At 70.9% G+C, this 55,687-nt stretch carries 48 protein-coding genes and 2 pseudogenes; 20 read left to right on the top strand and 30 right to left on the bottom strand.

Features of this window, described 5'->3' with window-relative positions:
- Window positions 1-95, bottom strand: a pseudogene (locus ABZU25_RS28650) (endo-1,4-beta-xylanase); the annotation flags it as partial.
- A 146-nt stretch (window positions 96-241) separates the two neighbouring features.
- Here ABZU25_RS28650 and ABZU25_RS28645 point away from each other — a divergent pair.
- The 4 genes from ABZU25_RS28645 to ABZU25_RS28630 are packed head-to-tail and all read left to right on the top strand — an operon-like array spanning window position 242 to window position 4,186.
- Window positions 242-1,180: an ABC transporter permease gene (locus ABZU25_RS28645; RefSeq protein WP_355032470.1), complete on the top strand. Its 939-nt coding sequence runs from the start codon at window positions 242-244 to the stop codon at window positions 1,178-1,180.
- Complete coding sequence (locus ABZU25_RS28640) at window positions 1,173-2,129, top strand: ABC transporter permease (protein WP_355032469.1); 957 nt, start codon at window positions 1,173-1,175, stop codon at window positions 2,127-2,129. The genes ABZU25_RS28645 and ABZU25_RS28640 overlap by 8 nt, the downstream gene beginning before the upstream one ends.
- 7 nt (window positions 2,130-2,136) lie before the next feature.
- Window positions 2,137-3,168: an ABC transporter ATP-binding protein gene (locus ABZU25_RS28635; RefSeq protein ID WP_355032468.1), complete on the top strand. Its 1,032-nt coding sequence runs from the start codon at window positions 2,137-2,139 to the stop codon at window positions 3,166-3,168.
- Window positions 3,149-4,186: a dipeptide ABC transporter ATP-binding protein gene (locus ABZU25_RS28630; protein ID WP_355032467.1), complete on the top strand. Its 1,038-nt coding sequence runs from the start codon at window positions 3,149-3,151 to the stop codon at window positions 4,184-4,186. Before ABZU25_RS28635 ends, ABZU25_RS28630 begins: the two co-directional genes overlap by 20 nt.
- A 65-nt stretch (window positions 4,187-4,251) precedes the next feature.
- Here ABZU25_RS28630 and purH read toward each other — a convergent pair whose 3' ends face one another.
- Entirely contained in the window at window positions 4,252-5,823 is a 1,572-nt protein-coding gene (gene purH / locus ABZU25_RS28625; protein WP_355032466.1) for a bifunctional phosphoribosylaminoimidazolecarboxamide formyltransferase/IMP cyclohydrolase, read from the bottom strand.
- Window positions 5,820-6,440 (bottom strand): phosphoribosylglycinamide formyltransferase, encoded by a 621-nt coding sequence (purN, locus tag ABZU25_RS28620; RefSeq protein ID WP_355032465.1) that lies wholly within the window; start codon window positions 6,438-6,440, stop codon window positions 5,820-5,822. Before purN ends, purH begins: the two co-directional genes overlap by 4 nt.
- A 288-nt stretch (window positions 6,441-6,728) precedes the next feature.
- Here purN and ABZU25_RS28615 point away from each other — a divergent pair, with 288 nt between their 5' ends.
- The gene (locus ABZU25_RS28615; protein ID WP_355032464.1) at window positions 6,729-7,277 is read left to right on the top strand and encodes a DUF4190 domain-containing protein; all 549 of its coding nucleotides are present in this window, start codon (window positions 6,729-6,731) and stop codon (window positions 7,275-7,277) included.
- 89 nt (window positions 7,278-7,366) lie between these two features.
- On the opposite strand, the gene ABZU25_RS28610 is transcribed toward ABZU25_RS28615, so the two are convergent.
- Entirely contained in the window at window positions 7,367-8,656 is a 1,290-nt protein-coding gene (locus ABZU25_RS28610; RefSeq protein ID WP_355032463.1) for a DUF6350 family protein, read from the bottom strand.
- Between the two features lie 198 nt (window positions 8,657-8,854).
- Between ABZU25_RS28610 and ABZU25_RS28605 the strand changes: the two genes are divergently transcribed.
- Window positions 8,855-9,121, top strand: coding sequence for a DUF4190 domain-containing protein (locus ABZU25_RS28605; RefSeq protein WP_355032462.1), 267 nt, complete (start codon window positions 8,855-8,857; stop codon window positions 9,119-9,121).
- A 74-nt stretch (window positions 9,122-9,195) separates the two neighbouring features.
- Here ABZU25_RS28605 and sucD read toward each other — a convergent pair whose 3' ends face one another.
- The 3 genes from sucD to ABZU25_RS28590 form a co-directional block, all read right to left on the bottom strand.
- Window positions 9,196-10,083, bottom strand: coding sequence for a succinate--CoA ligase subunit alpha (gene sucD, locus ABZU25_RS28600; RefSeq protein ID WP_355032461.1), 888 nt, complete (start codon window positions 10,081-10,083; stop codon window positions 9,196-9,198).
- 2 nt (window positions 10,084-10,085) lie between these two features.
- A complete protein-coding gene (sucC, locus tag ABZU25_RS28595) occupies window positions 10,086-11,264 on the bottom strand; it encodes an ADP-forming succinate--CoA ligase subunit beta (RefSeq protein ID WP_355032460.1) in 1,179 nt (392 codons plus the stop codon).
- A gap of 436 nt (window positions 11,265-11,700) precedes the next feature.
- Window positions 11,701-12,105: a cobalamin B12-binding domain-containing protein gene (locus tag ABZU25_RS28590; protein ID WP_355032459.1), complete on the bottom strand. Its 405-nt coding sequence runs from the start codon at window positions 12,103-12,105 to the stop codon at window positions 11,701-11,703.
- Between the two features lie 452 nt (window positions 12,106-12,557).
- On the opposite strand from ABZU25_RS28590, the gene ABZU25_RS28585 reads away from it, so the two are divergent.
- Complete coding sequence (locus ABZU25_RS28585; protein ID WP_355032458.1) at window positions 12,558-13,265, top strand: M23 family metallopeptidase; 708 nt, start codon at window positions 12,558-12,560, stop codon at window positions 13,263-13,265.
- Between the two features lie 263 nt (window positions 13,266-13,528).
- Complete coding sequence (locus tag ABZU25_RS28580) at window positions 13,529-14,299, top strand: M23 family metallopeptidase (RefSeq protein WP_355032457.1); 771 nt, start codon at window positions 13,529-13,531, stop codon at window positions 14,297-14,299.
- 70 nt (window positions 14,300-14,369) lie between these two features.
- Here ABZU25_RS28580 and pcrA read toward each other — a convergent pair whose 3' ends face one another.
- Complete coding sequence (gene pcrA, locus ABZU25_RS28575; RefSeq protein WP_355032456.1) at window positions 14,370-16,775, bottom strand: DNA helicase PcrA; 2,406 nt, start codon at window positions 16,773-16,775, stop codon at window positions 14,370-14,372.
- A 276-nt stretch (window positions 16,776-17,051) separates the two neighbouring features.
- Between pcrA and ABZU25_RS28570 the strand changes: the two genes are divergently transcribed.
- Entirely contained in the window at window positions 17,052-17,447 is a 396-nt protein-coding gene (locus tag ABZU25_RS28570; protein WP_355032455.1) for a chorismate mutase, read from the top strand.
- A 114-nt stretch (window positions 17,448-17,561) separates the two neighbouring features.
- On the opposite strand, the gene ABZU25_RS28565 is transcribed toward ABZU25_RS28570, so the two are convergent.
- The 7 genes from ABZU25_RS28565 to ABZU25_RS28535 all read right to left on the bottom strand — a co-directional run bounded on the left by ABZU25_RS28565 (window position 17,562) and on the right by ABZU25_RS28535 (window position 25,833).
- Window positions 17,562-18,575: a dipeptide ABC transporter ATP-binding protein gene (locus ABZU25_RS28565; RefSeq protein ID WP_355032454.1), complete on the bottom strand. Its 1,014-nt coding sequence runs from the start codon at window positions 18,573-18,575 to the stop codon at window positions 17,562-17,564.
- Window positions 18,568-19,596 carry an ABC transporter ATP-binding protein gene (locus ABZU25_RS28560; RefSeq protein ID WP_355032473.1) on the bottom strand — a complete coding sequence of 343 codons (1,029 nt, stop codon included), beginning with the start codon at window positions 19,594-19,596 and terminating at the stop codon, window positions 18,568-18,570. The genes ABZU25_RS28565 and ABZU25_RS28560 overlap by 8 nt, the downstream gene beginning before the upstream one ends.
- A gap of 25 nt (window positions 19,597-19,621) precedes the next feature.
- Window positions 19,622-20,593, bottom strand: coding sequence for an ABC transporter permease (locus ABZU25_RS28555; protein WP_355032453.1), 972 nt, complete (start codon window positions 20,591-20,593; stop codon window positions 19,622-19,624).
- Window positions 20,586-21,512, bottom strand: coding sequence for an ABC transporter permease (locus ABZU25_RS28550; RefSeq protein WP_355032452.1), 927 nt, complete (start codon window positions 21,510-21,512; stop codon window positions 20,586-20,588). The genes ABZU25_RS28555 and ABZU25_RS28550 overlap by 8 nt, the downstream gene beginning before the upstream one ends.
- Before the next feature lie 148 nt (window positions 21,513-21,660).
- Window positions 21,661-23,298 carry an ABC transporter substrate-binding protein gene (locus ABZU25_RS28545; protein WP_355032451.1) on the bottom strand — a complete coding sequence of 546 codons (1,638 nt, stop codon included), beginning with the start codon at window positions 23,296-23,298 and terminating at the stop codon, window positions 21,661-21,663.
- 580 nt (window positions 23,299-23,878) lie between these two features.
- Complete coding sequence (locus ABZU25_RS28540) at window positions 23,879-24,565, bottom strand: response regulator transcription factor (RefSeq protein ID WP_355032472.1); 687 nt, start codon at window positions 24,563-24,565, stop codon at window positions 23,879-23,881.
- Window positions 24,566-24,567: 2 nt separating this feature from the next.
- Window positions 24,568-25,833 (bottom strand): PspC domain-containing protein, encoded by a 1,266-nt coding sequence (locus ABZU25_RS28535; RefSeq protein ID WP_355032450.1) that lies wholly within the window; start codon window positions 25,831-25,833, stop codon window positions 24,568-24,570.
- Between the two features lie 156 nt (window positions 25,834-25,989).
- Here ABZU25_RS28535 and ABZU25_RS28530 point away from each other — a divergent pair, with 156 nt between their 5' ends.
- From ABZU25_RS28530 to ABZU25_RS28520, 3 genes and pseudogenes are all read left to right on the top strand, one after another.
- On the top strand, window positions 25,990-27,798 hold the full coding sequence (locus tag ABZU25_RS28530) for a PspC domain-containing protein (protein ID WP_355032449.1): 1,809 nt from the start codon (window positions 25,990-25,992) through the stop codon (window positions 27,796-27,798).
- Window positions 27,795-27,980 (top strand): annotated as a pseudogene (locus tag ABZU25_RS28525) (hypothetical protein); the annotation flags it as partial. The gene ABZU25_RS28530 and the pseudogene ABZU25_RS28525, both read left to right, overlap by 4 nt.
- A 575-nt stretch (window positions 27,981-28,555) precedes the next feature.
- On the top strand, window positions 28,556-29,809 hold the full coding sequence (locus ABZU25_RS28520) for a phosphatidylserine decarboxylase (protein WP_355032448.1): 1,254 nt from the start codon (window positions 28,556-28,558) through the stop codon (window positions 29,807-29,809).
- 59 nt (window positions 29,810-29,868) lie between these two features.
- Here ABZU25_RS28520 and ABZU25_RS28515 read toward each other — a convergent pair whose 3' ends face one another.
- From ABZU25_RS28515 to ABZU25_RS28505, 3 genes are all read right to left on the bottom strand, one after another.
- The gene (locus ABZU25_RS28515) at window positions 29,869-30,807 is read right to left on the bottom strand and encodes a CDP-alcohol phosphatidyltransferase family protein (protein WP_355032447.1); all 939 of its coding nucleotides are present in this window, start codon (window positions 30,805-30,807) and stop codon (window positions 29,869-29,871) included.
- 346 nt (window positions 30,808-31,153) lie between these two features.
- The gene (locus ABZU25_RS28510; RefSeq protein WP_355032471.1) at window positions 31,154-32,059 is read right to left on the bottom strand and encodes an NUDIX domain-containing protein; all 906 of its coding nucleotides are present in this window, start codon (window positions 32,057-32,059) and stop codon (window positions 31,154-31,156) included.
- Window positions 32,060-32,230: 171 nt separating this feature from the next.
- Window positions 32,231-33,181: an NUDIX domain-containing protein gene (locus ABZU25_RS28505; RefSeq protein ID WP_355032446.1), complete on the bottom strand. Its 951-nt coding sequence runs from the start codon at window positions 33,179-33,181 to the stop codon at window positions 32,231-32,233.
- 143 nt (window positions 33,182-33,324) lie between these two features.
- Here ABZU25_RS28505 and ABZU25_RS28500 point away from each other — a divergent pair, with 143 nt between their 5' ends.
- Complete coding sequence (locus tag ABZU25_RS28500) at window positions 33,325-33,678, top strand: PspC domain-containing protein (protein WP_355032445.1); 354 nt, start codon at window positions 33,325-33,327, stop codon at window positions 33,676-33,678.
- 7 nt (window positions 33,679-33,685) lie between these two features.
- Here ABZU25_RS28500 and guaA read toward each other — a convergent pair whose 3' ends face one another.
- Both guaA and ABZU25_RS28490 read right to left on the bottom strand, forming a co-directional pair.
- Window positions 33,686-35,242, bottom strand: coding sequence for a glutamine-hydrolyzing GMP synthase (gene guaA / locus ABZU25_RS28495; protein ID WP_355032444.1), 1,557 nt, complete (start codon window positions 35,240-35,242; stop codon window positions 33,686-33,688).
- Between the two features lie 67 nt (window positions 35,243-35,309).
- Window positions 35,310-37,004 (bottom strand): GMC family oxidoreductase, encoded by a 1,695-nt coding sequence (locus tag ABZU25_RS28490; protein ID WP_355032443.1) that lies wholly within the window; start codon window positions 37,002-37,004, stop codon window positions 35,310-35,312.
- A gap of 145 nt (window positions 37,005-37,149) precedes the next feature.
- On the opposite strand from ABZU25_RS28490, the gene ABZU25_RS28485 reads away from it, so the two are divergent.
- Complete coding sequence (locus ABZU25_RS28485; RefSeq protein ID WP_355032442.1) at window positions 37,150-38,268, top strand: LCP family protein; 1,119 nt, start codon at window positions 37,150-37,152, stop codon at window positions 38,266-38,268.
- A 171-nt stretch (window positions 38,269-38,439) separates the two neighbouring features.
- On the opposite strand, the gene ABZU25_RS28480 is transcribed toward ABZU25_RS28485, so the two are convergent.
- From ABZU25_RS28480 to guaB, 4 genes are all read right to left on the bottom strand, one after another.
- A complete protein-coding gene (locus ABZU25_RS28480) occupies window positions 38,440-39,894 on the bottom strand; it encodes a M1 family metallopeptidase (RefSeq protein ID WP_355032441.1) in 1,455 nt (484 codons plus the stop codon).
- 111 nt (window positions 39,895-40,005) lie between these two features.
- Complete coding sequence (locus tag ABZU25_RS28475) at window positions 40,006-41,421, bottom strand: M1 family metallopeptidase (protein WP_355032440.1); 1,416 nt, start codon at window positions 41,419-41,421, stop codon at window positions 40,006-40,008.
- 156 nt (window positions 41,422-41,577) lie between these two features.
- The gene (locus ABZU25_RS28470; protein ID WP_355032439.1) at window positions 41,578-42,696 is read right to left on the bottom strand and encodes a GuaB3 family IMP dehydrogenase-related protein; all 1,119 of its coding nucleotides are present in this window, start codon (window positions 42,694-42,696) and stop codon (window positions 41,578-41,580) included.
- A 30-nt stretch (window positions 42,697-42,726) separates the two neighbouring features.
- Window positions 42,727-44,289 carry an IMP dehydrogenase gene (gene guaB, locus ABZU25_RS28465; RefSeq protein WP_355032438.1) on the bottom strand — a complete coding sequence of 521 codons (1,563 nt, stop codon included), beginning with the start codon at window positions 44,287-44,289 and terminating at the stop codon, window positions 42,727-42,729.
- Window positions 44,290-44,475: 186 nt separating this feature from the next.
- Here guaB and ABZU25_RS28460 point away from each other — a divergent pair, with 186 nt between their 5' ends.
- The gene (locus ABZU25_RS28460) at window positions 44,476-44,895 is read left to right on the top strand and encodes a DUF5319 domain-containing protein (protein WP_355032437.1); all 420 of its coding nucleotides are present in this window, start codon (window positions 44,476-44,478) and stop codon (window positions 44,893-44,895) included.
- Window positions 44,896-44,907: 12 nt separating this feature from the next.
- Here ABZU25_RS28460 and ABZU25_RS28455 read toward each other — a convergent pair whose 3' ends face one another.
- Window positions 44,908-45,726: a response regulator transcription factor gene (locus ABZU25_RS28455; protein WP_355032436.1), complete on the bottom strand. Its 819-nt coding sequence runs from the start codon at window positions 45,724-45,726 to the stop codon at window positions 44,908-44,910.
- A gap of 253 nt (window positions 45,727-45,979) precedes the next feature.
- Between ABZU25_RS28455 and ABZU25_RS28450 the strand changes: the two genes are divergently transcribed.
- Entirely contained in the window at window positions 45,980-46,363 is a 384-nt protein-coding gene (locus tag ABZU25_RS28450) for a WhiB family transcriptional regulator (RefSeq protein WP_355032435.1), read from the top strand.
- A 652-nt stretch (window positions 46,364-47,015) separates the two neighbouring features.
- Window positions 47,016-47,579, top strand: a complete 564-nt coding sequence (locus ABZU25_RS28445) for a hypothetical protein (protein ID WP_355032434.1) — start codon at window positions 47,016-47,018, stop codon at window positions 47,577-47,579.
- 79 nt (window positions 47,580-47,658) lie between these two features.
- Here the strand turns inward: ABZU25_RS28445 and ABZU25_RS28440 are convergent, their stop codons facing one another.
- A complete protein-coding gene (locus ABZU25_RS28440; RefSeq protein WP_355032433.1) occupies window positions 47,659-49,098 on the bottom strand; it encodes an MFS transporter in 1,440 nt (479 codons plus the stop codon).
- 85 nt (window positions 49,099-49,183) lie between these two features.
- Window positions 49,184-49,420 carry a hypothetical protein gene (locus ABZU25_RS28435; protein WP_355032432.1) on the bottom strand — a complete coding sequence of 79 codons (237 nt, stop codon included), beginning with the start codon at window positions 49,418-49,420 and terminating at the stop codon, window positions 49,184-49,186.
- Between the two features lie 287 nt (window positions 49,421-49,707).
- Here ABZU25_RS28435 and ABZU25_RS28430 point away from each other — a divergent pair, with 287 nt between their 5' ends.
- On the top strand, window positions 49,708-50,868 hold the full coding sequence (locus tag ABZU25_RS28430) for a geranylgeranyl reductase family protein (protein ID WP_355032431.1): 1,161 nt from the start codon (window positions 49,708-49,710) through the stop codon (window positions 50,866-50,868).
- An 82-nt stretch (window positions 50,869-50,950) separates the two neighbouring features.
- On the top strand, window positions 50,951-51,124 hold the full coding sequence (locus ABZU25_RS28425) for a hypothetical protein (RefSeq protein ID WP_355032430.1): 174 nt from the start codon (window positions 50,951-50,953) through the stop codon (window positions 51,122-51,124).
- A 54-nt stretch (window positions 51,125-51,178) separates the two neighbouring features.
- On the opposite strand, the gene ABZU25_RS28420 is transcribed toward ABZU25_RS28425, so the two are convergent.
- Window positions 51,179-52,972, bottom strand: a complete 1,794-nt coding sequence (locus ABZU25_RS28420; protein WP_355032429.1) for a 5'-nucleotidase C-terminal domain-containing protein — start codon at window positions 52,970-52,972, stop codon at window positions 51,179-51,181.
- Between the two features lie 178 nt (window positions 52,973-53,150).
- Here ABZU25_RS28420 and ABZU25_RS28415 point away from each other — a divergent pair, with 178 nt between their 5' ends.
- Window positions 53,151-54,053, top strand: a complete 903-nt coding sequence (locus tag ABZU25_RS28415) for an SDR family oxidoreductase (RefSeq protein ID WP_355032428.1) — start codon at window positions 53,151-53,153, stop codon at window positions 54,051-54,053.
- 232 nt (window positions 54,054-54,285) lie between these two features.
- On the opposite strand, the gene ABZU25_RS28410 is transcribed toward ABZU25_RS28415, so the two are convergent.
- Window positions 54,286-54,945 carry a nucleotidyl transferase AbiEii/AbiGii toxin family protein gene (locus ABZU25_RS28410; RefSeq protein ID WP_355032427.1) on the bottom strand — a complete coding sequence of 220 codons (660 nt, stop codon included), beginning with the start codon at window positions 54,943-54,945 and terminating at the stop codon, window positions 54,286-54,288.
- Window positions 54,942-55,283 (bottom strand): hypothetical protein, encoded by a 342-nt coding sequence (locus tag ABZU25_RS28405; protein WP_355032426.1) that lies wholly within the window; start codon window positions 55,281-55,283, stop codon window positions 54,942-54,944. Before ABZU25_RS28405 ends, ABZU25_RS28410 begins: the two co-directional genes overlap by 4 nt.
- Between the last annotated feature and the right edge of the window lie 404 nt (window positions 55,284-55,687).

Here is a 55,687-nt window from a genome sequence, read left to right as displayed (position 1 = left end):
GCCGCCTTCTTGGACCCGTTGCTGTTGAACAGCAGCGGCGTCTGCGAGGCCAGCCACGAGTCGCTGTCGCGGATGCCCCACACGGTGAGGATGCCCTGGCCACCGGGCCGGGTCGCAGTAGCGGACCCGGCGTCGGTGGTGCCGGCTTCCCCGGGCCGGACGGCGCGTCTCGGATATTTCGGGTACGACCAGAGATGCCGTCCTGCGACCCTTTCGCACATTTCCGGAGAGACTGCTAAGCATGTTCCGCTACATCTTGCGGCGCCTACTGCAGATGGTCCTGGCGTTCTTCGGGACCACCCTGATCGTCTACGCGCTGACATTCGCCGGGCAGGGCGACCCCATCCAGGCGCTCGCCGGTGAGCGGCCGGTGACGCCGGCCCAACGGGCCTACCTGACCGAGAAGTACCACCTGGACGCCACCGGCGTCGGCGGCTTCTTCTACCGCTACTTCGACTACGTGAAGAACCTGCTCCAGGGCAACCTGGGCGAGTCGCTCACCGGTCGGAACATCGGCGACATCCTCCAGCAGGCCTGGCCGGTCACCGTCCGGCTCGCGCTCATCGCGCTCGCCGTGGCGATCATCTTCGGGGTCACCGCCGGCGTGCTCGCCGGCATCCGCCGGGCCAGCATCTTCGACAACTCGACGCTGGTGCTGACCCTGCTGGTACTGGGCATCCCGACCATCGTGCTGGCCCCGCTGGCGCAGTACTTCCTGGGCGTCAAGTGGCAGCTCTTCCCACCCACCGCCGGCTCCGACCCGACGTTCTACGCACTCCTCCTGCCGGGCATCGTGCTCGGCTCGCTGTCGCTGGCCACCGCCCTGCGGCTCACCCGGGCCTCGGTAGCGGAGAACCTGCGCGCGGACTACGTCCGGACCGCCCGGTCCAAGGGCCTGGTCAAGCGCCGCATCGTCGTCGTCCACGTGCTGCGCAACTCGCTCATCCCGGTGATCACCTTCTTCGGCGTGGAACTGGGCAACCTGATGAGCGGCGCGATCATCACCGAGGGCGTCTTCAACATCCCCGGCGTGGGCTTCAACCTCTTCCGCGGCATCCGCACCGAGGACGGCCCCCTGGTGGTCGGCATCGTCAGCGTGCTCGTCGTGGTCTACCTGCTCTCGAACCTGGTGGTGGACGTTCTGTACGCCGTACTCGACCCGAGGATCCGCTATGAGTGACTTTGAGACCGTGGCGGCCAGCGAGAACCAGGCCGCACGCCGTGGCCCCTCGGGCGAGCCGGGCACACCCAACCAGGTCGGCGCCGCGAACAAGCCCCGCAGCCTGGCCGGGGACGCCTGGCGCGACCTGCGCGGCAATCCGGTCTTCTGGATCTCGCTGGCGCTGGTCGTCATCTTCACCCTGATGGCGCTGCTTCCCGGGGTGTTCACCGCCAACAACCCGAACGACTGCCTGCTGTCCCGGCAGCACGCCGGGCCGTCCGGCGGGGCCATCTTCGGGTACGACTTCCAGGGCTGCGACACGTACTCCCGGGCGGTCTACGGCACCCGCGCCTCGCTGCTGGTCGGCGCGCTCGCCGCGCTCGGCACCGGGATCATCGCGCTGGTGATCGGCATGCTGGCCGGCTACTTCGGCCGCTGGGTCGACGCGGTGCTCTCCCGGGTGATCGACGTGGTGCTCGGCATCCCGCTGCTGCTGGCCGCGATCGTGCTGCTCAAGCGGGTGTCCAGCGACAACCAGTGGGCCCGGATCGGCGCTGTCGTCTTCGTGCTGGCCCTGCTCGGCTGGACCACCGCCGCCCGCGTGGTCCGCTCCTCGGTGATCACCGCGAAGGAGCAGGACTACGTCGCGGCGGCCCGGATGCTCGGCGCCGGCAACAGCCGGATCATGTGGCGGCACATCCTGCCGAACTCGCTGGCCCCGGTCATCGTCGTGCTGACCATCGCGCTCGGCTCGTTCATCGCGGCCGAGGCGACGCTCTCCTTCCTGGGCATCGGCCTGAAGGCGCCGACCATCTCGTGGGGCCAGGACATCGACACCGGTCGCATCCACATGCGGGAGGCGGCCACCCCGCTGATCGTCCCGTCGGCATTCCTCGCGCTGACCGTGCTGGCGTTCATCATGCTCGGCGACGCGATCCGTGACGCCTTCGACCCGAAGCTGCGGTGAGAAACCCATGACCGTCCAACCCACACCCGCCTCCGCCACACCCGAGGGCGGCCACCTGCTGGAGTTGCGGGACCTGCACGTCGAGTTCCGCACCAACGAGGGCGTAGCCCGGGTGATCAACGGCGTGTCCTACCACCTGGACGCCGGCGAGACGCTTGCCGTGCTCGGCGAGTCCGGCTCGGGCAAGTCGGTCACCGCCCAGGCGATCATGGGCATCCTGGACACCCCACCGGCGTTCGTCCGCTCCGGCCAGATCCTCTACCAGGGTCAGGACCTGCTCACCCGCTCCGAGGAGCAGCGTCGGCAGGTACGCGGCACGGAGATCGCGATGATCTTCCAGGACGCGCTCTCCGCCTTGAACCCGGTCTTTCCGGTCGGCTGGCAGATCGGCGAGACGCTGCGCCAGCGCGCCGGGATGTCCCGGTCCGACGCCCGACGCCGCGCCACCGAGTTGATGGACCTGGTCAAGATCCCGGGGGCCGCCAAGCGGATCGGCGACTACCCGCACCAGTTCTCCGGCGGCATGCGGCAGCGCGTCATGATCGCCATGGCGTTGGCGCTGGACCCGAAGGTGCTGATCGCCGACGAGCCCACCACCGCGCTCGACGTGACCGTCCAGGCCCAGATCATGGACCTGCTGGCCGACCTGCGCCGGGAACGCGACATGGCGATGATCCTGATCACCCACGACCTGGGTGTGGTCGCCGGTGTCGCGGACCGGATCGCGGTCATGTACGCCGGCCGGATCGTCGAACACGCCGACGTCCGCTCGCTCTACAAGGCGCCCGCCCACCCGTACACAAAGGGTTTGTTGGAGTCGATCCCGCGCCTGGACGTCCGCGGTGCGGAACTGTCGACGATCAAGGGGTTGCCGCCGAATTTGATGCGCATCCCGTCCGGCTGCCCGTTCCACCCCCGGTGCCCGTACGTCCAGCAGGTCTGCGTGGACGTCGTACCGCACGACCTGGTCCTCGGCGACGGCCGGACCAGCGCTTGCCACTTCGCGCAGGAGGTCCGTGATGACAGCGTCGCCCGCTAACCCCACAAAGGTCCGCGGCGAGACGATCCTCTCCGTCGACAACCTGGTCAAGCACTTCCCGATCACGCAGGGCGTCCTGTTCCAGCGGCAGATCGGCGCGGTCAAGGCCGTCGACGGGGTGAGCTTCGAGCTGCGTCGGGGCGAGACGCTGGGCGTGGTCGGCGAGTCCGGCTGCGGCAAGTCCACCCTCGCCCGGCTGCTGATGCGACTGGAGACGCCCACCTCCGGCCGGGCCACCCTGGAAGGTCGGGACCTGTTCAAGGCCTCCGGGGGCGAGCTGCGTCGGGTACGCCGCAACATGCAGATGGTGATGCAGGACCCGTACACCTCACTGAACCCGCGGATGACCGTCGGCGACATCATCGGTGAGCCGTTCGAGATCCACTCGGATGCCGCTCCGAAGGGCAGCAAGCAGAAGCGGGTCCAGGAGTTGCTCGACCTGGTGGGGCTCAACCCGGAGCACATCAACAGGTACCCGCACCAGTTCTCCGGCGGCCAGCGGCAGCGCATCGGCATCGCCCGTGCGCTCGCCCTGCGGCCCGAGGTGATCGTCTGCGACGAGCCGGTGTCGGCGCTGGACGTCTCCATCCAGGCTCAGGTGATCAACCTGCTGAAGCAGCTCCAGGACGAGCTGGGACTCTCGTACATCTTCATCGCCCACGACCTGTCCGTGGTGCGGCACATCGCCGACCGGGTGGCGGTGATGTACCTCGGCCGGATCGTGGAGATCGGCACCGAGGACGAGATCTACGAGCGAGCCACCCACCCGTACACCCAGGCTCTGCTCTCCGCGGTGCCGGTGCCGGACCCGGAGGCCCGCGACCAGCGCAACATGATCCGGCTGGTCGGCGACGTGCCGAGCCCGGCCGACCCGCCGAGCGGGTGCCACTTCCGGACCCGGTGCTGGAAGGCCCAGGACATCTGCGCCGTCGAAGACCCGGCAACGGTCCCCCGAGCGGCGGACCCGCACCCGTCGGCCTGCCACTTCGCCGAACTCCGCCCAACCACCCCGGCCTGAGGCGGACTCCGACCCGCCAACCCCGTTGATCATGGGGGTTGGCGGGTCGTTCCGTCCGGTCCGGGCTAGTGGAAGAAGTGGCGGGTTCCGGTCAGGTACATCGTCACGTTGGCCTTCTTGGCCGCCGCGATGACCTCTTCGTCGCGGATCGAGCCGCCGGGCTGCACGATGGCACGCACACCGGCGTCGATGAGGATCTGCGGGCCGTCGGCGAACGGGAAGAACGCGTCCGAGGCGGCGACCGCGCCGCGGGCCCGGTCGGCACCGGCGCGGGTGACCGCGAGCTGCGCCGAGTCGACCCGGTTGACCTGACCCATGCCGACCCCGACGGTGGCGCCGTCCCTGGCGAGCAGGATCGCGTTGCTCTTCACCGCGCGGACCGCCCGCCAGGCGAACGCGAGGTCCCGCAGCAGCTCCTCGTCGGCGGCCTCGCCGGTCGCCAACCGCCAGCTGGCCGGGTCGTCGCCGGGGGCGTCCACCCGGTCGGCGACCTGGGCCAGCACGCCGCCGGTCACCGGCCGCAACTCCACCAGGGCCGGCGTCCAGGCCGGTGCCCGCAGCAGCCGGATGTTCTTCTTGCCCTGCAACACCTCGACCGCGCCCTCGTCGAAGCCGGGGGCGACCACCACCTCGGTGAAGATCTCGGCGACCTGCCGGGCCAGCTCTACCGAGACCGGCCGGTTGACCGCGATGACGCCGCCGAACGCCGACACCGGGTCGCAGGCGTGCGCCCGGCGGTGCGCCTCGGCGACGTCCGCGCCGACCGCGATGCCGCACGGGTTGGCGTGCTTGATGATCGCCACCGCCGGCTGGTCGGCGAAGTCGTTCGCGGCCCGCCAGGCGGCGTCGGCGTCGACGTAGTTGTTGTACGACATCTCCTTGCCGTGCAACTGCTCGGCCTGGGCCAGCCCCGCCGGGGCGTCCGGGTCGGTGTAGAGCGCGGCGGGCTGGTGCGGGTTCTCGCCGTAGCGCAGCGCCGTCGTCTTGCGCAGCGCCAGCCCCGCGAACTGCGGCCACCAGTCGTCGGCGGGCGCCAACTCCTGGGCGCACCACCGGGCCACCGCGACGTCGTACTCGGCGATGTCGGCGAACGCCCGCGCGGCCAGCGCGCGACGCTGGGCCACTGTGAAGCCACCCTCGCCGAGCGCGCCGATCAGGGCCGGGTAACCGGTCGGGTCGGTGAGCACGGCGACCGAGGCGTGGTTCTTGGCGGCGGCCCGCACCATGGCCGGGCCACCGATGTCGATCTGCTCCACGCACTCCTCGACGCCGGCGCCGGACGCGACGGTCGCCTGGAACGGGTACAGGTTGGAGACCAGCAGGTCGAACGCCGCCACGCCCAGCTCGTCGAGCTGCGCCACGTGCGTGTCCTTGCGCAGGTCCGCGAGGAGACCCGCGTGCACCTTCGGGTGCAGGGTCTTCACCCGGCCGTCGAGCACCTCGGGGAACCCGGTCACCGTCTCCACCGGCGTCACCGGCACCCCGGCGGCGGCGATGGTGCCCGCGGTGCTGCCGGTGGACACGATCTCCACACCGGCCGCGTGCAGGGCCTGGGCCAGCTCGACCAGCCCGGTCTTGTCGTAGACGCTGACCAGCGCCCGCCTGATCGGGCGGCGCCCGTCCTGAGTGGGACTCACGAAACCGTGACCTTCCTTCCGGTGATGGTCCAGCCTTCGCGGACCAGGCGACCGACCTGCTCGACGAGCTGGCGCCGCTCGGCTTCCTTGATGCGCTCGGTGAGCGTGTCCACGTCGTCGCCGTCGAGCACCGGCACCGCGACCTGCGCGACGATCGGCCCGGTGTCCATGCCGGCGTCGACGAAGAAGAGGGTGGCCCCGGTGAGCTTCACGCCGTAGGCGAGGGCGTCCCGCGGACCGTGAATGCCGGGGAACGCCGGCAGCAGGGTGTTGTGGGTGTTCAGGTAGCGGTCACCGAAGGCGGCGAGGAACTGCGGGCCGACCAGCTTGAGGAAACCGGCGGAGATGACCAGGTCGGGTTGGTGCTTCGCGACGTGCGCGGTGAGCGCGGCGTCCCAGTCCTCCCGGGTGTCGTGGTCACGGACCCGCTCGACGAAGGTCGGCACCCCGGCCGCCTCAGCCCGGTCCAGGCCCGCGATGCCGTCGCGGTCCGCGCCGACCGCGACGACCTGCGCACCGTACGCGGGGTCGGCGGCGGCATCCAGCAACGACTGGAGGTTGCTTCCGGAGCCGGAGACGAGGACGACGATGCGGGCGACAGGCGCGGGCTCGGTCACCGGGCCACCCTATCGGGCAGGTCAGGATGCCCTTCCGCTGGGCGGTGCGCCGATCTTTGACGGCGCCGACGAGCATCGACCCGGTACGCTGCCGCACGCTCGGGCCGAACGTCCCGTCGACCCGCGCTCCGGCACTGGCCCGACACGCGGAACTGGTCAAGAAGGGCCTTTTTCTGCGCTTCGGGAAAGATGTTCCCCGCTTGCCGCACTGGGCATCGGGAGGACTGACCGCGATCATGGATGGAACAACAGCAGTAACTGACGGAACCAGTCCAAGGAGCTTCTCGAATGCAGCCCGGTAACCCCGGTCAGGACCCGTACGGCCAGCAGCCCAACCAGGACCCGACCGCCCCCCAGCCGCCAGCCGCCCCGTACGGCCAGCAGCCCACCTCCGGCCAGCCGTACGGCCAGCAGGACCCGTACGCGGCACCGCAGGCCCCGTACGGCCAGCAGCCCACCTCGGGGCAGCCGTACGGCCAGCAGCCGCCGTACCAGGACCCGTACGGCCAGCAGCAGCCCCAGTACGGCGGCGCCCCGACGTACCCGAACGCCGGATACCCGCAGGCCGCGGGGCAGAACAACACCCTCGGCCTGGTGTCGATGATCCTCGGTATCGCGTCGATCCCGCTGCTCTGCTGCTTCTACCTGGGCATCCCGGTCGGCATCGCGGCCGTGGTCACCGGTTACCTCGCCCGGCAGAAGGTCGCCCAGGGCCAGGCCAACAACGCCGGGCAGGCCAAGGCCGGCCTGATCTGCGGCGCGGTCGGCGTCGGGCTCGGCATCCTGTTGATCATCCTGCTCGTCGTGGCACAGGTCACGCTCCCCGGCCAGTCCTGACCAGCTCGCTGTCGACGGGGCGCTCCGGATTCGTCCGGGGCGCCCCGCGCTCGTTCACCCGCCCGACAGACGCGGCTGGGCGTCCCGGCCTACTGCGCGGGGGCGCGGTTGAGCACTCGGGTGGCCGCGGCACCGAGCAGTGCGCCGACCGCGATGACGCCTGCCGCCACCGCCCCGACCTGCCAGCCCACCGGCCCGACCTGGACCAGCCGACCGGCACCGAGCGGCCCGCCGGACACCGCGGCGGCCACGCCGAGCAGCACCCCGGCCACCGGCCCGGCCAGCGCCGCCGGCACCAGCACCTCAGCCCAGCGCTGCGGGGCCCGCTCCGGCCCGGCGAGTCGCGCCACCCGGCGGGCGAGCAACCAGCCGGCGACCATCCCGGCCAGCACCGGCACCGCGAGCAGGAGAGCGCCGAAGCCGTCCACCGGACCTCGCGGCAGGCCGGCGAGCAGTGGCACGGCCGGCAACGCGCCGACCGACACCTCGCTGGTGCGGACCGCGGTGTCGGTGCCGACCGCGAAACCCGGCCCGAGCAGGTAGCTGGCTGACCAGATCGCCGCGTTCGGCGCGTACGCGGCACTGACCAGGGTGATCCCGGCCTGCCCGGCGACCCCGGTCCGGTACGCGCCGATCATGTCGGCCGCGTCGCCGCCGCCGGTGGCCACCGCCAGGCCAGCCGCGCCGGCACCCGCCCCGAGCAGCAGCAGCCCGGCCACCAGGCCGGTGCGCACGCCGTGGCGCACCGGGCCGGGCAGCCGGGTGACGAGCAGCCGGGTCACGGCGGTGACGCGGGTCGCGCCGACCAGCGCGGCGAGGGTGCCGACCACCGCGAACGTCGCTCCGGCCCGGAGCACGGACACGTCCGGTCCGTCGGTGCCGATCAGCACCGCCGCGAGCGCGCCAAGCAGCGCGTACGCGATGCCGACCGCACCCGCGGCGAGCAGCGCCCGACGCGGCGAGCGGGTGTCGCGGGCGCCGAGCGCGCGGCTGACGTGCACGCCGGCCCGGGTCAGCCGCCACAGGGCGAGCACGGTCAGCGCCAGCGGGGCGAGCCCGAGCGGACCGGCCGCGGTGTGCAGCGGCACGCCGTGCCCGAGCAGCCAGCCGGCCAGCGCGGTGCGCAGGGTGTTGGTCAGAGTGCCGGAATCCGCGCCGAGCTGAACCAGGCCGAGCACGAGGGCAACCGGCAGGTAGGAGGTGAGCGCGGCCCAGCAGGCGGCCACCCCGGCGGCGACGGGCAACGGCGCACGCCCGCGTGGCGACCCGCCCGCGCGGGGCGCGGGCACCCGTCGGGCCGGTGCGGCACGATCGACCGGCCGGTGGTCGGCGCTCACACCACCGGGACGGCTGGGACGGTCAGGGGTGACGGGGGACATCCGCTCTACTCTGGCACGTCGTGAAGGCGGTGGCAGTCCGTTAACCCGTCCAAAGGGCGACGAGTTGGCCGAACCAGGGCCCCGGCGACCCGGTCCGGTCTAGCCTCGGCCACAGGGGGCGCGAGACGCTGCCGCCCGGGTCGGGTCCGCCGGTCGCGGTCCGGCCGGCTCGCCGTCCACGACCGCCCGGAGGAAGCTGTGACGACGCCATACCCGCCACCCCCGCCCCCACCGGCCCGGGGACGGGACCGGACCACGCTCTGGGGTGTGCTGGGCATCGTGCTGGGGCTGATCTGCTGCGGCATCCTGGGCATCGTCTTCGGCTACCTGTCCATCCGGGACGCCCGCCGGTACGGGCAGTCGCCGCTGCTGGGTTACCTCGCCATCGTGTTCGGCGTGATCAACATCATCGGCGGGGCGATCCTGCGCGCGACAGGCAACTACCCGTTCTGGAACAACGACTGACAGGCGAAGAGCGCGCGTACGCCGAAGGGGGTCGACCGTCACCGGTCGACCCCCTTCGGTGTTGCCTGGCCGGCTCAGTTGCCGGACATGATCTCCCGCATCAGGTTCGCGGTCTCGGTCGGCGTCTTGCCGACCTTGACCCCGACCGCCTCCAGCGCCGCCTGCTTCGCCTCGGCGGTGCCGGCCGAGCCGGAGATGATCGCCCCGGCGTGACCCATGGTCTTGCCGGGCGGGGCGGTGAAGCCGGCGATGTAGCCGACCACCGGCTTTGTGACGTTCGCCTTGATGAACTCGGCGGCCCGCTCCTCGGCGTCGCCACCGATCTCGCCGATCATCACGATGGCGTCGGTCTCCGGGTCGGCCTCGAACGCCGCCAGGGCGTCGATGTGGGTGGTCCCGATGATCGGGTCGCCGCCGATGCCGACGCAGGTGGAGAAGCCGATGTCGCGCAGCTCGTACATCATCTGGTAGGTCAGCGTGCCGCTCTTGCTGACCAGGCCGATCCGGCCGGAGCCGGTGATGTCGGCCGGAATGATGCCGGCGTTGGACGCGCCGGGCGAGGCGATGCCGGGGCAGTTCGGCCCGATGATCCGGGTCTGCTCACCCTTCGCCACGTTGTACGCCCAGAACGACGCGGTGTCGTGCACCGGCACGCCCTCGGTGATCACCACGGCCAGGCCGATCGCGGCGTCGATCGCCTCGACCACTGCGGCCTTGGTGAACTGCGGCGGCACGAAGATGACAGTGACGTCGGCCCCGGTCTCGGCCATCGCGTCCACGACGGACGCGAAGACCGGCAACTCGGTGCCGTCGAAGTCGACCTTCTGGCCCGCCTTGCGCGGGTTGACGCCGCCCACCACGTTGGTGCCGGCGGCGAGCATCCGCCGGGTGTGCTTGGAACCCTCGGAACCGGTCATCCCCTGAACGATGACCTTCGAGTCCTTGGTCAGCCAGATAGCCATGATCAGACCCCCGCAGCTGCCAGCTCGGCGGCCCGCTCGGCCGCACCGTCCATGGTGTCCACCCGCTGCACGAGCGGGTTGTTCGCGCCGTCCAGGATCGCCCGGCCGGCCTCGGCGTTGTTGCCGTCGAGACGGACGACGAGCGGCTTGGTGACCTGCTCGCCGCGCTGCTCCAGCAGGGCCAGCGCCTGGATGATGCCGTTGGCGACCTCGTCGCAGGCGGTGATGCCGCCGAAGACGTTGACGAAGACGCTCTTCACGGCCGGGTCGGAGAGCACGATCTCCAGCCCGTTCGCCATCACCGCGGCGCTCGCGCCGCCGCCGATGTCGAGGAAGTTGGCCGGCTTGACGTTGCCGTGCCGCTCCCCGGCGTACGCGACGACGTCGAGGGTCGACATGACCAGACCCGCGCCGTTGCCGATGATGCCGACCTCGCCGTCGAGCTTGACGTAGTTGAGGTCCTTGGCCTTGGCGGCCTGCTCCAGCGGGTCCACCGCGGCCTGGTCGACGAGCGCCTCGTGGTCCGGGTGCCGGAACGCGGCGTTCTCGTCCAGGCTGATCTTGGCGTCCAGCAGCAGCATCCGGCCGTCGCCGTTCTTGGCGAGCGGGTTGACCTCGACCAGGGTGGCGTCCTCGGCGACGAACGCCTGCCACAGGCCGACGGCGATCTCGACCACCTGGTCGGCGACCTCGGCCGGGAAGCCGGCAGCGGTCACGATCTCGCGGGCCTTGGCCTCGTCCACGCCCTTCACGGCGTCGATCGGGGCCTTCACCACCTTGTCGGGGGTGTCGGCGGCGACCTGCTCGATGTCCATGCCGCCGGCGACGCTGGCGATGCAGAGGAAGGTGCGGTTCGCCCGGTCGAGCAGGTACGAGAAGTAGTACTCGTCGGCCACGTCCGCGGTCACCGTGATCATGACCTTGTGGACGGTGTGGCCCTTGATGTCCATGCCGAGGATGTCGGTGGCGCGGGCCACCGTCTCCTCGGCGCCCTCGGCCAGCTTGACGCCGCCGGCCTTACCTCGGCCGCCGACCTTCACCTGCGCTTTGACGACCACGCGACCGCCGAGGCGTTCGGCGATCGCACGGGCCTCTTCCGGGGTAGTGGCGACGCCGCCGGCCAACACGGGCAAGCCGTGCCGCTCGAACAGGTCCCGCCCCTGGTACTCGTACAGGTCCACGATTGCGCGTCCCGTCCCGTCTCCGCGGCGCGCCGTCGCGCCGCCACCAGCGTTCAAAAAACAGTTTGACGCCTGTCATCAGTTGAAACAGGCCATTGGCCGCAGCCTAGCGAGGTCGGCACCGCCGGCAACCGAGCGGGTGCGCGGTGTGCGGTAATGCACAACCGGACATCGGGAGCGGCCGGTTCCGGCCATGACTCGGGCCGCATCCACCGTCCGGGCGATGTTGCCCTGGTTGCGTAACCCGGCCGTGGGGGCGTCGTTGAGTCAGATGTCGGAGCGCTGAACAGCGCGATGACGGGAGACGGCCGATGCCCTGTCGGTCGAGGGGTGGCGGCGGGGCATCGTGCATAGAGGGGCCGGACGTGTGAGGGGTGCGTCCGGCCCCTCCCCCGTGCCCAGATCCGGTCGCCGAAGGGGACCGTCGCGACGAGCCTCAGGAAACCGGCTGCGCGACGTTCTGTCGGACCCACTCGACGATCGCCTGAGTGGTGGCGCCCGGCGTGAAGATCTTTGCGACGCCCAGCTTTTCCAACTCGGGAATGTCGCCCTTCGGAATGATGCCGCCACCGAACACGACGATGTCGCGGGCATCCCGCTCGCCGAGCAGTTCCAGCACCCGCCGGAAGAGCGTCATGTGCGCGCCGGAGAGGACGGACAGGCCGACCGCGTCGGCGTCCTCCTGGATGGCGGTCTCCACGATCTGCTCGGGGGTCTGGTGCAGGCCGGTGTAGACGACCTCCATCCCCGCGTCCCGCAGTGCGCGCGCGACGACCTTCGCTCCCCGGTCGTGGCCGTCCAGACCGGGCTTGGCGACGACGACCCGAATTCGAGAGCTCATCAGCACACCTTTCACCGGCTACACGGCCTTCACCTGAACGAACGGTAACCCGGCGGACCCGGCCCGGAAAATCCGGGCTCGACGCCCGACCACCGCCCGGCGGGACCACGGCCAGCCAAGAGATACCCGCCCGAGCGAGGCGCACCGCCCCGGCGTGGTCCGGCACTGGCCGCAGTCAAGCCGGACGACTCCGCCGGACCGGTCACGCTCGGCGACGAACGGGCAGCAACAGGGCACCCGTTTGGCGTCACGATGCGTGACAATCATGGACGCAAACGGACAGATCGACACGCCAATTTGGCGGTCTAGCTTGTGACTCGTCTGGTGGTTGGCTAACGTGTCCACGGTTGTCATCAGGTCCATGGACGGGTGACGACGCGGTCAGCAGACGTTCACTGGAGCCTCACGAACGTCCACCGGCCGCTTCGGAACCCCGACAACGGAGGGTGTGCGTGCGCCAGCGCCTGTCGTCTGAGCCCGATCGATATCGCGGTCGTCGCCGCGTGCCCACCCCACCGCGTAGCCGTTACGCCGCTGTCGTCACCACCGCTTTCGTCGGGGCCGGCATCGTTGCGCTCGGCGCCAGCGCCCTGCCGGACGCCAAGGACGTCAGCCCGACGGTGCTCGACGAGCTCAAGCAGGCGTCGGTCACCAGCCAGGACGTCGCGGCCCGTGCGGACAACGCCGACCGCGCCTCGCGGGACAGCCGCAGCAAGGACAGCGCCGAGCCCGAGGTGTGGCTGCTGCCACTCCAGGGCTACGACTTCAACTCCCCCTACGGGATGCGCTGGGGCAAGATGCACACCGGCGTGGACCTGGTCGCCGGCGAGGGCACGCCCTATGTGGCGATCCACGACGGCCTGGTCACCAAGGCCGGCTGGTTCGGCGGGTACGGCAACGCCGTGATCGTCCAGCACGCCGACGGCAGCGAGGCCATCTACGGCCACTCCTCCGCGGTGAGCGTCAAGGAAGGCCAGCAGATCAAGGCGGGCGACCAGCTCGGCCTGGTCGGCCAGACCGGCCACGCCTACGGCACCCACCTGCACCTTGAGATCCATGTCAAGGGCAAGCCGATCGACCCGGTGCCGTTCCTCCAGGACCGCGGAGTGGACATCAAGCTGCAAGTCGAGGCAATCTACAGCGAGGTAGCCGGCTCCTGACGCTGCGTACCGACCGTTGACCGCCCGGATCTGTCGATCCGGGCGGTTTTTCGTGGGCTCATGTCTGCCAGGTCACAGTGGAGATTGTGAGCGGCGACACCCTACCGCATGATCACTTTTCCGGTCGTAGCGCCGCAGAGCGGGTCATACCCGGGCAGGCGAGCAGCCCCCCAACGCCCGGCCACCCGGTCCCCGTACCGCCCCCGGCTCGGCCCGACACCAGTATTTCGAGGTCAAGTGCCCCTCGACTGTGAAGGTCCGCCGTGCAGGAAGACAGCCCCGTCCAGAACGAGAACACCCCCGACACCGCCCCGACCGAGCAGCCGCAGCACCCCCGTCGGCGCAACCGCCTCATCGTGCTCGGCGCGGCCGCTCTGATCGCCCTCGGCCTCGGTGGCGTCGTCGTCGCCACCACCGGCACCGACCACCCGGCACCCGCCGCCGTCTCCCTCGACGCGCAGTCCCGCAACGAGGCCGCCAGCCGGGCCGACCGCTCCGCTCGCGAGACGAGCACGCCGGTCACCCCCTCGGTCAGCCCCACGCCGAGCCCGTCAGCGACAAGCGCCAGCCCGGCACCCACGCAGACGGCCGCCGCGAAGGCCAAGCCCAAGCCGAAGAAGACCACCAAGCCCACGCCCGCCTGGGTCGACCCGATGCCGGGAGCAGCTGTCACCTCCTGCTACGGGCAGCGCTGGGGAACCCTGCACGCTGGCATCGATCTGGCACTGCCCTCCGGTACGCCGATTCGCGCCGCGGCCGCCGGCACCGTGACCCAGGCCGGTGACGCCGCCGACGGGTACGGCAACTCAGTCTTCGTCGACCACGGCACCGGGTACCTGACCCACTACGCCCACCAGAGCCGCATCGCGGTCACCGTGGGGCAGAAGGTCAAGGCCGGCCAGATCATCGGCTACGAAGGCGCGACCGGCGACGCTACCGGCCCACACCTGCACTTCGAGGTGCACCAGGGCATGTGGAACCAGATCGATCCGGCCCCGTTCATGCGGGCGCACGGCGTGGACCTGGGCTGCTGAGCCGACGCGGCATCCGGACAGGAGTGGCCTCCGTCCCGCCGGAGGCCACTCCTTCCGTCATCCAGGCCGGTCAGAGTTTGTCGACCGGGGCGTGCCGTAGCACCAGCCACATGGTCTGGTCGCCGAAGTCGATCTGCGCACGGGCACCCGGGCCGTGCCCCTCGACGGCGAGCACCCGCCCCAACCCGTACCGCTGGTGATTGACCCGGTCGCCGGCAGACACCTTCGGCCCCTGCGGCAGCTCGCTGGCAGTGGTCAGCCGGCTGGCGTCCACGCCGAGCCGCTGCGCCAACTGGGCCGCCTTCGGCGTGCCCCCCGTGAAGGTGCCCCGACCGCCGGGCGCGCGGTCCGCACGGCCACCGACGCCGCCGCCCCCGCCAGCCCACGAGGTGTACGACCCCTCGGTGCGCTCCCAGTGCACCAACTCGGTCGGCAACTCCTCCAGGAACCGCGACGGCGGGTTGTAGGACGGCTGCCCCCAGGCCGAGCGGGTCACCGCGCGGGAGAGGTAGAGCCGCTGTCGGGCGCGGGTGATGCCGACGTACGCCAGCCGGCGCTCCTCCTCCAGCTCGCGGGTGTCGCCAAGCGAGCGCAGGTGCGGGAAGACGCCGTCCTCCAGCCCGGTCAGGAAGACCACCGGGAACTCCAGGCCCTTGGCGGTGTGCAACGTCATCAGGGTGACCACGCCCTGGTGGTCGGGGTCGTCGGAGGGGATCTGGTCGGCGTCGGCGACGAGCGCCACCTGCTCCAGGAAACCGGCCAGGGTGGCCCGCTCCCCCTCCTCGCCCAGCGACTCGATCCGCTCGGTGTACTCCCGGGCGACGCTGACAAGCTCCTGGAGGTTGTCCACCCGGCCGGCGTCCTGCGGGTCCAGGCTCTCCTCCAGCTCGGTGAGGTAGCCCGAGCGGGTCAGCAGCGCCTCCAGCACCTCCTCCGGGGTGCCGGTCTCGGACAGCTCCCGGGCGCCGTCGAGCAGCGCCACGAAGTCGGCGATGCCATTTGCCGCCCGGCTGGAGATGCCCGGCGCCTCCCGGGCCCGGCGCAGCGCCGCGCCGAACGAGATCCGGTCCCGGCTGGACAGCGCCTCGACGCACGCCTCGGCGCGGTCGCCGATGCCCCGGCGGGGGGTGTTGAGGACCCGCCGCAGGCTCACCGTGTCGTCGTCGTTGACCACCGAACGCAGGTACGCCAGTGCGTCGCGGACCTCCTTGCGCTCGTAGAAGCGCACCCCACCGACCACCTTGTAGGGCAGGCCGACGCGGATGAACACCTCTTCGAACACGCGGGACTGGGCGTTGGTGCGGTAGAAGACGGCGACGTCGCCGGGGCGGGTCTCGTCGGCGTCGACCAGCCGGTCGATCTCCCGGGCCACCCAGTCGGCCTCGGCGTGCTCGGTGTCGGCCACGTAGCCGACGATCCGCTCACCGGCGCCGGCCTCGCTCCACAGCCGCTTGGGCTTGCGGGAGGTGTTCCGGTCGATCACCGCGTTGGCCGCGTTGAGGATGGTCTGGGTGGAGCGGTAGTTCTGCTCCAGCAGGATCGTCCGGGCGTTTGTGAAGTCCCGTTCGAACTCCAGGATGTTGCGGATCGTCGCACCCCGGAACGCGTAGATCGACTGGTCGGCGTCGCCGACCACGCACAGCTCGGCGGGCTCCAACCCGTCGGTGCCGGACACCAGTTCCTTGATCAGCACGTACTGGGCGTGGTTGGTGTCCTGGTATTCGTCCACAAGCACGTGCCGGAACCGCCGGCGGTAGCTCTCCGCGACGTGCGGGTGGGACTGGAGCAGGTGCACCGTGGTCATGATCAGGTCGTCGAAGTCCAGCGCGTGCGCCTCACGCAGCCGGCGCTGGTAGAGCGTGTACGCCTCGGCCAACGCCCGCTCGTTGGGCCCGGTGGCCCGCGCCGCGAACTGCTCCGGGTCGACCAGCTCGTTCTTGAGATTGGAGACCTGGGCGGCCAGCCCGCGCGCCGGGTAGCGCTTCGGGTCGAGATCCAGCTCGCGGGTCACCAACTGCATCAGTCGACGGGAGTCGTCCGCGTCGTAGATCGAGAACGTCGACTTGAGGCCGGCGTGCTCGTGCTCGGCGCGCAGGATCCGGACGCACGCGGAGTGGAACGTCGACACCCACATCAGACGCGCCCGGGGACCGACGAGCGCGGCGACGCGCTCCTTCATCTCGCCGGCCGCCTTGTTGGTGAAGGTGATCGCGATGATCTCGCCGGGATGGACGTCCCGTGCGGCGAGCAGGTAGGCGATCCGGTGCGCGAGCACCCGGGTCTTGCCGGACCCGGCGCCGGCCACGATCAGCAGCGGCGAGCCGGCGTGGCTGACGGCGTCGCGCTGTGGCCCGTTCAGCCCGGCGAGCAGCTGCTGCGGATCGAGGCGCGCGGGGGCCGGCCCGGGTCGGTGCGGGCGGGCCGGCGCGGACTCCGGCGCAGGCGGGGACGCGGGAATGTCGAAGAGAGGATGCATCGCCCGACAAGTCTATGCCGCCGGTCGGACACTCCCCCGCCCGCTGCGCCAAGGCGCAAGGAAGGGCCGTTGAATCCTTGCGCTGCCGGAGCCGACGTGGGCATACTCGTCAGCGTGATCGCTGCGCGCTACCACTTCTACTATGGCACCGGGAGTCCGGCTGCCGTAGGTCGCGCCTGATCGATTCAGACCTGCAAAAGCCCCGGGCTCCTGGAGTCCGGGGCTTTTTCCGTCCCGGGTTCCGGGCACCGGGCACCACAGTGCGAGAGGTACCCGATGATGACAGGCGTGATGGAGCAGAGCGGCGGCCCGACCCGACCCGAGGCGGAGCAGCCCGTGCCGAATGGGACCGAGCTGGCGGTGTCCGCGACGCCGGCAGTCGACAACGCCGGGCCGGTCGAGGCGCGGACCGGCACCGAGGAACCAACCGCCTCCGCGCGGATCCTGCAGATCAGGGAACGGATCGACGAGATCGACAATGCGATGATCGCGCTCTGGCAGGAGCGGGCCGCGTTGTCCCAGGAGGTCGGGGCGACCCGGATGGCATCCGGCGGAACGCGCCTGGTGCTCGCTCGGGAGCGGAAGATCCTGGAGCGGTTCCGGGCCGCGCTCGGCGCCGACGGCACTCAGTTGGCCCTGCTGCTGCTCCGCGCGGGCCGCGGTCCGCTCTGAGCCGGCTGGCTGGCGGCGAGCCTGAGCCGGCACGGAAAGCGGCCCGGCCGGGTCACAGACAGACGAAACCGCCTGCCGTCGTCGTGGGGACGTCGGCAGGCGGTTTCGGGTGGCTCAGGCCTCGTGGGTGGCGACGATCTCGCGCTTCTCCGCGAAGTGGCAGGCGCTCGGGTGGTCCGAGTCCCGCCGGATCTCCAGCAGCGGGACCTGCTCGGCGCAGACGTCCTGCGCCTTCCAGCAGCGGGTCCGGAACCGGCAGCCCGAGGGCGGGCTGATCGGCGACGGCACGTCACCCGTGAGCCGGATGATCGTCTTGTTGTTCCGCTGCGTCGGGTCCGGAACCGGCACCGCCGAGAGCAGAGCCTGGGTGTACGGGTGGGTCGGCCGCTCGTAGATCTCGTCCTCGGTGCCGATCTCGACGACCTTGCCGAGATACATCACCGCGACCCGGTCCGACAGGTGGCGGACCACCGACAGGTCGTGGGCAATGAAAACGTACGAGAGCCCGAACTCGCCCTGCAGCTTCTCCAGGAGGTTCATCACCTGAGCCTGGATGGAGACGTCCAGCGCCGACACCGGCTCGTCACAGACGATGATCTCGGGCCGCAGCGCGAGCGCGCGGGCGATGCCGATGCGCTGCCGCTGACCGCCGGAGAACTGGTGCGGGTACCTGTTGATGTGCTCCGGGTTGAGCCCGACCAGGTCGAGCAGTTCGCGGACCTTGGCCCGGCGGCTGCCCTTCGGCGCCACCTCCGGGTGGATCTCGAACGGCTCACCGAGCAGGTCGCCGACGGTCATCCGGGGGTTCAGCGAGGTGTACGGGTCCTGCATGACCAGCTGGATCTGCCGGCGGAGGCGTCGCAGCGCCCCACCGGACAGCTTGGCGGTGTCCTGGCCCTTGTAGACCACGCTGCCGGCGGTCGGCTTCTCCAGGTTCATCAGCACCCGGGCGAGGGTCGACTTGCCGCAGCCGGACTCGCCGACCACACCGAGCGTCTCACCGGCGCGCAGACCGAACGAGACGCCGTCCACCGCCTTGACCTGACCAACGGTCTTCTTGAACACCACGCCCTGCGTGACGGGGTAGTGCTTGACCAGGTCGCGGACCTCGAGGATGTTCTCAGACACGGTTCACCAGCTCCTCGGCGAAGTGGCAGGCGCTGGCCCGGGCGGGACCCACCTGCAGCAGCGGCGGGACCTTCTCCCGGCACACCGGCTGAGCCATGGGGCAGCGCGGGTTGAACGGGCAGCCCGGCGGGATGTTCATGAGGTTCGGCGGGAGGCCCTTGATCGTCCGGAGCTGCTGCCCCTTCTCGTCCAGGCGCGGGATCGAGTCGATCAGGCCCAACGTGTACGGGTGCGCCGGCTTGGCGTACAGGTCGTACACGTCGGCTTCCTCGACGATCCGGCCCGCGTACATGACCGCGATCCGGTCCGCGACGTCGGCGACCACGCCGAGGTCGTGGGTAATCAGGATCATGCCCATCTGCCGCTCACGCTGGAGCTCGGCGAGCAGGTCCATGATCTGGGCCTGCACTGTCACGTCGAGCGCGGTGGTCGGCTCGTCCGCGATCAGCACCTCCGGGTCGAGCGCCAGCGACATCGCGATCATCGCGCGCTGCCGCATGCCACCGGAGAACTGGTGTGGGTAGTTGTTGAACCGGTCCTTGGCGTTCGGGATCTTGACCTGGTCGAGCATGTCGATCGCGCGCTTCTTGGCCTCGGCGCGACCCAGGCCCCGCCGGACCCGGAACTGCTCGGCGATCTGGAACCCGACGGTGAAGACGGGGTTCAGCGCGGAGAGCGCGTCCTGGAAGATCATCGCGATGCCCTCGCCGCGGATGCGGCGACGCTCCTCGCCGGACATGGTGAGCATGTCCTTGCCGTGGAAGCGAACCTGACCGCCGGTGACGAAGCCGGGCGGCGTGTCGAGGATGCCCATGATCGTCTGCGCGGTGACGCTCTTGCCGGAGCCGGACTCGCCGAGCACGGCGAGGGTCTCCCCCGCCTCGACGTGGTACGTGACCCCGTTGATGACCTTTGCGACGCCGTCCCGGGTGCGGAACTCCACCCGCAGGTCGTCGACCTCGAGCAGCCGACCAGAGGGACGTCCGGACCCGCCGGATCCCGGCGCGGACTGCTCGGACACGAGAATGTCGGACACTGGATCTCCCCTAGCGGAGTTTCGGATCGAGGGCCTCGCGGACCGCCTCACCGAGCATCACGAAGCTCAGCACTGCGGTGACGAGGAACGCGGCGGGGAAGAAGACCAGCCCTGGCGCGACCCGGATGAACTGCTGCCCGTCGCTGATCATGATGCCCCAGGACACCACCGGCGACTTCAGGCCGACGCCCAGGAACGACAGGGTGGCCTCGGCGCCGATGAACGAGCCGACCATGATCGTGCCGTAGACCAGCAGCGGGGCCAGGCAGTTCGGCAGCAGGTGCTTGAGGATGATCCGGCCGGTGCCGGCACCCAGCGCGCGGGCCGCGACGATGTAGTCGGCCTCCTTGGTGGACAGCACCGAGGAGCGCATCAACCGCATCACGACCGGCCAGCTCAGCACGATCAGGGACGCCGTCACCAGGCCCATGATCTTGTTCTTGCTGTTGCCAGCACCCGACCCGTTGAAGGTGGTCAGGATGACGATCGCGCCGAGCACGAACGGCAGGCCGAAGAAGACGTCGGCGATCCGGCTCAGCAGACCGTCCACCCAGCCACCGCGGTAGCCGGAGATGATGCCCATCGTTCCACCGATGAGCAGGGTGCCCAACACGGAGAGCACGGCGACCTGGATGGATGCCCGCGCGCCGTAGATGACCCGGGCGTAGACGTCGCGGCCTTGCACGTCATAGCCGAACCACCCATCGGCGGACGGCTTGTTGAGGCTGCGGGCCAGGGCCCCGTTCTCCGGGTCGCCCCCTGGAGCGAACAGCGACGGGAAGGCCGCCATCAGCAGGAAGATCACGATCAGCGTGGCCGAGATCCAGAACAACGGCTTACGTCGCAGGTCGCGCCAGGCGTCATTGAGCAGGCCGCGGGGCTTCTCGTTGCTCTGCGGCTGGCCCGCGGTGGCGGGGGCGGCGGAGTCGGTCGGGTGCGCGCCAGGGGTGCTGACGATCGATGCGGTACTCGGGTCACTCATAGCGGATCCTCGGGTCCAGGGCGGCGTAGAGCAGGTCAACCAGCAGGTTCATCACGAGATAGACCAGCACGAGGACGACCACGATCCCTACCACGGTAGCGCTCTCCTTGGTGATGATCGCCCGGAAGACCTGGCGGCCGATTCCGTTGATCCCGAAGATCCCCTCGGTGACGATCGCACCGCCCATCAGGGCGCCGAGGTCGGTGCCGAGCAGGGTCACCACCGGGATGAGCGAGTTGCGCAGCAGGTGCACGCCCACGACCCGCCGCATGGGCAGGCCCTTTGCGATGGCGGTACGCACGTAGTCGGCACGGCGGTTCTCCGCGATGCTCGTTCTTGCCACCCGGGCGATGTACGCCACCGACGCGCTGCCGAGCACGAAGCCCGGCACGATCAGCTCGGACCACCGCATCTCGGAGGAGACGGTCGGCTTGATGATGCCCCACTGCACGCCCAGCAGCCACTGGAGCACGAAGCCGACCACGAAAACCGGCAGCGCGATCAGGAAGAGCGTGGAGACCAGGACCAGGTTGTCCAGGAAGCCGTTACGCCGCAGACCGGTCAGCACGCCGGCGCCGAGGCCGATGACCGCCTCGATCGCGAGGGCCACCAGGGCCAGCTTCAGGGTGTTCGGGTACGAGGTCAGGATGATGTCGCTGATCTCGCGCTGCGAGAAGGTCTGACCGAAGTCACCCTGGAGCAGGTTCTTCATGTAGTTGGCGTACTGCACGAAGACGTTCTGGTCCAGGTGGTACTTCTCGGTCATGAAGGCGATGTACTGGTCCGGGCAGCGGCGCTCGCCGCACTTGCCGGCGAACGGATCGCCGGGGACGGCCCAGACGAGCCAGTAGATCAGGAACGTCGTACCGATGAAGACCGGCACGAGTTGGAGCAGCCGTCTCAACAGATAACGGCCCATGGGGTGGTCCTCCAGACAGGGGGCGCGTCGGACGGCCGACACGGTGGTGACAACGTGCGAGTGAAGTGTTGTAACACCCAATCGCGGAACGGCCCCGGGTCGGGCTCACCGGATGTGGCGAGCCCGACCCGGGGTCAGACCGTTCGGATCAGAGCTCGACCGAGGTGATGTCGAGTTCGCCGACGTTGTTCAGCTCGAGCTTCTTGATCTTCTCCGAGTGGCCGGACTGCTGACCGTAGAAGTAGATCGGGATGCTCGGGACGTCCTGGTCGACCTTCTCGACGGCCTTGGTGAACGCCTCGTGCGAGGCCTCCAGGCTCGGCGCGGCGCCGGCCTGCTTGGCCAGGGCGTCGACCTCGGGGTTGCTGTACAGGCCGTCGTTCGAGGAGCCACCCGTCACGTACAGCGGGTTGATCCAGTTCTCGACGTCCGGGTAGTCCTGCTGCCAGGCAGCGCGGTACGGGCCCTTCATCGCGTGGGCGTTGACGTTCTGCCGGAAGACCGCGAAGGTCGGCACGCCCTCGGCCCGAGCGTTGATGCCGAGGTTGGTCTTGACCTGCTGCGCAACCGCGTCCATCCAGTCCTTGTGGCTGGAGTCCGAGTTGTAGTAGAAGACCATCTCACCGGAGAAGCCGCCGGCCTCGCTCAGCAACTGCCGGGCGGTGGTCACGTCGAACTTGCAGGCGGTGCAGTTGCCCGGCTTGGCGCCCGGGGTCAGCGGGTTCGCCCAGCTGTCGGCCGGCTTGCGGGTACCGAAGAAGATCTTGTCCGAGATCTCCTGCCGGTTGATCGACAGCGACACGGCGCGACGCAGCTTCGCGTTCTGGAAGCGCTTGTCGTACATCGGGAAGGCGATCAGCGCGGTCGTCGGCGTGACGGTGTTCCGGCCCCGCTCACCGAGGTCGGTCTTCCACTTGTCACCGGCGAGCGCCGAGGTGGGCAGCGACTCCAGGAAGTCCAGGTTGTTGGAGAGCACGTCGGCGTAGGCGGCCGTCTCGTCCTGGTACAGCTTGACGTCGACGTCCTTGAGCTTCATCTTGTCGCGAAGGTTGTAGTCGTCGAAGCGCGTCAGCTTGATGAGGACGTTGTCATCCCACGACACGAACTTCACCGGGCCGTTGCCGATCGGCTTCTTGCCGAACTCCTCGGGCTTCATGGTGAAGAAGGCGTCCGGCAGCGGCATGAAGGCGCTGTAGCCGAGCTTGGTCGGGAAGACCGCGGTCGGCGCCGACAGGGTGACCTCGAAGGTCTGCTCGTCGATGACCTTCAGGCCGGACAGCTTCTCAGCCGCGGGCGGCGGGGCCTTCTTCGGGCCATCCGGGCCATCCGGGTCACTGGTGTAGGTCTGGTCGAAACCCTGGATGTCAGAGAAGAAGCTGCCGTTCTGCGCGCCGTTCGGCGAGTAGGCGGCCCAGTTCCAGGCGTCGACGAAGTTCTTCGACTTCACCTCGGTACCGTCGTGGAACTTGGTACCCTTCTTGATCTTGATCGTGAAGACCTTGGAGTCCGTGGTGTTGATGGACTCCGCCAGCGCGTTGCGCGGGGCGCCACCGTCATTCGGGTACTCGACCAGGCCGGTCCACAGCCAATCGACGACCTTGCCACCACCGGTCTCCGTGGTGTTCGACGGGACCAGCGGGTTCTCCGGCTGGACACCGTGGATGACAATCGCGCCGTCGCCGCTGGCGGCGGTCTCGCCGTCGCCACCGCTCGAGCAACCGCTCGCGACAAGCGCGGCAGCCGCGCTGAGCGCGATCGCGCTCGTCGCCCGCTTCGAGACTCTCATTCCGAGGGGCCTCCTCTTTCTAACCAGGTTCCGTCGTGGGTTTCACGCACGTTTGGGGGGTGACACCGCCCGACCACCCCGGGGCGCGGGTCGCCGGGACCACAGGGAAGTTGGGGACACCCCTGATGTTCCGATCCGCCGGGCTCCCCCGCCAACGAGGCGCGACACGACGCAGGAGGCACGGCCACGAACCGTCGCGACGGACGGGGACATGGTCATGGGCCGTACGGAGTGCCACACACCGATGGTGAGGTGCTGCCACTGTGACACCAACTGGCCTCTTCCGTGAAGGTGCCGTTATCAAGCCGTTAGTTGCCCGCCACGTTGCCGATACTTGAAAAATGATCATAAAACGGTCGGCACGGGCAGCACTGAGCAGGAAATACGTTGCATCGCCCGCAGATCTGCTCTCCGCCCGCACTCAGGCGCCGGGCCCACCTCTGCCCGTTAGGACGTCCATCAGCGCCCGCATTTCGACCCATCCGGACAGGTCGACTACAGCTGCACGGGCACGATCACCGGCTGGGTGGACGAGGGCGCGGAGATCGTTTGTCTGATCCTCGGCCACGGCGACCCGCTGTCACACCAGCCGGCGGTCCGCCGCCCAGCGGGAGAGTTCGTAGCGGTTGGACATCTGCAGCTTGCGGAGCACGTTCGACACGTGCGTCTCCACCGTCTTGATGGAGATGAACAGCTCCTTGGCGATCTCCTTGTACGCGTACCCCCGGGCCAACAGCCGCAGCACCTCCCGCTCACGGTTGGTGAGCTGGTCCAACTCGGGGTCGGCCACCGGGGCATCCGGTCGGGCCGCGAAGGCATCCAGCACGAACCCGGCCAGCCGTGGGCTGAACACCGCGTCCCCGTCCGCCACCCGGCGGATCGCCGCGGCCAGCTCCTCCGGGGAGATGGTCTTGGTCACATATCCCCGCGCACCGGCACGGATCAACCCGATCACGTCCTCCGCCGCGTCGGAAACGCTCAGCGCCAGGAACTTGACCTGCGGGTGGGTGCGCCGCATCGCCTCCAGCACCGCCCGCCCGCCCCCGTCGGGCATGTGCACGTCGAGCAGCACCACGTCCGGTCCGACAGCCGCGATCCGGGTGACCGCCTCGGCCACGGTGCTCGCCTCGCCCACCACCTCGACGTGAGCGCCCAACTCCGCGCGCACCCCGGCCCGGAACATGGCGTGGTCGTCCACCAGGAACACCCGGAGCCGCTCGGGGCGGGCATCCGCCGGGTCGAGGTGCTCGGTCGACTGCTCGGCCATGGTCATCTGGTCCTTTCCGCTGCGGACGAGTCCCGGGAGATCGGCAAGTGCAACCGGACCTCGGTCCCCTCCCCCGGGCCGGACCGGATTTCGGCCCGTCCGCCGTGCCGCTTCATCCGCCCGATGATCGAGCCGGTCACGCCGTGCCGGTGGTCCTCCACGGTATCCGGATCGAAGCCCTTGCCCCGGTCCCGGATGAAGACGCTGACCTGATCCGGCTCCACCTCGGCGTAGAGCGACACGGTCTGGACGCCGGCGTGCCGGGCGGCGTTCACCAGCGCCTCCCGCGCGGCCGCGACCAGCGCCCCGACCTTCTCGTCGGTCTCCCGGTCCCCCACCACGACCGCCTCCACGGTGATCGCGTAGGTGTCCTCGACCTCGGCGGCGGCCTGCTCCAGCGCGGCGGCGAAGCGCTCGCTCGGCGACGCGGTCGGCTTGTACAGCCAGTTGCGCAGGGAACGCTCCTGCCCTCTGGCCAGCCGCTGCACCATCTTGACGTCGCCGGCGTTGCGCTGGATCAGGGCCAACGTGTGCAGCACCTGATCGTGCACCATGGCGGCCAACTCGGCCCGTTCCTGCTCACGGATGCGCCCCTCGCGCTCCGAGCGGAGCTGGCTGTACGTCCGCCAGAGCACGGGCGCGGCGACCACGCCGACCCCCGCCAGCCCGACCAGCGCGAAGATCACGCCGTTGATCACCGCGTCGAAGTTCTGCGCCGGCGAGTAGACCGCCGCGACGCCGATGATGCCGACCGCGACCAGCACTCCGCCGCCGATGAACCGGAGCACGAACGCCCGCCGGTCACTCTCCTCGACGACCGCGCCGAGCCAGGGCACCGGCATCGCGTTGCCCCACTGCCGCCGCCGCTCGGGTGCGGACTGGTGCCAGATGACCCCGGCGCCGACCGCGATGATCGCCACCAGCCAACCGGCGGTGCCGGCCGCGCCGACCGAGTCGAAGACCATCACCTGGATCAACAGGACACCGAGCCCGATCCCCACGAACGGCAGGAGCTGGGCGACATCGCGCCGGGGCGGCACCGTGGTGTCACCGGGCCGCAACGGCACCACTGCCCAGAAGGCCGCGTAGAGCAGCAGGCCGAGCCCGCTCAGGCCGAGCAGCACCATGAACGCGACGCGCACCCGCAGCACCGAGATGCCGAGATGGTCGGCGATACCGGCGGCGACGCCGGCGGCCATCCGGTGCTCGGGGGCGCGGTAGAGGCGCGGGGGCGGAATCACGGTGCTGATCGGAGGCTCCCTGGTCACGGTGGCGGGTGTGGTGGAGGTCGGTGATCTGATCGTCACACGCTGCGGCGTCCGCGACCACGGGGACGCCCCCGACATTCCGGCCGCCGGATCTCAGGGTGGGGTCAGGGTCGGGTCCTGAGGTCGCTCGGGTTCACCTGGCAGCAGGATCGAAGCATGACCGAGGAAGCTGCCCCGCCACCCCGACCGGGGTCGGCACAGCCGGGTGGTTCAGCGCCGCCCCCACCAGCCGCGATGCCCGCCGAATGGGCCGAGCCCCGCACGTTCGGACCGCCGACCGGCCCCGGCCCGCACATCGGCAGCACACCAGCCGATCCGGCCGGCGGTTACCCGCCGCCCACCGGCGCCCAGGGGCCGGGGTTCGCGGCCGGCACCGGCTACGGCGCCGCTGGCACGCCACCCGGGCCGGGCGGTCCGGGTCCGTCCGCGCCGCCGCCCGCCGGCACCGGTTTCACCTCGCGGTACGGGTTGGTCCGACCGCGCGAGGGACGGTATCTGGCCGGCGTCTGCGCGGCGATCGGGCGAGCCACAAACACCGACCCGGTGCTGTGGCGGGTGCTGCTCGCGGTGCTCGGGTTCTTCGGTGGCATCGGCATCCTGGTGTACGTCGCCGCCTGGTTGATCATTCCGAACGAGGGCGACACCGCGTCCCCGATCGAGTCCATGCTCGGCCGCGGTCGCTCCAGCATGTCGCCGGTGACCGTCATCATCCTGGGCATCCTGGTCGCGGCCAGCTTCGGCTACATCGTCACCGACGCCTTCCGCGCGGTGCTGCTCGGCGCGGCCATCCTGGTCGCCGGCGCGCTACTGCTCAACCGGGACGGCCGCACCCCGCAGCCGGGCCACCCGGCCGGGCCGGCACCGTCCGGCAACCCGCCCGGTCCGGTCCCACCAGTGAGCTGGCCCGCGCCGTCGTACGGCGTGGCACCGCCAACCGGCCCACCGGCGACGGCACCGATGGCCGGCGGCGCTCCGGCGTACGCCACCGCAACCTCGGGAGGACCACCCACCATGACCACCCCGGCGTACGACCTGTCGCCGGCTGGCGTTCCGCAGTCCGCCGCCGCGGCGCAGCCGGTCTCCGGAATGGGCCCGGTGTCGGGGCAACCGACTGACCCGACGACCGTCGGAGCCGGCTGGCCGGCACCCGCCACGGGCTGGCCGGGCACCAACCCGCCCACCGCCGGGTGGCCGTCGGCACCGGTGACCGGCGCACCCGCCGACCCGTCCGGCTATCCGACCGCCGCCCCAGCGTCCGGATACCGCCCCCCGTTCGCGCCGCACGGCCCGTACGCCTCCCCAGCCCCGGCGACGTCCCGCCCGGCGAAACCACCGAAGCCGCCGAAGCGCCCCAAGGAGCGTTCTCCACTCGGCGCGGTGACCTTCTCCCTGATCTTCCTGGTCCTCGGCCTGGTCGCCCTGCTCGACCTGCTCGACGTCTTCGCCATCAGCGCCTCGGCGTACTTCGCGGCCGCGCTGGCCACGATCGGGCTGGGGCTGCTGGTCGGCACCTGGTTCGGGCGGGCCCGCTGGCTCATCGCGCTTGGTCTGGTGACCGCGGCGGCGCTGGGCACGGCGACGGTCGCCGAGTCCTACGACCGGATCCGCGGGGTCGACGGCGCGGTGACCTGGGCGCCGACGGACTACCGCGATCTGGCTGACCGGTACGAGAACAGCTTCGGTGACGCCGTACTCGACCTGCGCGGGATCGACTTCGCGAAACGGGACAGCCAGGTGACGGTTGCGATCAACTTCGGCAAGGCGACAGTGGTCGTCCCGCCGGACGTGGACGTCACCACGGTGGCCGACGTCAACGCCGGCGACGCCACCATCTTCGGCACCCATTCCGGCGGGCTGGACGGCCGCCAACAGGAGTCCACCGACCTCGGTGCCGACGGTGCTGGCGGCGGCAAGCTGCGCCTGTACATCCATGTCAACGCTGGCAACCTGGAGGTGACCCGGTGAAGGCTCACCGCACGGATCTGGTGTCGTTCGCCTTCGGGCTCGTGTTCCTGGCGCTGTCGGCCTGGTGGCTGCTCGCCCAACTGCTCGGGTTCGCGCTGCCGGCGGTCGGGTGGTTCCTGGCCAGCGCCCTCATCCTGATCGGGGTCTTCGGGCTGGTCGGCGCACTGCGCTCGGGTCGGTCGGACCAGCCGGAGCAGACCGCCGAGGTCGGTGCCACGGTGCCCGCCGCGCCGGTCTCCGGCGCGTCCGCTCCGGTTTCCGGCATGCCGACCTCCGGCGCGGCACTGCCGGTCTGGGAGGCCGAACGTTCCACCTGGGAGGCTCCCGCACCGGAAGCGACCCCGCAGACGGCGACCACCGAGGTACGAGCACCGGAGGCACCGCCCACCGACGTGATCCACCCGGCCTGGCTGGCTCACCCGCCAGCGGAACCGCAGACCGCCCCGATCCCCGGCCAGCCCGACGAGCCGACCCTCCCGCTCGTCAGCCGAGCGCCGGACGGGAACGAGCCGACCCGGGCCGACCATCCGGCCGAGGCTGTCGGCGACAAGCCGGGCGACGAGCGGGAGGGTCGACGGGGAGAGGCCTGACCTCGGGCGCAGTCCGGCCTCGGCCTGCTCCACCACCACGGCGGTGCCGTTGGCGCGGACGGACGCATATGCTGGCCGGTGGAGATCTCGCCTCCGCCGGCCGGCCCGTCCCGCCATGGCGGTTCCGCCGCGATTCCCGTCTCTACCCCGTCAGGAGCCCGCCCGACATGACCCAGTCCCCCGCCGTGCGTACGACCGGCCGGTCCGGTCCGGTCCGCATCGGCGAGCGAGCCGCCCGTACCCTCGTCACCGAGCTGGCCCGGATCAACGATCCCAAGGCCGCCCTGCTGGTCGGGGTGGGCCCGGAGTCCGCGGTGCTGGCCGCGGCGATCGAGGCGCTGCTCCCCGGTGACCGGCTCACCGTGGTGCCCGCCGAGCCGTTCGGCGCTGCCGCGCTCCGCGAGCACGTCAACGCCCAGGGCCGCTGGGTCGCCGACCGGGTGGGGGTCGTCGACTCCCTGGTCGAGGCCGAAGCCGCCGGGGTCGTCATCGCTGGCGAGGTGTTCAGCGGCACCGCCGAGGAGACCCGCAGTGGCATCGAGGGCCTGACCAAGTACCTGTCCGACGGTGCGGTCCTGAGCGTGGCGACCACCGCCACCCCCGGCCGGACCACCGGGGCCGCGGCCGAGTTGGCCCGCCAGGACGCCCTCTACGGCGTCGGCGCCGACCTGGTGCTGCGCAACTCACCACCGGTACGGATCTACCGACTGCGCTTCACCCCGGCGAGCCCCGCCACCGCCGACCGGCTCGCCCCCGCGCACCGGCCGTCGAGCGTGCCGCTGACCCGCGGCATGCACATCGACTCCAACGGCGTGGCCGCTGCCGGCATCACGCTGGGCCTCGCGGCGCTGGCCCGGGTGGCCCGCCCGTCGTCGAAGCTCTGGTTGCTGCCGGCGCTGGCCGCCGGGCCGGTCGCCGCGTTCTTCCGGGACCCGGAGCGCGACGTGCCGGAAGACCCGACCGCCGTGGTCGCCAGCGCGGACGGAAAGGTCCTGTCGGTGCAGCGACTGCACGACGAGCGTTTCGGCGACGGCGAGTGGCTGCGGGTCGCTGTCTTCCTGTCGGTGCTGGACGTGCACGTCAACCGTGCCCCGGTCGCGGGCAAGGTGGTGGACTACTTCGTCGCCGATGGCGGCTTCGTCAACGCGATGAAGCCGGACGCCGAGCACAACGTCGCCGCGTACACCGTGCTGGACACCGCTCGTGGCACTGTGGTGGTCGCGCAGCGCACCGGGCTGATCGCCCGTCGGATCGTGCAGCGCGCGCCGATCGGCGCACTGCTGGCCAAGGGCGAGCGCTTCGGGCTGATCCGGTTCGGCTCACGGACCGACGTCTACCTCCCGGCCGACGCCGCGGACCCGCTGGTCGGGCCGGGCGACAAGGTGGTGGGCGGGTCCACTGTCATCGCCCGCTGGCGCTGACCCACGAACGTGAGAACGGGGCGCCGCTGACCGCGGCGCCCCGTTCTCGATGCTGAAGATCAGGCGGTGCGACGTTGCCGTAGCCAGAGCACCGGCCCGCTGACCAGGTAGCCCACCACGATCAGCGCGAACGTGAGCCGGATGTCGATAAGTGCGCCGATCACCGGGGCCAGCCACAGCCACGGCGGCAGCTTCACCAGGCGGGCGAGCTTGGCGTACGGGAAGCTCGACACCATCGCGAAGGCGAGCAGCGCGACCCCCGCGACCAGCACAGCACCGGGCACGGGCAGGCCGATCGCCACCGTCACGGCGAGCACCATGGCCGCCATGGTGGTGGGCACGCCGCAGAAGAACCGGCCGTCCTTCGGCGAGACGTTGAAGCGGGCCAGTCGAATCGCGGCGCAGGCCGCGACCAGGGCGCACGCCACCGCAGCCGCAGCCGTGGAGACGGAGCCGGCGAGTGAGGCGTAGACCACCACCGGCGCGGCGAGGCCGAACGAGCACATGTCGGCCAGGGAGTCCATCTGCGCGCCGAACGGGCTGGCCACGCCCAGCCGCCGGGCAAGTGCGCCGTCCAGGCCATCGAAGGCGACGCAGGCGATCAGGCAGAGCGCGGCGATCCGTACGTCACCCTGCATGGCCAGGAAGATGGCGAGCATGCCGAGCATCAGGCTGGCCAGCGTGCAGGCGTTGACCAGACCGAACTTCATCCGGCGGGCGACGGTGCGGTCGCCGGGGAGCAGCGGGATCGAGTGCGACGAAGCCTCGTCGACGTGCGCCAGGGGCGGCATCGCCGGACTGACCGGCACGATCGCCTCGATCTCGGCTCGACCGACGCCCGGAGCCGGACGGCTGAGCCGGTCCAGGCCGTAGCGGCGGCGCTGCCGGTCGGCGTACCGGTGCTCGGTCGGGGTCAGGTCGGTCGCGTGCAGGTCGCCGTCACGGCGACCGACCCGGACCAACAGCACCTGGCGGGCGAATGTGCTGCTGCGGCGCAACGGGCCCGCCCAGCGACGCCCAGCGGGGCGCGGACTGTCAGTAGTACGACGCCGGCGCCATGGGGCTCTCGGCACGTTTCCTCCATCACCGGATCGGCTGACCGCCGCGGGGCGGGTGTCCGGCTGTCTTGTGCCGGACCGTGCGTGGCCCGGCAGCCGTTCTGCGCGGAGTACACCATCGCATAGGGGGACATGGCTTGGCGATAGCTGCCGGCGGTACTTATATCTGGCTAAACCGCTCGAACCGCTCGCTTATTCCCATCTCGGGCTTCATCGCCCGTTTCCTCCATCATTCCCGCCTTTGACTGTACCGGAGGGTCACCAACTCGGCTCATCGAGCGGAGTGCTATCGGCCACTCTGTCCGATTGCCGTGGCGGCGATGTCACTCAACGGCAGGTCGAGTGCCTGCTCGCGGGTGAACCATCCAGCCCGCGCCGTCGAACCTCCGGCGGATTCGGTGACCACCGCGTCGGTGGGCGCGTCCACCAGCACCCGATAGATCACCCGTACGCCATGCCAGTCCAGCGGCCGGCCCTCCGGGCCGAGCGCGGCAGGGTTGTGCAGGTTGTTCACCCCGAGGATCTCCCCCACGCGGCCCCGCTGACCACCCTCCTCGACCAGTTCCCGGAGCAGACCGGTGGCCGGCTGCTCACCATGGTCGGTACCCCCGCCGGGGAGGTGCCACAGGCCAGCCCCGGGATAGCCGGCCGCGATCTCGGTAAGCAGGATCCGCCCGGCCGGGTCGGTGACCAGCCCGTACGCCCCGAAGCGCAGCCTGCGGTCGGGGTGCGGCGCCGGAAACGGCTCGCGCGACCGGCGCGTTCCGGGTGGCAGCGGGGTGACCGGCAGGTCGAGCACCCCGGCGGTGAACGGGGTCAGCGGCACCCGCGCCGCCTCGGCCAGGGTGAGCCAGCGCGCCGCGTCGACAGTGCCGCCGCCGGTGTCGCGCAGGGTGCCGTCGTGCGCCCCGAGCTCGAACAGCAGCCGATCGGTGTGCAGCGAGACGTCGTCCTCCGCAGCGGTGGCCACGTCGGCGATCACCGTGCGCAGCCGACCCACCGGCACAGTCAACCCGGTCTGCTCGGCGACCGCACGGATCAGGGCGCGCTCGGGGTGCTCGGCATGCGCGACAGCACCACCGGGCAGCCGCCAGATCCCCGGGAACTCACCCTCCACCCCGTCCCGGACCACCAGGATCCGGTCCGAATCACACAAAATCCCATAAGCCCCAACGCGCCGCACAAGGTCCATGCCCACCAACTCGCTCCCCCGCCAACCCGCCCGGCCAAGCCGCCGGATCCAGCGATGATCGACTCCGTTTTCCAGATGTCGGGGTGTCCCGGCGATGGGGACACCCCGACATCCACAAAACTGATTTGATCATGCGGCGTACCGCTTCTGGGGATTCTCGGCCCAGGCGGGTCAGGTGAGCTGGGCGGCCTGGACCGCTTCGGCGGTCACCTCGGTGAGGTGGTGGGTGGGAAGAGCGCCGAGCTCCTCGCGGGCGAACCAGCGGGCTTCGCAGGTGGAGCCACCCACGTCGGCAACGGTCAGCGGGTTGGGCTGGTCGACCACGACCCGATAGAAGGCACGCACCCCGTGCCAGTCGATCGGGTAGCCCTCGGGGCCGAGCGACGCGGCGTCCCGGTGGCTGGCCACCCCGAGCAACTCGACCAGGCGGCCGGTCTGCCCGGTCTCCTCGACCAGCTCGCGGATCAGCGCCGCACCGGGCTGCTCGCCGTAGTCGGTGCCGCCGCCGGGCAGGTGCCAGCAGCCGGCGCCCGGGTAGCCGTCGGAAACCCTCGTGAGCAGCACCCGACCGGCCGGGTCGGTGCACACCGCGTACGCGGCGAAGCGCTGCGCCCGGTGCAGCCCGTCCGGACCGGGCACCGCGTAGAAGGAGGGGAACTCGGGGGCCTCGTCGGGCACCACGTCGGCGGAGGACGCGGGCAGCCCGAGGGCACGTGCGGTGAACGAGCGCAGCGGCAGCTCCCGCGCCTCGTCGAGGGTGTACCAGCGAGCCAGGTCGGTGGGACGCTCGCCGACCCGGTCGGCGAGGGTGCCGCCGCGGACCGCCACCCGGTAGATCAGCCGGTCGGTGTGGATGGTGATGCCCCGCTCCGGCAGCGCCCGCATGTCGGCGAGGACGTCGGCCAGGCCCGAGACGGCAACCGAGAGGCCGGTCTCGGCGGCGGTTTCCCGGACCACAGTGTGGTTGGGGTCCTCGCCGTGGTCGACCGCCCCACCGGGCAGGGACCACGTGCCGGGGGTGCCGGAGCGCTCCGAGGCGCGAACCAGCAGGACTCGGCCTGTCGAATCAGCACAGACTGCGTATGCCGCGATCCTGCGGAGCGGCTCCAGCAAGGTGGTCACGGAAGCAAATTCTCCCCGGGCCTGGTTACCGGGACGGAAAAGAGTCGGATTCCTGACTGTCTGGCCCCGATCAGGGATTGGTCAGGGTAAGGATCCGGGCGGTCACCGAGGGCGGGTTGGGCACCGGCGCGGACCGTGGAGGTATGACATCGACCACCGCTCCCCACGCCCCGTACAAGCAGCTCCGTCGACCCACCACCGACCGCATGGTCGCGGGGGTCGCGAGCGGCGTCGGCCGCTACTTCGCCGTCGACCCCACACTGGTCCGGGTGGCCTTCACGGTCACCGGTCTGCTCACCGGCGGGCTCGCGCTGCTCGCGTACCCGATCATGTGGTTCCTGATGCCGGAGGAGCCCACCGGCGCGCCGGCCTGGCCGCACGCCGCGGGCGTCGCCCCGCACGCGGGCCCGCCGCCGACCGCCGGGCCCGCCCCCGGGTACGCCCCGACGCCGCCCTACCCGCCGACGACGCCGTCCAGCCCGCCGCCGGCCGGGTGAGCGGCGTTCACTCCCACTCGATGGTGCCCGGCGGCTTGCTTGTCACGTCCAGGACCACCCGGTTGACCTCGGCCACCTCGTTGGTGATCCGGGTGGAGATCCGGGCAACGACCTCGTAGGGCAGTCGGGACCAGTCCGCCGTCATCGCGTCCTCGCTGGAGACGGGGCGCAGCACCACGGGGTGCCCGTAGCTGCGCCCGTCTCCCTGCACACCGACGCTGCGCACGTCGGCGAGCAGCACCACCGGGAACTGCCAGACGCCCCGGTCCAGGCCGGCGGCGGTCAACTCCTCACGGGCGATCAGGTCGGCCTCGCGGAGCAGGTCGAGGCGCTCCTGGTTGACCGCGCCGATGATCCGGATGGCCAGGCCGGGGCCCGGGAACGGGTGCCGCCAGACCATGGCCTCGGGCAGGCCCAGCTGGAGACCGAGCGCCCGGACCTCGTCCTTGAAGAGGGTGCGCAGCGGCTCGACCAGCGCGAACTTCAGATCCTCCGGCAGCCCGCCGACGTTGTGGTGGCTCTTGATGTTGGCGGTGCCGGTGCCGCCGCCGGACTCCACCACGTCGGGGTAGAGGGTGCCCTGGACCAGGAACTCGACGTCGCCGTGCGAGGCGATCTCGCGGGCGGCGGCCTCGAAGACCCGGATGAACTCCCGGCCGATGATCTTGCGCTTCTGCTCCGGGTCGGTCACGTCGGCCAGCGCGCCGAGGAAGCGGTCGGTGGCGTCGACCACCTTCAGCTTGATGCCGGTGGCGGCCACGTAGTCCTTCTCCACCTGCTCGGCCTCACCGGCGCGCAGCAGACCGTGGTCGACGAAGACGCAGGTGAGCTGGTCACCGACGGCCTCGTGCACAAGCGCGGCGGCGACCGCCGAGTCCACCCCGCCGGAGAGGCCGCAGATGACCTCCTTGTCGCCGACCTGGGCGCGGATCCGGGCAACCTGCTCGTCGATGATGTTCTCGGGCGTCCAGGTCGGCTCGATGCCGGCGATGTCGTACAGGAAGCGGGTAAGCATCTCCTGGCCGTGCGCGGTGTGCCCGACCTCCGGGTGGAACTGCACGCCGGCCCGCCGCCCGGCCAGGTCCTCGAAGGCGGCCACCGGAGCGCCGGCCGACTCGGCGGTCACCGTGAAGCCCTCGGGGGCGTCGGTGACGGCGTCGCCGTGGCTCATCCAGACCGGCAGGTCCGCCGGCAGGTCGCGCAGCAGCACACCGGGATCGAGCAGGCGGGGACGCAGCGGCGTGCCACCGTACTCACGGTTGCCGGTCCTCGCGACAGTGCCGCCGAGTGCCTGGGCCATCGCCTGGAAGCCGTAGCAGATGCCGAAGACCGGCACGTCGGCGGTGAACACGCCAGCGTCGATCTGCGGCGCGTCCGGAGCGTAGACGCTGGCCGGGCCACCGGAGAGGATGATCGCGGCGGGGTTCTTCGCCAGCATCTCGGCTATCGGCATCGAGTGCGGCACGATCTCGGAGTAGACCTTCGCCTCGCGAACCCGGCGCGCGATGAGCTGGGCGTACTGGGCTCCGAAGTCCACCACGAGGACGGGGCGAGGCAGGCTCATGTGCGCAAAGCCTACCGACAGTCACGACCGCGCCCGGCACCGGCTCGCCCGCCGCGCCCGGCCGGGTTCACTGACGCAACGCGCCCGGGGCGTCCGTCGGCACCGCCGGGTGGTGCGGGGGTACGGGCGCCAACCGGCGGTACGGGGACCCGAGCGTCGGGCGGGGGTCCTCCTCGCCCCGGTTGGGCCAGAAGGACATCGCCCGTTCCGCCTGCGCGGTGATCGTCAACGAGGGGTTCACGCCGAGGTTGGCCGAGACCGCCGCGCCGTCCACGACGTGCAGCCCCGGGTACCCGTACACCCGGTGCCAGGGGTCGATCACCCCGTCGGCCGGCGTGGCCCCGATCACCGCACCGCCCAGGATGTGCGCGGTCACCGGGATGTCGAACGGTTCGGTGAGCGAGCCGCCGGCGGTGCCACCGATCTCCTCGGCGAGCAGCCGGGCCGCGGTGTTCCCGGCGGGGATCCAGGTCGGGCTCGGCGTGCCGTGCCCCGGGCCGGTGACCAGCCGGCGGCCGAACACCCCGCGCCGCCACCGGGTGGTCAGCGAGTTGTCCACCGACTGCATCACCAGGGCGATCACCGTCCGTTCCGACCAGCCACGCACCGACAGCAGCTGGGCCGCCAGCACCGGTTGCCGCACCATGCTGCCCAGCCAGCGCCGCACCCGGTGCGGACCGCCGTCGACAAGCAGCGACTGGAGCAGGCCCATCGCGTTGGAGCCGCGCCCGTAGCGGACCGGCTCGACGTGGGTCTGCGGGTCGGGGTGGAACGAGCTGGTGATGGCCACCCCCTCGGTGTAGTCCAGGCGTTCGGACCGGGCCCGTTGGCGGGGCACCGAGGCGCCCAGGATCGCCTCCGAGTTGGTCCGGGTCAGCTCGCCGAGGCGGGGCGAGAGCCCGGGTAGCACGCCGTCGGCCCGCATGGCGTGCAGCAGCCGTTGGGTGCCGAGCGCCCCGGCGGCGAACACCACCTGGTCGGCGTGGATCACCTGCCGCCGCTTGCGCAACCAGGCGCCCGTGCGCTCGGTGCGCACCTCGTACCCGCCGCCGGTCGCCGGTCGGACGGCGGTCACCGTGGTCAGCGGACGCACCGTGACGCCCTGCCGTTCGGCCAGCCAGAGGTAGTTCTTGACAAGCGTGTTCTTCGCCCCGTGCCGGCAGCCGGTCATGCACGAGCCGCAGTGCAGGCAGCCGGTGCGCTCCGGGCCGGCGCCACCGAAGTACGGGTCGGCGACCCGCTGGCCGGGACGGCCGATGTGCACACCCACCGGCGTGGCGTGGAAGGTGTGCCCCACCCCCATCCGCTCGGCCACCGCCCGCATGGCCCGGTCCGCGCCGGTGTCCAGGGGGTACGTGGTGACGCCGAGCATCCGTTTCGCCTGGTCGAAGTGGCGGGCCAGCTCGGCGCGCCAGTCGGTGATGTCCCGCCACTGCGGGTCGGCGTAGAAGGCCGGCAGCGGCTCGTAGAGGGTGTTCGCGTAGACCAGCGAACCGCCACCCACCCCGGCGCCGGACAGCACAAGCACCCCGCCGGAACGTCGGTCGGCCGGGCGGAGCACTGTGAGCCGCTGAATGCCGTAGCAGCCCAGCTTCGGCGCCCAGAGGAACCGGCGGGCCCGCCAGGACGTCTGCGGGAACTCGTCGTCGGCGAAGCGCCGGCCAGCTTCCAGCACGGCGACGGAGTAGCCCTTCTCGGCCAGCCGGAGCGCTGTGACACTGCCGCCGAAGCCGGACCCGATGACGACCACGTCGTACCGCATGGACGCATCATTACTCGCGAGTAGCGCTCGCGCCAGCGGCAGTTTTCGCGCGATCATGCTCCGGCCGACCGACCCGGCGCCTTCCGGCCGCAACCCGGAGCACCCGTCGGAGCGTTGTTCACCAGACGGGTGGAAGGAATCCAAGATGGTCCTCGGGTCGATGGCGCCGCGCCGACGGTGGTTGCTGCTGGGATTGACGGCCCTCGCCGCCGTCGCGCTGATCGCGGCCGGCGCGGTGGTGATCACCCGGCTGACCGGCGACAGCAAGCCGGGCGGCGCTCCGGTGGCCGGCTCGCCGACGCCGACGCCGATCGGGACGCCCACCCCGAGCCCCAGCGGCCCACCGCCGGGCGCGGACATCACCGGCCCGCTCAACCTGCTGCTTGTCGGTGTGGACACCAGGGTCAGCGTGCCCGGATGGGAGCCGCACGCGGACGCGGTGCTGGTGCTGCACGTACCCAAGGGGTTGGGTCAGGCGTACCTCTTCTCACTCCCCCGCGACCTGCTCGTCGACATCCCGGCGTTCCCGAAGGCCGACTACAAGGGCGGCAAGACCAAGCTCACCCACGCGATGAGCTTCGGCAGCCGGGTGCCGGGCAAACCCAAACAACCAAGCACCGCCCAGGGGTACGAGCTGCTGCGCAGCACGGTCAGCGGATACACCGGGCTGCGCATCGACGCCGGCGCGGTGCTCACGTTCAACGGGTTCGACCGGCTGGTCAACGCGCTGGGCGGGGTGGACATCTACGTCGACCAGCGGGTCGCCTCGCTGCACCGCCGACCGGACGGCAAGTACCGGGAGAGCGCGCCCGGCGGCTACAAGGGGCCGCAGCAGGTCTACGAGAAGGGCGAGCAGCACCTCAACGGTTGGCAGGCGTTGGACTACGCGCGGCAGCGCTACATCACCGGCGGTGACTACGCCCGGCAGCGTCACCAGCAGCAGCTGATCCGGGCCATGACCCGCAAGATCCTGGACGAGGGCCTGGCCCGCCAGCCGGAGCGCGTCGACCAGGTGGTCGCCGCGCTGGGCGACACGTTGGTCTACGTGGGCGGGCGGCGGATCGTCGACATCGCGTACGCGCTGAGTGGGCTGCCGGAGAACCGTTTCACGCTTGTCGGCCTGCCCGGTTCCGGTGTCGGCAAGGGCAGTGCCTACCGCGGCGAGCAGCTCACCAGCGACGGCCGGAAATTCCTCACCGAGCTGCGCGCCGGCCGCGCCGACGCCTACCTGGCCGCCCACCCCAACCTGGTCGTCAAGAACTGACAGCGGTCAGGGCCTGTTTCACAAGGGCGGTCGAGCCGAGGCGGAGTCCGGGCGGCGATCCGGCAAGGCGCGGTTTCGTCCGGATACCGGTGTCGTATCCGGGCGAAACCGCAACGCCGCCGGTCGTCGTCCGGGCCGGCCGCAGGCCGGCCAGTCCTTATGAAACAGGCCCTAAAGCCGCTTGGGCAGGGCCGGCTTCCTGGTGCCGTAGAGCCAGGCGTCGAAGACCGCGTCGAGCTGCCTGCCGGAGATGCGTTCGGCGAGCGCCACGAACTCGGCAGTGGTGGCGGTGCCGTTGTGCTTCTCCGCCGCCCAGGTCTTGACGATCTCGAAGAACGCCTTGTCGCCGACGGACACCCGCAGGGCGTGCAGCGTCATCGCACCACGCTGGTAGACCGACTCGCTGAACAGCTCCTTCGCCCCCGGCTTGCCCGGCGGCGTCTTCCACACCTTCGCCGACGCCCTGGCGTACCGGCTGTCGAACGCCTCCTCGGCAGTGGACTTCCTGGTGTGCTCGGCCCAGAGCCACTCCGCGTACGTCGCGAAGCCCTCGTTGAGCCAGATGTCCTCCCACCTGCCCAGGGAGACGCTGTCCCCGAACCACTGGTGCGCCAGCTCGTGGGCGACCACCTCGGTGTTCTCGCCACTCGCGAAGAAACTCGCCGAGTAGACAGGGCGGCTCTGCGTCTCCAGCGCGTAGGAGATCCGGCTGTCCGAGACCACCACACCCCCGTACGCGTCGAACGGGTACGGCCCGAACACGGTCTCCAGGTAGTCGGCGACCTTTGTGGTCTCGGCGATCGACGAATCCGCGGAACCGTTTGCCGCGATCGCGACCGCGCTGTAGACCGGCTTCCCCCGGTGCGTGGCCGTGGTGATCCGGAACTCGCCGATCACCAGCGTGCTCAGGTAGCTGGCCATCGGCGACTTCTCCGACCACTTCCAGGTCGTCCACCCGGCCGTGCTGGCCTTGCCGCCGGGAACGCCGTTGCTGACCGCGGTGAGACCGTCCGGAACGGTGATCTCGAAGTCGTACGCCGCCTTGTCGGACGGATGGTCGTTGACCGGGAACCAGGTGCTTGCCGACTCGGGCTGCCCCAGGGCGATGGCACCGTCGGGGGTGTGCAGGAAACCACCCTCACCGAGGGTCTCGTTCTTCAGCGGCTTCGGCACGCCCTCGTAGGCGATCTCGGCGACGAACCCGTTGCCGTTGATCAGGCCGGAGGTTGGCTTGATCACCAGCTCGTTCCGCTCCCGGCGGTGCGTTGCCGGCGCACCGTCCACTGAGACCGCGGTGACGGTCAGGCCGGCGAGGTCGAGGTTGAACGTCGACAGGTCGGCCGTCGCGGTGGCCTGCACGGTGGTCGTACCGGTCAGCTGGTCCTTCGCCGGGTCGTAGCGCACCTTGACCACGTACCGTGCGACGTCGTAGCCGCCGTTGCCGTAGCTCGGGAAGTAGGCGTCGCCGGCCCCCGGCGCGCCCGCGGTGAACGTCCGCGACGCCGTGGGGGACGCGCTCGGCGACGGGGCGGCCTCCGTGCCTGTCGAGTCGCATCCGGACAGTGCGAGAGCCCCGGTCACCAGCAGAGCCGAGCCCATCCGCAGTCTGCGTCGCGTCACCCGCATCCCACACCCCTCCCCCGTACGGTGGCGGTGACGGCTCACGCCGCCCCGCGCGAGCGGGTGTCTCCCCGTCGTTCGCAGGCGGCAGCATATCGACCGGCCATCACGGCTCCGTCACGGCAGTGTGGGCGCTGAGCCACCCACCAACCAGGCGTCGAAGACCGGTCGGAGCTGCCGACCCGCTACCCGCTCGGCAAGCGCGACGAGGTCCGCGGTGGTCGCGTTGGCCGCCGCCCGCTCGGTGGTCCAGGTCCGCAGGATGCGGAAGAACGTGTCGTCACCGACAGTCCGGCGCAACGCGTGCACGGCCAGCGCCCCGCGCTTGTAGACGGCCGTACCGAACATCCGCTCCCGGCCCGGCTCGACCGACGGCTGCGACCAGTCGGTCGCCGCGTACTGAAGCTCGAAGTTGCGCTGGGCGGTCCGGCCGCCGTCGTGTTCCTCCCACAGCCACTCGGCGTAGCTGGCGAAGCCCTCGTTCAGCCAGATGTCGCTCCACCTGCCCACCGACACGCTGTCGCCGAACCACTGGTGCGCCAGCTCGTGCGCGACGACGCTCGGGTTGGGGCGGTCGTCGGTGAAGAACGCGGGCCCGTACACCGGGCGGGACTGGGTTTCCAGCGCGTACCCGACCCGGTCGTCGGCGACCACGATCCCGCCGTACGAGTCGAACGGGTACGGGCCGAAGCGACTGGCCAGGAAGTCGGCGATCGCACCGGTGCGGGCCAGTGAGCTGGCCGCGCCGCCGGCCGGTGGCAGGCTCGCCGCCACCGCGGTGACCATCGGCCGACCGGCGTGCGTGCCGGTCACCACCCGGTAGTCACCGATCACCAGCGTGGTCAGGTAACTGGCCATCGGGGTGCGCTCCGACCAGCGCCAGGTGGTCCAGCCGTCGGCGCTGCTCTTCGGCCCGGGCACTCCGTTGCTCAACGCGGCCAGGCCGTCCGGGACGGTCACCGCCAGGTCGTAGCTGGCCTTGTCCGACGGGTGGTCGTTGACCGGGAACCAGGTGGCGGCCGAGTCGGGTTGGCCGAGCGCGACCGCGCCGTCGCCGGTGTGCAGGAAGCCGCCACTGCCCAACGCCCCGTCCACGACGGCGGTGGGCACGCCCGCGTAGTCGACAGTCACAGTGAACTGCTGGCCACGCGGGAGCCCGTGGCGCGGGGTCACCACCAACTCGCCGTCGTCGCGGCGGTGGTCGGCCCGCGCGTCGCCCATCCGGACAGCGCTCACGTCCAGGCCAACCAGGTCCAGGTTGAACCGGGACAGGTCCTGGGTGGCCGTGGCGGTGATGACGGCTCGACCGGTCAGCCGGTCGGTCGACGGGTCGTAGCGGACGTCCAGGCCGTAGTGGGTGACGTCGTAGCCGCCGTTGCCGCGCCCCGGCACGTACGGGTCACCGGCGTCGGCCGCACCGGGCCGGAAACCGTCACGGTGCTCGCCCGTACAACCGGCAAACACCAGCCCGACGACGCAGGTCAGCGCGGCGGCCAGCCGGGTGCCGGCGGGCGACCGTCCGGTCCGGACCATGCACACTCCTCCCGCGGGGTCCCCGGGTCAGGACGAGCGTAGCCAGCGATGCCGACCATGCGACCGGTATCGGCCTTTTGCTGGATTTCCGGCGCAACGCGACGAGGGCCGACCCCGCACCGCGCGGGGCCGGCCCTCCGGCGTCTGTGGGAAGGGTCAGCGGTCGAGGACCAGGCCGACCTTCTGGAACTCCTTCAGGTCGCGGTAACCGCACTTGGCCATCGCCCGACGCAGCCCACCGAACAGGTTGAGCTGGCCGTCGGCCTCGTCCGCCGGACCGAAGAGCAGCTCCTCCATCGACCCGATCGGCTCACCGGCCACCTCGAACGCGCCCCGGGGCAGCGACGGGTGGCTCGCCGCCGAGTGCCACCAGGCACCACCGGCGGGCGCCTCCTCGCACAGCGACAGCGGCTCACCGAGCATCACCGCGTCCGCGCCGCAGCCGAGCGCCTTGGCGATGTCGCCCGACGTCTGGATGTCACCGTCGGCGATCAGGTGCACGTACCGGCCGCCGGTCTCGTCCAGATAGTCGCGACGGGCCGCCGCGGCGTCGGCGATCGCCGAGGCCATCGGCACCCGGATGCCCAGCACCGACTCGGTCGTCGACCACTCGTCGCCACCGATGCCCACGATCACACCGGCCGCGCCGGTGCGCATCAGGTGCAGCGCGGTCTTGTAGTCAGTGCAGCCGCCGACGATCACCGGCAGGTCGAGGTCGGCGATGAACTCCTTGAGGTTCAACGGCTCGTCGGTGGTCGACACGTGCTCGGCCGAGACGATGGTGCCCTGGATGACCAGGATGTCCACCCCGGCGTCCAGGATGACCGGGGCCAGCGCCAGGGTGTGCTGCGGAGAGACCCGTACCGCCACCGTGCCGCCACCGGCGCGCAGCTCACGGACCCGCTCGGCGATCAGGTCCGGGCGGATCGGCTCCGCGTACACCTCCTGGAGCCGCTTGGTGGCGCGAGCGTCCTCATGGAGGCCGGCCAGCTCGTCCAGCACCTTGGTCGGGTTCTCGTAGCGGGTCCACAGACCCTCGACGTTGAGCACGCCGAGACCGCCGAGCTGACCGAGCCGCACCGCCGACGACGGGCTCATGGTGGCGTCGGAGGGGTGGCCGACGCACGGAATGCCGAACGGGTACGCGTCGAGCTGCCAGGAGGTCGACACGTCATCGACGTCCCGGGTGCGGCGGCTCGGCACGATGGCGATGTCGTCCAGGTGGTAGCCGCGCTGCGCGGTCTTGCCCAGCCCGATCTCGACCACGTCACGCATGGGGGACTCCAGGTGGTTGGGGGTGTTGGGTCAGCGGGTGTGGTAGTTGGGCGCCTCGACGGTCATCTGGATGTCGTGCGGGTGGCTCTCCTTCAGCCCGGCCGCGGTGATCCGGATGAGCTGGCCCCGGCGGTGCAGATCGGGGATGTTCTCCGCACCGGCGTATCCCATGGCCAGTCGCAACCCGCCGACCAGCTGGTGAGCCACCCGGGAGAGCGGACCCCGGTAGGGCACCTGACCTTCCACGCCCTCCGGGACCAGCTTGTCGTCGCTGAGCACGTCCTGCTGGAAGTAGCGGTCCTTGCTGTACGACTTGGCCTGGCCCCGGGACTGCATCGCGCCGAGCGACCCCATCCCGCGGTAGGTCTTGAACTGCTTGCCGTTGACGAAGATCAGCTCGCCGGGGCTCTCCTCGCAGCCGGCCAGCAGGCTGCCGAGCATCACCGTGTCGGCGCCGGCCACCAGGGCCTTGGCGATGTCGCCGGAATACTGGATGCCACCGTCACCGATCACCGGCACGCCGGCCGGGCGGGCGGCCCGAGCCGCCTCCATGATCGCGGTCACCTGCGGCACGCCGACCCCGGCGACGATCCGGGTGGTGCAGATCGCGCCCGGTCCCACGCCCACCTTGACACCGTCGGCGCCGGCGTCGACAAGCGCCTTCGCGCCGGCGTACGTGGCCACGTTGCCGCCCATGATGTCGACAGTGACGTCGGCCTTGAGCCGGCGGACCATGTCCAGCACGGCCCGCTGGTGACCATGCGCGGTGTCCACGATCAGCACGTCGACGCCCGCGTCGACCAGGGCGCGGGCCCGCTTGTACGCGTCCTCGCCCACACCGATGGCGGCGGCGACCCGGAGGCGGCCGGCGTCGTCCTTGCTGGCGTCCGGGTACTGCTCGCTCTTTGTGAAGTCCTTGACGGTGATCAGGCCACGCAGCCGGCCCGAGTCGTCGACGATCGGCAGCTTCTCGACCTTGTGCTGGCGCAGCAGCGCCAGCGCGTCGTCCTTGCTCACGCCGACCCGGGCGGTGACCAGCGGGGTGTGGGTCATGATCTCGCGGACCGGAGTGTCCGGCTCCGAGACGAACCGCATGTCCCGGTTGGTGACGATGCCGACCAGCTGGCCGTCGCCGTCCACCACCGGAACGCCGGAGATGCGGTAGCGCCCGCACAGCTCGTCGACCTCGCGCAGCGTGTCGTCCGGGCTGGCGGTCACCGGGTTGGTGATCATGCCGGACTCGGACCGCTTGACCAGGTCGACCTGGAGCGCCTGGTCCTCCAGGGAGAGGTTGCGGTGCAACACGCCGATGCCACCCTGGCGGGCCATGGCGATCGCCATCCGGGCCTCGGTCACCGTGTCCATCGCGCTGGACAGCAGCGGAATGGACAGCTCGATGTTGCGGGTGAGCTTCGTCCGGGTGTTGACCCGACTGGGCACCACGTCCGACTCGCCCGGCTGCAACAGCACGTCGTCGAAGGTGAGGCCGAGCGGAACCACCCGGGCAGAGCCAGCCGGCAGCTCGGGCAGGTGGCCGCCCAGGTCGGCGTGCTCGACGCCGGCCGGAAGATCGGTGCTGGGCGAATTTTCCACGATTGCTCCCCTGAGCTGCTCGGATGGGCTTCAGCGAGGTGGCGCGGGCGGGCACCGGAGCGCGCCACGGTGCCGGCACGTCGCCTCATCGTACCCAGTGAGCTGGGCGACCCGTCCGTGGCGGGCCGGCCCGGCGCGGAGGCCGGGGGGCGGACGTTCGCGCCGGGTTGGGTCTACGGTGAGGGGGTGCACGACGAGCCCATCGACCCGTTCAACGGCGACCCGGCCGATCCGACCGCCGGTCTGGATGACCCGGGCGATGACGCGACGCCGGATCCGCTGACCGACGTCGAGCGGCAGGATGTGCTGGAAGACCTCGCCGACCTGGAGATCTACCAGGCTCTGCTGGCCCCGATCGGGGTCCGTGGGCTGGTGATCGAATGCGAGGACTGCCGGGAGCCGCACTACTTCGACTGGGACCTGCTCCGCGGCAACCTCCGGCACCTGCTCAACTCCGGTCGGCCCCGGGTGCACGAGCCCGCGTACGACCCCGACCCGGACCACTACGTGACCTGGGACTACGCCCGGGGGTACGCCGACGGGGTGCACGACACCCTGACCGAGGGCACCGAGGACGAGCCGGGCACGCCGACCGTCACCGAGTGACGGCGGCCCGCCTCAGGCGACCAGGCCGGCCCGGAAGCCTGCCGCCACCGCGTGCGCCCGGTCCCGAGCGCCAAGCTTGCGGAACAACCGGCGGGCGTGCGTCTTGACGGTGTCCTCCGACACGAACAACTCCCGGCCGATCTCCGCGTTGCTCTTGCCCTCGGCCATGCCGAGCAGCACCTGAAGCTCGCGCTCGGTGAGCCCGATCGACGCCCGGCTGGGCCGGGCGTTCGGGGCGGGCCGGGCCGGATCGGCCTGGTCGGCCGACGACTCGCCGGTCGCCGACTCGGCCTCGTCGTCACCCCGCTGTACCGGCACCGACGGCACACCCGCCTGCCCCTCGCCGGGCGTGGCCGCCCAGCCGGGATCGCCGGTGCCACGCGGTGACGGCCCAGAGCGACCCGAACCGCCCACCGCCGCGGCGTCCCGGGCCGGATCGGTGATCCGCTGCCGCGACGCCCGTCCGGGGGCGGTGAGCAGCAGCAGCGCCTTCGCCACCGCGCTGGTCAGGTCGTGGTCGACATTCTGGATGAGACCCCGGGCACCAGCACTGATGGTGGCCGCCGCGGCCTCGGACTCTTCGGTGCCGAGCAGCAGCACCGCGGCCTGCGGCGCGCGGGCCAGCACCCGACGGACGAAGCCGGCGCTGTCCGGCCGGGTGAGGGCCGTGTCGGCCAGCACCACGTCAGCCGGTCGCTCGGCGAGCCGCAGCATCACCTCGGGATCGGAGACGGCGGTACGAACGATTGCGGACAACCCCAGCCGCGCGGCAGCAGAAGTAAGGTGCTGGGCCGCGAGTGGTGTCCGAACGCACACAAGAACGGTACGCACTGTGGTCTCCTCTCCGCTGACGAGCAGACCATGGCGGGGTCGGCTGGGGAGGAGGTTCCCGGCAATCCTTCGAACTTTTCCGACAGTTGGGGCAAAAGCCGCAATTTCTAGGACGTTTTCGATCACAGACGTGTGAGTCGACAACAGTCCGGGTACCGGGAGTTCCAGGCCGGGAACGGTGCGCCTGCGCGGCCCGCCGCCCGGATGCCGGCCACATGGATTCTCGCGGAGCCGCGCGGGAGGAGGGGTGCTGATGTCGAACGTACGTAGACTGCCCGGACCCATCGTCGATCTCTGGGACTGGCAGCGACTCGGTGCCTGCCGAGGCCGGGACAGTGCCCAGTTCTTCCACCCCGACGGCGAGCGAGGTTCCTCCCGACTGCGCCGCGAGTCGGCCGCCAAGGCAGTCTGCCGCGCCTGCCCGGTCCGCGCCGAATGCGCCGCGCACGCCCTGTCGGTACGCGAGCCCTACGGCGTCTGGGGCGGTTTCAGCGAGTCGGAACGGCTCCGACTGCTCGCCGTCGGCTGGGAGGACCTGGCCGACCGCCGGCACGCCCGAGTCGACGTCGCACGACTGGAGGCCCGACTGGGCCGCCCACACAAGTCGACAGTCCCGGCCCAACGCCACGTCGCCTGACGCCACACGTCCCCGACTCTCGCGAAACCGCGCTCCCGGTTCGGGGGCGCGGTTTCGCGTCACCGGTCCGGGAGGCGCCGTCCGCGACCCGTTTCGACGTGTCGTGAGGTGGCTGCACGCCAGGTCGCCTGGTCCAGGCACGGCCCGAGCCCCCGGATCGGGTGACCTGGGCCAGCCTGGCGGTCCGTCCGGGGGTTTTCGCCCGTTGTGAGCAAGCCCGCTTGGCAAACTTGCCACGTTGGTGGGCGGTTTGTCCGGTCTCCGGGTCTCTGACCTGTGACCGGCTACACCCGTGGCCCGGAATCATGGCCCGACCGGGGTCGTTACATACCCTGACGATCGCAGTACCACCGGCTCGCCGCCCCGCCCTACCGGGTTGGAATGCGGGCCGCGGCCCGGTCGTTACAGTCCCCACGAACGACCGCCCGGTCACCGTCTCCACGAGGGTGCCGGTGGATGGGCCGCCCCCGGAATGACCCCGGCCCCCCGGTCGTTACATCTGGACCCGGCACCACGAGCCCCCGGCTTGTCGGTTGCCCACCCCCAAGACTTCCCCCGCTTGTTTGTGCAGCGCCGGACGAGGTGCTCTCACCCGTGCCGCCGACTCCCCGGTTGGTGGTTGGGTGTTCCTACCCCCGAAGGAGCTACCCCCATGAACACGATCATGCGTAAGAGTGTGTTGTCTGTTGCTGGTCTCGCGTTCGCCGGTGGTGTGTTCGCCGGTCCGATCGCCGCTCACGCCGGCACCCCGGTCGAGGGCAAGCCCGCCACTGTCGCGGTGCAGAGCACCGCGCCGAAGCCGCAGGGCGAGCAGTCCCGGATCACCCTGAACGACGAGCAGACGGCCAGTGCCAAGGCGATCATCGCCGCCACGAAGAAGGCTGGCCTGCCCGAGCGCGCCGCGGTCATCTCGATCGCGACGAGCCTGCAGGAGTCGAAGCTGGAGAACCTGGGTCACCTGGGTGACATGAACGATCATGACTCGCTGGGCCTGTTCCAGCAACGCCCGAGCTCGGGTTGGGGTTCGCCGGAGCAGATCACCGACCCGGCCTACTCGACGACCGCGTTCCTCAAGGGCCTGCGCCAGGTTGACGGTTGGCAGGACATGCCGCTGACCGAGGCCGCGCAGACCGTGCAGGTTTCCGCCTACCCGGATGCCTACGCCCAGTGGGAGCAGCAGGCCACCGACCTGGTCGGCCAGCACTGGAACAGCTGACACCGGCACCACCGCACGACACCGACCGCTGGCCGGCACCCCACCCGGGGTGCCGGCCAGCGGCGTACCCCTGGTGTTGTCAGGTCTTCTGGTGGCGTGTGCGGAGGATGTCGATCAGCGCGCAGATCAGCGCGAGTGCGATGATGCCGGTGGCCAGCATGAGCGACCGTTCGAAGGACGTTGTCCAGTTGCCGCGGCTGTCGGCAAGCGATGAAAAGAACACCGAGCCGACGGCGGCGATGCCGGCGGCGGCGCCGATGCGCTGACCGGTCTGGAGCATGCCCGCGCCGCTGCCCGACTGCGTTACCGGAACGTCGGCGAGGGTGATCGTCTGGTTGGGTGCGATCACCAGCCCGCTGCCGATGCCGGCGACGAGCAGGGGGCCGGCGGCGACCCAGGGTGCTGGGGCGTCCGGTGCGAGGCGCAACGCGACGACCGTCGCGGCCAGCCCGACCACGATGGTGAGCAGACCGATGGCGACCAGTGGTCGGCCGATGCGGTTGACGATGCGCCCGCCGAGCACGGCGGCGGCGGCCGAACCCAGGGCGAACGGGGTGATGGCCAGGCCCGCGACGAGCGCGCTGTAGCCGAGACCCATCTGCAGGAACAGGGTGAAGATGAAGAAGATCGCGGTGAAGCCGCCGAAGTAGACAAGCGCGATGAGCGACCCCAGGGTGTACGACTGGAGGCTGAACAGCCGAAGGTCGAACAGTGGTTGGTGGTGGCGTTCGTATCGCCGCTCCCAGAGCCCGAAGGCGACCAGCACCGCGAGACCGACCGGGATGAGCGCCCACTTCCAGGGGGTCCGCCACTGCTGCTCCTGCACGAGCGGAAGCAGGACGAGGACCACGCCGACACCGAGCAGCAGGACACCGACGGGGTCGAGTTGGCGCCAGCCGGGTTGACCGGCGGGGCGGCCGGGCAGCAGACGCCAGCCGAGGATCACCGCGAGGATGCCGACCGGTACGTTGACGAAGAAGACCCACCGCCACCCGTGTTCCTCGCCGCCGACGGCGATGAGCAGCCCGCCGAGCAGTGGCCCGACCGCGGTGGAGATACCGATGGTGGCGCCGAGCAGCCCGAATGGGCGGGCCCGTTCCGGGCCTCGGAAGAGTTGCTGGATCAGTCCGATGACCTGCGGGTTGACGATGCCGGCGGCGGCGCCCTGGAGCAGTCGGGTGATGACCAACCAGGTCGGGGAGGTGGCGAGGCCGGCGAGCGCACTGGTCACGGTGAACAGGGCGATGCCGAAGACGAACGCGTTGCGCCGGCCGCGGGCGTCGCCGAAGCGGCCGGCGGGCACCAGCGCCAGGCCGAAGGTGAGCGCGTACCCGGAGAGGATCCACTGGAGGTCGCTCGGCGAGGCGTGCAGTGCCCGGTCGATGGACGGCACCGCAACGTTGACGATGCTGACGTCGAGCAACGTCATGAACGCGGCGACCAGCCCGACGCCGACGGCCTGCCAGCGTCGCCGGTTCGCGGCCGCGTCCACCGGCTGCGGCGGTTGCGCCGCACTCATCGTGCCCCCCGTTGACCGCTGATCACGCATTGTTGACCCCTACCCGGGTCACCGGGGGGCGAATCGTCCCGGCTTGTTCTGCGGGTCACGCCATCTGGCGGGCGCAGAACCGGGGACCGAAGTCGAGGCCCGCCATCGGCGAGTCCTCGCGGTGCAGCAGGCCCTTCTCGGTGAGCAGGTGCAGGGGGCTCCCCACCTGTTCCGCGGTCAGCCCGGACTCCTCGGCGATCAGGTCCGGATAGGGCACCTGTCCGCGTGCCTCGAGAGTGGTGACCGCCTGGTACACCCGTTGCTCGGCCTCCGACAGTGGCACCTGCTGCATGGTTCCTCCTTCGTTCGTCCGCCGTCGTGCGGCGGTTGCCGTGCGCCGGTTACCCCCTGGCTCGCCGAAGATGCACACCCGATCGGGCGGTGCGGATCAGGTGCGGCAGCACGGCCGTCGGCGTACCCGGCAGCTGCGTGACGGCGCTGGGCGGCTCAGAGCCGCCACACCACGCCGCTTCCAGGTGTCGTTCCGGCTGGTCGAGCATCGCCAGGGCCGCAGGATCACCCCGACGGCAGGCGGTTGCGCAGCTCGGCGGGGCCTTCGCCATCCCCTAGGCTGCTGTCGTGATCGTTTGGGATCTCGTTGTCGTCGGCGCCGGCCCCGCCGGGTTGTCCGCGGCCTACGCCGCTGCCCGCGCGGGTGTCTCCACCCTGGTTGTGGAGCGGGCCGCGCACCCGCGGTACAAGACCTGCGGTGGCGGCCTGATCGGCACCTCGCTGGCGGCCGTCCACGGTCGGATCGAGGTGCCGGCGCAGGACCGGGTGGACCGGGTCACGTTCACCCGGGACGGTCGTCGGGAGTTCACCCGCCGCAACGACAGCCCGGTGGTGACCATGGTGCGCCGCGAGGAGTTCGACGACCGGCTGCGCGCGGCGGCGGTCGCCGCCGGCGCGCAGCTGCGCGAGCGGGTCGCCGTCCGCGGGATCGAGCAGGACCCCGAGGGGGTACGCCTGCGGTTGGCCGACGGTACGACGATCGCGGCCCGTGCGGTGATCGGGGCGGATGGTTCGTCGGGGGTGACCGCCCGGCAGGTGGGGGTGCGGTACCGGCAGGTGGACCTGGGTCTGGAGGTGGAGATCGCGGTGCCGCCGGCGGAGCAGGAGCGGTGGCGGGGTCGGCTGCTGCTGGACTGGGGCGCGATGCCGGGCTCGTACGCCTGGGTCTTTCCCAAGGGTGACCGGTTGACCGTCGGTGTGATCGCCGGTCGGGGCGCGGGGGAGGGGACCCGGGACTACCTGCGGCGGTTCGTCGACCGGTTGGGGCTGACCGGGTTGCCGGCGGAGCACGACTCCGGTCACCTGACCCGGTGCCGCGAGGAGGATTCGCCGTTGCGTAACGGCCGGGTGCTGGTCGTGGGCGATGCGGCAGGACTGTTGGAGCCGTGGAGCCGGGAGGGCATCAGCTTCGCGTTGCGCTCGGGTGAGTTGGCCGGTGCGGCGGTCGCCAGCGGAGATCTGGCCGGGTACGAGCGGGCGGTCGCGGAGCGCCTGGTGCCGGAGATGCGGGCGGGGTTCCGGCTGCTTGACGTGTTCACCCGGCGTCCGGAGGTGTTCCACGCGCTGTTGGCGACCCCGCCGGGTTGGCGGATGTTCGTCCAGTTCTGTCAGGGCCGGGCGAGCTTCGCCGAGTTGCTGCGACGGCGGCCGATCCGGGCGGCTCTCGCGGTGCTCGACCGACTGCCCGAGCGGCGCCGACCGCCCACCATTGTTCACCCAGGATCCTAGGACGCTTTACGCGGTGTGACGTCACCCTGGTACGCAGCACCCCGCACGCCGGACAATGACGGGGGAGCGACAGGAGGCACCAATGGCCGAGCAGCCGTTCACCGACGACGAGTACGCGTTCCTGCGGCACGCGCGCTTCGGGGAGTTGCCGCCCGCGGCCCGGCCGGAGGAGCGGGTCGAGCTGACCGAGACCGATCCCGGGCGGGACCGGCCGGAGAAGGCCGAGGACCCGGTCCGCTGGAACGTGCAGGGCTGAGAAACGCGGACGGGCCGCGGGTGTCGCCACCCACGGCCCGGCTGCGGTCTGCGATCAGAAGACCGGGACGCCCTCGCGTACCAGTCGCCAGTTGGGCTGGAAGAAGTCGGCCGGGTTGATCGTCCCCTTGGCCTGCGCCCAGTCGATGAGCAACTGACGGATCTCCTGCTGCGCGTTGTAGACCTGGGTCTTCACGATGCCGGGGAAGTTGCCGCCGCCGCTGCGCCGATAGTTGTTCACCGCCATCACGAACTGTGCGTCGTCCGCGACGGGGGTGTCGGTGCCGGGCAGCACCAGTCGCGTGATCCGCTGGCCCACCGGCTTGGCGATGTCGATGTCGTACTCCAGGCCGGAGATCACGTCGTAGTTGTAGTCCGGAACCGCCGGTGAGTCGCTGATCTGCTCCGGGTCGACCGGGGCGCCCGGGGCGAGGGTCCGGAAGTACTTCGCCGAGTACTCCAGGTACGCGCGCACCTCGGCGCCGTTGAGCACTACCGCTTCCAGGGTGTTGTCGTACACGTACAGCCCGGCCACGTCGCGGATCTTGACGTCGCCGGCGGGGAAGACCGCGGTACGGCTGAACGGCGAGGCCTGCGACAGCACCGGCAGGTCGGCGTACTGGGTGCCGACCAGCGCCTCTGTGACGGTCTGGGCCTGGACGTGGTTGATGAAGTCCAGGATGGGGGTGTCCTTGTACCTGGATTCCACTGTGGACATCTCGACGGTGGCCTGGGCCACCACCTGGTTCACGTACGCGATGGTCTTCTGGTGCTGGCCCCGCACGGCGGCGAGTACCTTCGGGTCCTCGACCACCGTGTTGGTGTTCAGCATGGTGGCGGCCTTCTTGGTGATCGTCCAGCGGCCGCGCTCCCGGGCGAGGGTGAAGTCCATCCGGGTGAGCCGCTGGCCCCACTTCGACGGCTCGGAGAGCAACACCTGCGCGCCGGTCCGCTCGTTGGTGACGAACCGCTCGACCACCTCGTTGTGCGCGTGACCGAAGAGGATCGCGTCGATCCCCGGCACCTGCTGGGCGATCAGCGCCACCGGGTTCTCGTTCGGCAGCTCCGGGCCGTAGCTGGAGGTGCCGCTGTCACCGCCGTGCGCGGAGATCAGCACGAGGTCCGCGCCGCGGGCCCGCATGATCGGCACCCACTTCGCGGCGGTCGCGACCATGTCGTCGAAGCGCAGCTTGCCCTCGACGTTGCCCCTGTCCCAGATGGCCACGCCGGGGTTGGTCAGCCCCAGGATGCCGACGCGCAGGGTCGGCGCGGCGAAACCGAGGGAGACCTTCTTGATGACGTACGGCAGGAAGGCGGGCTTGCCGGTCCTGGTGTTGACCGCGTTCGCGGCGAGCGCCGGGAAGCCGAGCTGGCGGATCCACAGGTCCAGCAACGGCAGGCCGTAGTTGAACTCGTGGTTGCCGAGCGTCACCGCGTCGTAGTCGATGACGTTCATCGCCCGGGCCATCGGGTGCTTCTCCCCGGTGGCGGTGATCGGCTCCTGCTTGGCGTAGTACGTCGCCAGCGGCGTGCCCTGGATCGTGTCACCGGCGTCGAGCACCAGCGTCGCCCTGCCGCGCCGCTCCCGGCGGATCTGGTTGATCAGGGTCGCCAGCTTCGCGACGCCGATGTCGTTCTGCTTGCTGTCGTCGTACTCGGCGTCTCGGTAGTAATCCCAGTTGTAGACGTTGCCGTGGGTGTCCGACGTGCCCAGGAGGGTGAGGTCCCAGGTGCGCGGCCGGGCCGCGCCGGCCGCCTGCGCGGGCGCGGCGGCGATCAGCGGGGCGGTCGCCGCCGCCGCCGCGGCGACGAGCACCTGGCGGCGCGACGGGCCGGAGGGAGAGGTCATGACGTGCCTTTCCATGGGGGGTGGACGCGCCTCGTGAGCGCCTCGCGCACCATAACCAGCAGCCGTCACTCCCGCCACGCCAGCCCCGAGCGCTACTGCAGTTTCCGCAGGCCACAGCGGGTAGGGCGGTTCGGGAGGACATTCGCGGGCGAGACCCGCGCGGCGCGAGGAGATCTCGGTGAGTGAGGACCAGCACGCCCGGCAGGACCCGACCAACCAGTACGGCCAGCAGTCGGGCCAGCCCGCTCAGCAGCAGTCGCCGCCCGGCTCGACCGGGGACATGAGCCCGAAGCCCGACCACGGGGAAGCTTCGTACCGGGGCAGTGGCAAGCTCGACGGCAAGCGGGCGCTGATCACCGGTGGTGACTCGGGGATCGGCCGGGCGATCGCGATCGCCTACGCCCGGGAGGGCGCCGACGTGCTCATCTCGTACCTGAGCGAGGAGGAGGACGCCGACGCCCGGGAGACCATCCGGCTGGTCGAGGACGCCGGCCGGCGAGGCATCGCGGTACGCGGCGACATCACCGACGAGGCGCACTGCCAGGAGTTGGTCGATCGGACGGTCCGCGACCTGGGCGGCATCGACATCCTGGTGAACAACGCGGCATACCAGATGTCGCAGGACAAGGGGATCCTCGGGATCAGCACCGAGCAGTTCGACAGGGTGCTCAAGACCAACCTGTACGCCTTGTTCTGGCTCTGCAAGGCCGCCATCCCGCACCTGGCCGAGGGGTCGGCGATCATCAACACGGCGTCGATCCAGGCGTTCGACCCGTCACCGCAGCTGCTGGACTACGCCACCACGAAGGCGGGGATCGCCAACTTCACAAAGGCCCTCGCCGCCGACCTGGCCGAGCAGGGCATCCGGGTCAACGCGGTCGCACCCGGCCCGGTCTGGACGCCACTGATCCCGTCCACGATGCCCGAGGAGAAGGTGAAGCAGTTCGGCACCGACACCCCGGAGGGGCGCCCCGGCCAGCCGGCCGAGCTGGCCCCGGCGTACGTCTTCTTCGCGTCGCAGGAGTCCAGCTACGTCACCGGCGAGATCCTGGGCGTCACGGGCGGTCGACCGACCAAGTGATCCACCGTCGGGGCGGTCGGCTGCCCGCCCCGACGCGGCTCGATCCGGTGCCGCGTGCTCCGGCGCGCGGCGCTGCGCTGGTCCGGCGTCTCGTTGCGCGGCTCGATTCGGCGTCGCGTCGCCCGGCGCCCGGCGCCGCGCTGGCCCGGCGTCTCGTTGGGCGGCTCGATCCGGTGCCGCGTGCTCCGGCGCGCGGCGCTGCGCTGGTCCCGCGTCTCGTTGGGCGGCCGCTTCAGCGCGGCCATGCGGCGAAGCGTCGGCGGACCTGGGTGATGTCGGCTGCGCTCAGGCCGTAACGACCGAAGCGCTGCTCGGACAGCCGATCCAGGTAACGGCCGGCGGCCCGCACGTCCGCCGGATCCAGCGCGGGATCGACCTGCCGTGCCAGCACCAACAGCTCGGTCACGTCGTAGTGCTCCAGCGCCGCCGCCACGTCGATGAAGTCACGGACCTCCCGCCGGTTCACCAACGCCGCGATCTTGTTGGCCACCAGGTCACGCACGTCCATGACCGGGCCGAGGTCCATCACCACCGGGCTCTGCTGACGGTCCAACCGGGCGAGGCTGAGCCGGATCTGCCGCCCGTCCCGGCTCACCACGAAGTCCTTCATGTCCTGGCCGTACCCGTCGAACAGCTCGGCCAGCTCACTGTCCGGGTCCGCGTCGGTGACGGTGAAACCGGAGCGTTCCAGCGCCACCCGCACCCCGGTGGACGCCGCTGCGGCAGCGCCCTCAACGTCCGCGAAGAGGTCGACGTCCTCCGTCGGGCGGGCGACCAACCCGTGCGCCGCCCAGGCCACCCCACCACCCAACACGAACCGGTACGGCCCGGCGGCGGTCAGCGCCACCCGGGCCACCTCCCGGTAGAACTCGTGCAGGTGAGGCTCGGTCACGCCGCGCGCAGGCCGCGGTGCCGGCTCTCCCACGCCTGCCGTACGCCCCGGGGCAGGTTGAGCAGCCGCCACACCCGGCGCAACGTCCGCCCGTTGATCAGCGCCCGCAGATCCTCGGCCCGGGTGGTCTCGCGGAGCACGTTCTCGTACATCCAGAGCAGTTGGTCGGGGTCGCCGAGGTCGAAAGTGCGCTCGGCGTTCCACATCAACCGCACGGGCAGTTCGACGACACCCCGGGTCGGGCCGGCCAGCTCGGCGAGCGTTCTCGCCACCACGGCAGGGCGACCCGGACGCGCCAGGAAGGCCACGTCGGTCGGGGTGGGGAAGACGGCCTGCATGGTGTCAGGGTAGCGCCCGGCGGACGCGGTGTCGCTCAGGACGATCCCCGCGCGCTGCCGCAGGCTGGGGGCGGTCCCGCTTAGGTGGGCTGGTCTCCTTCGGTTCGGCGGCTGCGGGTCCGGGCCGCGACTTCTACAGTGCCCGCCGGCCGACCGCTGGTCTCGACGCTGCGTGGTCTGAGCGGTCTGTGGCCATCCGCCGTCGCTGGGGCGTCAATCCCACCCTTCCTCTCTAACCGCGCCACCGACCGGGCCGCGCCCGGTTGATGGAGATTTGCCCGATCTGGCCTGTCTGTGCGGCCGCCGACGCTCGGGTTTCTTGATGTCGGGGTGTCGGAGCGTGCCGGATGCCCCGGTATCAATGATGTCGAGTGGATCATGTGCGGAGCGGATGGCCTGGCGCA

The sequence above is a fragment of the Micromonospora sp. NPDC005215 genome, assembly GCF_040607915.1.
Classification (GTDB): domain Bacteria; phylum Actinomycetota; class Actinomycetes; order Mycobacteriales; family Micromonosporaceae; genus Micromonospora.
This window is presented reverse-complemented; position numbering and strand designations above follow the sequence as displayed.

Excerpts from the sequence above, each read along its gene's own strand:
- ABZU25_RS28645 (WP_355032470.1), top strand. The coding sequence starts at position 242 with ATGTTCCGCTACATCTTGCGGCGCCTACTGCAGATGGTCCTGGCGTTC.
- ABZU25_RS28640 (WP_355032469.1), top strand. The coding sequence starts at position 1,173 with ATGAGTGACTTTGAGACCGTGGCGGCCAGCGAGAACCAGGCCGCACGC.
- ABZU25_RS28635 (WP_355032468.1), top strand. The coding sequence starts at position 2,137 with ATGACCGTCCAACCCACACCCGCCTCCGCCACACCCGAGGGCGGCCAC.
- ABZU25_RS28630 (WP_355032467.1), top strand. The coding sequence starts at position 3,149 with ATGACAGCGTCGCCCGCTAACCCCACAAAGGTCCGCGGCGAGACGATC.
- ABZU25_RS28615 (WP_355032464.1), top strand. The coding sequence starts at position 6,729 with ATGCAGCCCGGTAACCCCGGTCAGGACCCGTACGGCCAGCAGCCCAAC.
- ABZU25_RS28610 (WP_355032463.1), bottom strand. The coding sequence starts at position 8,656 with ATGTCCCCCGTCACCCCTGACCGTCCCAGCCGTCCCGGTGGTGTGAGC.
- sucD (WP_355032461.1), bottom strand. The coding sequence starts at position 10,083 with ATGGCTATCTGGCTGACCAAGGACTCGAAGGTCATCGTTCAGGGGATG.
- ABZU25_RS28590 (WP_355032459.1), bottom strand. The coding sequence starts at position 12,105 with ATGAGCTCTCGAATTCGGGTCGTCGTCGCCAAGCCCGGTCTGGACGGC.
- pcrA (WP_355032456.1), bottom strand. The coding sequence starts at position 16,775 with ATGCATCCTCTCTTCGACATTCCCGCGTCCCCGCCTGCGCCGGAGTCC.
- ABZU25_RS28570 (WP_355032455.1), top strand. The coding sequence starts at position 17,052 with ATGATGACAGGCGTGATGGAGCAGAGCGGCGGCCCGACCCGACCCGAG.
- ABZU25_RS28555 (WP_355032453.1), bottom strand. The coding sequence starts at position 20,593 with ATGAGTGACCCGAGTACCGCATCGATCGTCAGCACCCCTGGCGCGCAC.
- ABZU25_RS28550 (WP_355032452.1), bottom strand. The coding sequence starts at position 21,512 with ATGGGCCGTTATCTGTTGAGACGGCTGCTCCAACTCGTGCCGGTCTTC.
- ABZU25_RS28545 (WP_355032451.1), bottom strand. The coding sequence starts at position 23,298 with ATGAGAGTCTCGAAGCGGGCGACGAGCGCGATCGCGCTCAGCGCGGCT.
- ABZU25_RS28540 (WP_355032472.1), bottom strand. The coding sequence starts at position 24,565 with ATGGCCGAGCAGTCGACCGAGCACCTCGACCCGGCGGATGCCCGCCCC.
- ABZU25_RS28530 (WP_355032449.1), top strand. The coding sequence starts at position 25,990 with ATGACCGAGGAAGCTGCCCCGCCACCCCGACCGGGGTCGGCACAGCCG.
- ABZU25_RS28520 (WP_355032448.1), top strand. The coding sequence starts at position 28,556 with ATGACCCAGTCCCCCGCCGTGCGTACGACCGGCCGGTCCGGTCCGGTC.
- ABZU25_RS28510 (WP_355032471.1), bottom strand. The coding sequence starts at position 32,059 with ATGGACCTTGTGCGGCGCGTTGGGGCTTATGGGATTTTGTGTGATTCG.
- ABZU25_RS28500 (WP_355032445.1), top strand. The coding sequence starts at position 33,325 with ATGACATCGACCACCGCTCCCCACGCCCCGTACAAGCAGCTCCGTCGA.
- guaA (WP_355032444.1), bottom strand. The coding sequence starts at position 35,242 with ATGAGCCTGCCTCGCCCCGTCCTCGTGGTGGACTTCGGAGCCCAGTAC.
- ABZU25_RS28490 (WP_355032443.1), bottom strand. The coding sequence starts at position 37,004 with ATGCGGTACGACGTGGTCGTCATCGGGTCCGGCTTCGGCGGCAGTGTC.
- ABZU25_RS28485 (WP_355032442.1), top strand. The coding sequence starts at position 37,150 with ATGGTCCTCGGGTCGATGGCGCCGCGCCGACGGTGGTTGCTGCTGGGA.
- ABZU25_RS28480 (WP_355032441.1), bottom strand. The coding sequence starts at position 39,894 with ATGCGGGTGACGCGACGCAGACTGCGGATGGGCTCGGCTCTGCTGGTG.
- ABZU25_RS28475 (WP_355032440.1), bottom strand. The coding sequence starts at position 41,421 with ATGGTCCGGACCGGACGGTCGCCCGCCGGCACCCGGCTGGCCGCCGCG.
- ABZU25_RS28470 (WP_355032439.1), bottom strand. The coding sequence starts at position 42,696 with ATGCGTGACGTGGTCGAGATCGGGCTGGGCAAGACCGCGCAGCGCGGC.
- ABZU25_RS28450 (WP_355032435.1), top strand. The coding sequence starts at position 45,980 with ATGTCGAACGTACGTAGACTGCCCGGACCCATCGTCGATCTCTGGGAC.
- ABZU25_RS28445 (WP_355032434.1), top strand. The coding sequence starts at position 47,016 with ATGAACACGATCATGCGTAAGAGTGTGTTGTCTGTTGCTGGTCTCGCG.
- ABZU25_RS28440 (WP_355032433.1), bottom strand. The coding sequence starts at position 49,098 with ATGAGTGCGGCGCAACCGCCGCAGCCGGTGGACGCGGCCGCGAACCGG.
- ABZU25_RS28435 (WP_355032432.1), bottom strand. The coding sequence starts at position 49,420 with ATGCAGCAGGTGCCACTGTCGGAGGCCGAGCAACGGGTGTACCAGGCG.
- ABZU25_RS28425 (WP_355032430.1), top strand. The coding sequence starts at position 50,951 with ATGGCCGAGCAGCCGTTCACCGACGACGAGTACGCGTTCCTGCGGCAC.
- ABZU25_RS28420 (WP_355032429.1), bottom strand. The coding sequence starts at position 52,972 with ATGACCTCTCCCTCCGGCCCGTCGCGCCGCCAGGTGCTCGTCGCCGCG.
- ABZU25_RS28405 (WP_355032426.1), bottom strand. The coding sequence starts at position 55,283 with ATGCAGGCCGTCTTCCCCACCCCGACCGACGTGGCCTTCCTGGCGCGT.